General features: G+C 67.3%; 50 protein-coding genes (1 of these 50 running past the window's edge). 27 read left to right on the top strand and 23 right to left on the bottom strand.

Going from position 1 to position 57,512, the window contains the following annotated elements:
* On the bottom strand, positions 1–710 hold the start of the coding sequence (locus SLQ31_RS29065) for an AAA family ATPase (RefSeq protein WP_319437659.1). Its footprint begins 1,912 nt before the window's first position; 710 of the gene's 2,622 nt are visible here — the first part of the coding sequence; the start codon lies at positions 708–710; its stop codon lies off the left edge, out of view.
* Positions 707–1,858, bottom strand: coding sequence for an exonuclease SbcCD subunit D (locus tag SLQ31_RS29060; protein ID WP_319437658.1), 1,152 nt, complete (start codon positions 1,856–1,858; stop codon positions 707–709). The genes SLQ31_RS29065 and SLQ31_RS29060 overlap by 4 nt, the downstream gene beginning before the upstream one ends.
* A 114-nt stretch (positions 1,859–1,972) precedes the next feature.
* Here SLQ31_RS29060 and SLQ31_RS29055 point away from each other — a divergent pair, with 114 nt between their 5' ends.
* Entirely contained in the window at positions 1,973–2,479 is a 507-nt protein-coding gene (locus tag SLQ31_RS29055; protein WP_319437657.1) for a histidine phosphatase family protein, read from the top strand.
* 75 nt (positions 2,480–2,554) lie between these two features.
* Here the strand turns inward: SLQ31_RS29055 and SLQ31_RS29050 are convergent, their stop codons facing one another.
* Both SLQ31_RS29050 and SLQ31_RS29045 read right to left on the bottom strand, forming a co-directional pair.
* Entirely contained in the window at positions 2,555–3,103 is a 549-nt protein-coding gene (locus SLQ31_RS29050; protein ID WP_319437656.1) for a DUF3558 domain-containing protein, read from the bottom strand.
* Complete coding sequence (locus tag SLQ31_RS29045; protein WP_319437655.1) at positions 3,100–3,666, bottom strand: DUF3558 domain-containing protein; 567 nt, start codon at positions 3,664–3,666, stop codon at positions 3,100–3,102. Before SLQ31_RS29045 ends, SLQ31_RS29050 begins: the two co-directional genes overlap by 4 nt.
* 166 nt (positions 3,667–3,832) lie before the next feature.
* On the opposite strand from SLQ31_RS29045, the gene SLQ31_RS29040 reads away from it, so the two are divergent.
* From SLQ31_RS29040 to SLQ31_RS29030, 3 genes are all read left to right on the top strand, one after another.
* Positions 3,833–5,578, top strand: a complete 1,746-nt coding sequence (locus SLQ31_RS29040; protein WP_319437654.1) for an ABC transporter ATP-binding protein — start codon at positions 3,833–3,835, stop codon at positions 5,576–5,578.
* 26 nt (positions 5,579–5,604) lie between these two features.
* A complete protein-coding gene (locus SLQ31_RS29035) occupies positions 5,605–7,482 on the top strand; it encodes an ABC transporter ATP-binding protein (RefSeq protein ID WP_319437663.1) in 1,878 nt (625 codons plus the stop codon).
* Between the two features lie 116 nt (positions 7,483–7,598).
* Entirely contained in the window at positions 7,599–8,765 is a 1,167-nt protein-coding gene (locus SLQ31_RS29030; protein ID WP_319437653.1) for a hypothetical protein, read from the top strand.
* A 27-nt stretch (positions 8,766–8,792) separates the two neighbouring features.
* On the opposite strand, the gene SLQ31_RS29025 is transcribed toward SLQ31_RS29030, so the two are convergent.
* Positions 8,793–9,368 carry a hypothetical protein gene (locus SLQ31_RS29025; RefSeq protein ID WP_319437652.1) on the bottom strand — a complete coding sequence of 192 codons (576 nt, stop codon included), beginning with the start codon at positions 9,366–9,368 and terminating at the stop codon, positions 8,793–8,795.
* A gap of 92 nt (positions 9,369–9,460) precedes the next feature.
* Between SLQ31_RS29025 and SLQ31_RS29020 the strand changes: the two genes are divergently transcribed.
* Positions 9,461–9,673: a PEP-CTERM sorting domain-containing protein gene (locus SLQ31_RS29020; RefSeq protein ID WP_319437651.1), complete on the top strand. Its 213-nt coding sequence runs from the start codon at positions 9,461–9,463 to the stop codon at positions 9,671–9,673.
* Between the two features lie 12 nt (positions 9,674–9,685).
* On the opposite strand, the gene SLQ31_RS29015 is transcribed toward SLQ31_RS29020, so the two are convergent.
* On the bottom strand, positions 9,686–10,810 hold the full coding sequence (locus tag SLQ31_RS29015; protein WP_319437650.1) for an adenylate/guanylate cyclase domain-containing protein: 1,125 nt from the start codon (positions 10,808–10,810) through the stop codon (positions 9,686–9,688).
* A 26-nt stretch (positions 10,811–10,836) separates the two neighbouring features.
* On the opposite strand from SLQ31_RS29015, the gene SLQ31_RS29010 reads away from it, so the two are divergent.
* Together SLQ31_RS29010 and SLQ31_RS29005 are read left to right on the top strand one after the other, a co-directional pair.
* Positions 10,837–11,367, top strand: a complete 531-nt coding sequence (locus SLQ31_RS29010) for a DNA-deoxyinosine glycosylase (RefSeq protein ID WP_319437649.1) — start codon at positions 10,837–10,839, stop codon at positions 11,365–11,367.
* A 37-nt stretch (positions 11,368–11,404) separates the two neighbouring features.
* Entirely contained in the window at positions 11,405–14,566 is a 3,162-nt protein-coding gene (locus tag SLQ31_RS29005; RefSeq protein WP_319437648.1) for an ATP-binding protein, read from the top strand.
* On the opposite strand, the gene SLQ31_RS29000 is transcribed toward SLQ31_RS29005, so the two are convergent.
* Positions 14,563–15,954 (bottom strand): amidase, encoded by a 1,392-nt coding sequence (locus SLQ31_RS29000; RefSeq protein ID WP_319437647.1) that lies wholly within the window; start codon positions 15,952–15,954, stop codon positions 14,563–14,565. The genes SLQ31_RS29005 and SLQ31_RS29000 overlap by 4 nt on opposite strands.
* Positions 15,955–15,990: 36 nt before the next feature.
* Here SLQ31_RS29000 and SLQ31_RS28995 point away from each other — a divergent pair, with 36 nt between their 5' ends.
* Together SLQ31_RS28995 and SLQ31_RS28990 are read left to right on the top strand one after the other, a co-directional pair.
* Entirely contained in the window at positions 15,991–16,422 is a 432-nt protein-coding gene (locus SLQ31_RS28995; protein ID WP_319437646.1) for an HIT family protein, read from the top strand.
* Positions 16,423–16,432: 10 nt separating this feature from the next.
* A complete protein-coding gene (locus SLQ31_RS28990) occupies positions 16,433–16,870 on the top strand; it encodes a nitroreductase family deazaflavin-dependent oxidoreductase (RefSeq protein ID WP_319437645.1) in 438 nt (145 codons plus the stop codon).
* 20 nt (positions 16,871–16,890) lie between these two features.
* On the opposite strand, the gene SLQ31_RS28985 is transcribed toward SLQ31_RS28990, so the two are convergent.
* Entirely contained in the window at positions 16,891–17,922 is a 1,032-nt protein-coding gene (locus tag SLQ31_RS28985; protein WP_319437644.1) for an LLM class flavin-dependent oxidoreductase, read from the bottom strand.
* Positions 17,923–17,961: 39 nt separating this feature from the next.
* The gene (locus SLQ31_RS28980) at positions 17,962–18,789 is read right to left on the bottom strand and encodes a uracil-DNA glycosylase (RefSeq protein WP_319437643.1); all 828 of its coding nucleotides are present in this window, start codon (positions 18,787–18,789) and stop codon (positions 17,962–17,964) included.
* Positions 18,790–18,842: 53 nt separating this feature from the next.
* Here SLQ31_RS28980 and SLQ31_RS28975 point away from each other — a divergent pair, with 53 nt between their 5' ends.
* From SLQ31_RS28975 to SLQ31_RS28960, 4 genes are read left to right on the top strand one after another with little or no spacing between them, the layout of a single operon-like run.
* A complete protein-coding gene (locus SLQ31_RS28975; RefSeq protein WP_319437642.1) occupies positions 18,843–20,084 on the top strand; it encodes an MFS transporter in 1,242 nt (413 codons plus the stop codon).
* Between the two features lie 9 nt (positions 20,085–20,093).
* Positions 20,094–21,461 (top strand): FAD-binding oxidoreductase, encoded by a 1,368-nt coding sequence (locus SLQ31_RS28970; RefSeq protein ID WP_319437641.1) that lies wholly within the window; start codon positions 20,094–20,096, stop codon positions 21,459–21,461.
* A 43-nt stretch (positions 21,462–21,504) separates the two neighbouring features.
* Positions 21,505–22,743, top strand: coding sequence for a cytochrome P450 (locus SLQ31_RS28965; RefSeq protein WP_319437640.1), 1,239 nt, complete (start codon positions 21,505–21,507; stop codon positions 22,741–22,743).
* Positions 22,744–23,340, top strand: coding sequence for a TetR/AcrR family transcriptional regulator (locus SLQ31_RS28960; protein WP_319437639.1), 597 nt, complete (start codon positions 22,744–22,746; stop codon positions 23,338–23,340).
* Positions 23,341–23,379: 39 nt separating this feature from the next.
* Here SLQ31_RS28960 and SLQ31_RS28955 read toward each other — a convergent pair whose 3' ends face one another.
* On the bottom strand, positions 23,380–24,516 hold the full coding sequence (locus SLQ31_RS28955; protein WP_319437638.1) for an acyltransferase: 1,137 nt from the start codon (positions 24,514–24,516) through the stop codon (positions 23,380–23,382).
* Positions 24,513–26,210: a DEAD/DEAH box helicase gene (locus SLQ31_RS28950; protein WP_319437637.1), complete on the bottom strand. Its 1,698-nt coding sequence runs from the start codon at positions 26,208–26,210 to the stop codon at positions 24,513–24,515. Before SLQ31_RS28950 ends, SLQ31_RS28955 begins: the two co-directional genes overlap by 4 nt.
* A 72-nt stretch (positions 26,211–26,282) precedes the next feature.
* On the opposite strand from SLQ31_RS28950, the gene SLQ31_RS28945 reads away from it, so the two are divergent.
* Genes SLQ31_RS28945 through SLQ31_RS28935 form a run of 3 tightly spaced genes read left to right on the top strand, consistent with a single transcriptional unit; the run spans position 26,283 to position 31,600 of the window.
* Positions 26,283–26,819 carry an LppP/LprE family lipoprotein gene (locus tag SLQ31_RS28945; protein WP_319437636.1) on the top strand — a complete coding sequence of 179 codons (537 nt, stop codon included), beginning with the start codon at positions 26,283–26,285 and terminating at the stop codon, positions 26,817–26,819.
* A gap of 30 nt (positions 26,820–26,849) precedes the next feature.
* Positions 26,850–30,251 (top strand): TM0106 family RecB-like putative nuclease, encoded by a 3,402-nt coding sequence (locus SLQ31_RS28940; RefSeq protein WP_319437635.1) that lies wholly within the window; start codon positions 26,850–26,852, stop codon positions 30,249–30,251.
* Positions 30,248–31,600 carry an FAD-binding oxidoreductase gene (locus SLQ31_RS28935; protein WP_413643266.1) on the top strand — a complete coding sequence of 451 codons (1,353 nt, stop codon included), beginning with the start codon at positions 30,248–30,250 and terminating at the stop codon, positions 31,598–31,600. The genes SLQ31_RS28940 and SLQ31_RS28935 overlap by 4 nt, the downstream gene beginning before the upstream one ends.
* Here SLQ31_RS28935 and SLQ31_RS28930 read toward each other — a convergent pair.
* Together SLQ31_RS28930 and SLQ31_RS28925 are read right to left on the bottom strand one after the other, a co-directional pair.
* On the bottom strand, positions 31,597–32,415 hold the full coding sequence (locus SLQ31_RS28930; protein ID WP_319437634.1) for a thioesterase family protein: 819 nt from the start codon (positions 32,413–32,415) through the stop codon (positions 31,597–31,599). The two genes, SLQ31_RS28935 and SLQ31_RS28930, sit on opposite strands and share 4 nt — an antisense overlap.
* Positions 32,412–33,266, bottom strand: coding sequence for an SMP-30/gluconolactonase/LRE family protein (locus SLQ31_RS28925; protein WP_319437633.1), 855 nt, complete (start codon positions 33,264–33,266; stop codon positions 32,412–32,414). The genes SLQ31_RS28930 and SLQ31_RS28925 overlap by 4 nt, the downstream gene beginning before the upstream one ends.
* 85 nt (positions 33,267–33,351) lie before the next feature.
* Here SLQ31_RS28925 and SLQ31_RS28920 point away from each other — a divergent pair, with 85 nt between their 5' ends.
* Genes SLQ31_RS28920 through SLQ31_RS28895 form a run of 6 tightly spaced genes read left to right on the top strand, consistent with a single transcriptional unit; the run spans position 33,352 to position 38,812 of the window.
* Positions 33,352–34,323, top strand: a complete 972-nt coding sequence (locus SLQ31_RS28920) for a zinc-binding dehydrogenase (RefSeq protein ID WP_319437632.1) — start codon at positions 33,352–33,354, stop codon at positions 34,321–34,323.
* The gene (locus tag SLQ31_RS28915) at positions 34,320–35,075 is read left to right on the top strand and encodes an HpcH/HpaI aldolase family protein (protein ID WP_319437631.1); all 756 of its coding nucleotides are present in this window, start codon (positions 34,320–34,322) and stop codon (positions 35,073–35,075) included. Before SLQ31_RS28920 ends, SLQ31_RS28915 begins: the two co-directional genes overlap by 4 nt.
* On the top strand, positions 35,072–35,803 hold the full coding sequence (locus SLQ31_RS28910; protein ID WP_319437630.1) for an SDR family oxidoreductase: 732 nt from the start codon (positions 35,072–35,074) through the stop codon (positions 35,801–35,803). The genes SLQ31_RS28915 and SLQ31_RS28910 overlap by 4 nt, the downstream gene beginning before the upstream one ends.
* Positions 35,785–37,260, top strand: a complete 1,476-nt coding sequence (locus tag SLQ31_RS28905) for an NAD(P)/FAD-dependent oxidoreductase (protein ID WP_319437629.1) — start codon at positions 35,785–35,787, stop codon at positions 37,258–37,260. The genes SLQ31_RS28910 and SLQ31_RS28905 overlap by 19 nt, the downstream gene beginning before the upstream one ends.
* A 5-nt stretch (positions 37,261–37,265) precedes the next feature.
* On the top strand, positions 37,266–38,207 hold the full coding sequence (locus SLQ31_RS28900; RefSeq protein WP_319437628.1) for an alpha/beta hydrolase: 942 nt from the start codon (positions 37,266–37,268) through the stop codon (positions 38,205–38,207).
* 38 nt (positions 38,208–38,245) lie between these two features.
* Positions 38,246–38,812: a hypothetical protein gene (locus SLQ31_RS28895; RefSeq protein ID WP_319437626.1), complete on the top strand. Its 567-nt coding sequence runs from the start codon at positions 38,246–38,248 to the stop codon at positions 38,810–38,812.
* Positions 38,813–38,834: 22 nt separating this feature from the next.
* Here the strand turns inward: SLQ31_RS28895 and SLQ31_RS28890 are convergent, their stop codons facing one another.
* From SLQ31_RS28890 to SLQ31_RS28865, 6 genes are all read right to left on the bottom strand, one after another.
* On the bottom strand, positions 38,835–39,665 hold the full coding sequence (locus SLQ31_RS28890; RefSeq protein ID WP_413643262.1) for an SDR family oxidoreductase: 831 nt from the start codon (positions 39,663–39,665) through the stop codon (positions 38,835–38,837).
* 84 nt (positions 39,666–39,749) lie between these two features.
* Positions 39,750–40,421, bottom strand: coding sequence for an esterase (locus tag SLQ31_RS28885; protein ID WP_319437624.1), 672 nt, complete (start codon positions 40,419–40,421; stop codon positions 39,750–39,752).
* 1 nt (position 40,422) lies between these two features.
* Positions 40,423–41,721 (bottom strand): hypothetical protein, encoded by a 1,299-nt coding sequence (locus SLQ31_RS28880; RefSeq protein ID WP_319437623.1) that lies wholly within the window; start codon positions 41,719–41,721, stop codon positions 40,423–40,425.
* Positions 41,718–42,500 carry a hypothetical protein gene (locus tag SLQ31_RS28875; RefSeq protein WP_319437622.1) on the bottom strand — a complete coding sequence of 261 codons (783 nt, stop codon included), beginning with the start codon at positions 42,498–42,500 and terminating at the stop codon, positions 41,718–41,720. The genes SLQ31_RS28880 and SLQ31_RS28875 overlap by 4 nt, the downstream gene beginning before the upstream one ends.
* 49 nt (positions 42,501–42,549) lie before the next feature.
* Complete coding sequence (locus SLQ31_RS28870) at positions 42,550–44,415, bottom strand: MFS transporter (RefSeq protein ID WP_413643260.1); 1,866 nt, start codon at positions 44,413–44,415, stop codon at positions 42,550–42,552.
* Positions 44,416–44,545: 130 nt separating this feature from the next.
* Positions 44,546–45,796, bottom strand: a complete 1,251-nt coding sequence (locus SLQ31_RS28865) for a multidrug effflux MFS transporter (protein WP_413643259.1) — start codon at positions 45,794–45,796, stop codon at positions 44,546–44,548.
* 139 nt (positions 45,797–45,935) lie between these two features.
* Between SLQ31_RS28865 and SLQ31_RS28860 the strand changes: the two genes are divergently transcribed.
* On the top strand, positions 45,936–46,676 hold the full coding sequence (locus SLQ31_RS28860) for a hypothetical protein (RefSeq protein WP_319437621.1): 741 nt from the start codon (positions 45,936–45,938) through the stop codon (positions 46,674–46,676).
* 169 nt (positions 46,677–46,845) lie between these two features.
* Positions 46,846–50,589 carry a multifunctional oxoglutarate decarboxylase/oxoglutarate dehydrogenase thiamine pyrophosphate-binding subunit/dihydrolipoyllysine-residue succinyltransferase subunit gene (locus SLQ31_RS28855; RefSeq protein ID WP_319437620.1) on the top strand — a complete coding sequence of 1,248 codons (3,744 nt, stop codon included), beginning with the start codon at positions 46,846–46,848 and terminating at the stop codon, positions 50,587–50,589.
* A gap of 80 nt (positions 50,590–50,669) precedes the next feature.
* Here SLQ31_RS28855 and SLQ31_RS28850 read toward each other — a convergent pair whose 3' ends face one another.
* Together SLQ31_RS28850 and SLQ31_RS28845 are read right to left on the bottom strand one after the other, a co-directional pair.
* Positions 50,670–51,125, bottom strand: a complete 456-nt coding sequence (locus tag SLQ31_RS28850; protein ID WP_319437619.1) for an SRPBCC family protein — start codon at positions 51,123–51,125, stop codon at positions 50,670–50,672.
* A gap of 36 nt (positions 51,126–51,161) precedes the next feature.
* Positions 51,162–51,536 carry a DUF732 domain-containing protein gene (locus SLQ31_RS28845; protein ID WP_319437618.1) on the bottom strand — a complete coding sequence of 125 codons (375 nt, stop codon included), beginning with the start codon at positions 51,534–51,536 and terminating at the stop codon, positions 51,162–51,164.
* Positions 51,537–51,637: 101 nt separating this feature from the next.
* On the opposite strand from SLQ31_RS28845, the gene SLQ31_RS28840 reads away from it, so the two are divergent.
* Positions 51,638–52,468: an SDR family oxidoreductase gene (locus SLQ31_RS28840; RefSeq protein WP_319437617.1), complete on the top strand. Its 831-nt coding sequence runs from the start codon at positions 51,638–51,640 to the stop codon at positions 52,466–52,468.
* Positions 52,469–52,472: 4 nt separating this feature from the next.
* Here SLQ31_RS28840 and SLQ31_RS28835 read toward each other — a convergent pair whose 3' ends face one another.
* Positions 52,473–53,315, bottom strand: coding sequence for a glycine betaine ABC transporter substrate-binding protein (locus SLQ31_RS28835; protein ID WP_319437616.1), 843 nt, complete (start codon positions 53,313–53,315; stop codon positions 52,473–52,475).
* Positions 53,316–53,338: 23 nt separating this feature from the next.
* Positions 53,339–54,508: an NADP-dependent malic enzyme gene (locus SLQ31_RS28830; protein ID WP_319437615.1), complete on the bottom strand. Its 1,170-nt coding sequence runs from the start codon at positions 54,506–54,508 to the stop codon at positions 53,339–53,341.
* Positions 54,509–54,644: 136 nt separating this feature from the next.
* Between SLQ31_RS28830 and corA the strand changes: the two genes are divergently transcribed.
* Positions 54,645–55,751, top strand: coding sequence for a magnesium/cobalt transporter CorA (gene corA / locus SLQ31_RS28825; protein ID WP_413643275.1), 1,107 nt, complete (start codon positions 54,645–54,647; stop codon positions 55,749–55,751).
* 365 nt (positions 55,752–56,116) lie between these two features.
* Positions 56,117–57,512 (top strand): Ig-like domain-containing protein (locus SLQ31_RS28820; protein ID WP_319437613.1); only part of this gene is annotated, 1,396 nt, incomplete at its 3' end.

Below are 57,512 nucleotides of genomic sequence, written 5' to 3'. Positions count from 1 at the left end.
GCCAGCCCGGCCTGCTGCTCGGCGAGGTCGGCGTGCCTGCGCACGCGTTCGTCAACTTCGGCGACCGCGGCGGTGCACCGGGCCACATCGTCGTCGGCGGTGCGCAGCTGGGTGATCGCTGACGCCCACTCGCCCGTCGGTCGCCCTGTCGCGGTGAAGTACCTGCCGAATTCGGCATCGATCCGCTCGATCAGAAGCGGTTCGGTGCCCGATAGCGCCGCGTCGTCACCCGCCGCGAGGTCGAGGGCACGCGACAGCGCATCGCATTCGGACAGGTCCACCGCCGCGGTCGAGCTGGCCTGCAGTACCCGCTGCGCGTGCCACAACCCGGTGTCGACGGTCTCACCGAGCATGGCCAGCACCCGATCGTGGGCCTCATCCCCGGTCAGCTGCTCACGACGCGGCGCCAGAATGGTCAGTTCGGTTTCGCACTTCTTGTGGAAACGCTTGCGATACACGAAACGGTATGGGCCCGTGCTGATCTCGGCGGTCACCTCGGATCCGACATCGGCATGCGTCGGCTTGACCTGCTTGACGTCCTTCTTCGTCGAGCGGTCCTTGTACTCCAGCAGCAGATCGAGCGCCTCGACCATCGACGTCTTGCCGATCTCGTTGGCCCCGCACACGACGACCACCCCGTGGTCGGGAAATTCGATGTCGCGGTGCGCGATTCCGCGGTAGTTGGTCAAGACCAGGCGGTGCAGTTTCATGCCGCACTCCCCGACGCAAGCCGCAGCAACAGCCCCAGCGCACCCTGCGCGTCCTGCGCGGCGTCGCCATCACCGGAGCGGGCGGTGTTGACCAGTTCGTCGACCGCAGCCGCGGCGAATCCACCGATTCCGAGGTTGTCGAATTCGCCGTCGGCGGGCATCACCGCGATGGTGGTGTGCCGTTCCCAGGTGCCCAGCCAGGCGAAGAGCCGCACGTACTTGTCCAGGCAGGCATCCAGCCCGGCGCGGTCGGTGACGGTGAGCGAGCCGGTCAGCCCTAGCCGCACGACCGTGCGCTCTTTGTCCGGCAGCAGATCGAGATTGAGGTCGAGATCGGCGATATCGCGGGTGTCGTCGACCTGGCGGTGCAGCGTGACGAACCGCCAGCGCCCGATGCGGTGGGACTCGACGGTCACCGGGTGGCCCGGGTCGGTCTCGTCGACGTCGACCACCAGGACGTGACCAGGGTCGGCCTCGACGTCGTCGAAATTGGTCACCTCGGGTGAACCCGAGTACCAGATCCGTCCGCTATCGCCGACGCACGTGCGAGAGTGCTTGTCCCCCAAGGAAACATAGTGGACCGCACCGCGGTCGACGGCGTCGGACAGGGCCGCCATCCGGATCAGCGACGGCTTGCCGGGGTCCGGGTCGAGCACGTCGACCCCGCCGTGGGCGACCAGGATGCGGGTGGTGCCGTCGGCCGGGAGATCGGCCAGCACCGCGGCCGTCAGGTCGGTGGTCGGCGCCTTGGTGCGCCACGGCGCGACGACGAGCTGCACACCGGGGCGCACATCCCACACTCCGTCGCGATTCAGCACGATCACGTTGTCCGGGCACTCGGCCTTGAACAGGGCGCTGGTGTACACCGACGACGCGTCCAGCGGGTCGTGGTTGCCGGGCAGCAGGTACACCGGAACACCAATGGCGCGCATGGCTTCCAGCGACTGGCTGATCACCTTCGGGGCGAGCTGGTTGTGCTCGAAGACGTCACCGGCCACCACGACGAACTCCGCCGAGACCTGCGCGGCCAGCGCACCGAGGCCGGCCACCGCGTCACGCCGGGCAGCGGAGTAGCGGGGCTGGGCCTCACCTTCGAGGAAGTGTCGTGTCATGCCGAGCTGCCAGTCGGCGGTGTGCACGAAACGCATTTTCCCCGGCCCATTTCTGTCTCATCGGTGAGTGTTGCGGCGAGTGTATGGCTCGGCGCCGACAAGTCTGCGGACCTCGACCGGCATGTATCCGAAGCGTTTAGCCTTAAGTCCGTGACCGCGCAAGAACGCACCCTGATCCTGATGCGCCACGCCAAGTCGGATTACCCCAACGGTGTGGCCGACCACGACCGGCCGCTGGCCGCTCGCGGGATCCGGGAAGCCGGTCTGGCAGGCGACTGGTTGCGGGCAAACGCGCCGACGATCGATCTGGTGCTGTGCTCGTCGGCGACCAGAACGCGCCAGACCCTGGCCCGCACCGAGGTCAGCGCGCCGGTGACCTACTCGGAGCGGCTCTACGGCGCAACCGCGGGAACGATGATCGACGAGATCAACCAGGTTGGCGATGATGTCGCCACGCTGCTGGTTGTCGGCCACGAACCCACGATGAGCCACGTGGCCCTCGGCCTGGCCGATCCGGACCACTCGGACTCCGATGCCGCCGAACGCATCGCGATGAAGTACCCGACATCGGCCATCGCGGTGCTGCGGGTGCCGGGCAGTTGGGCCGGCCTACAGCTCAGCGGCGCCGAACTGACCGCATTCCACGTGCCCCGTTAAGCCACCACACGCATCCATTCAGACGTGAGAGCGAGATTAGGGAGAAATCGTCGCTCTGCGTTCTGGATCGATGGACTAGGAGTTCGTGGCGAGCGTCAGCTCCATCAACTTGATGGCCTGACCACACGCGTCGATACCGGGCGCCTGCGGGTTGACCCACCAGCCGACGACACCGCCGGCGTCGCTGGCCACGCCGCATCCGCCATTGGCATCGTTGGTCCGCATCACGATCGACGGCACACCGGCGATCGACCGGTTCTCGAGCTGGTACTTGAGGAACTGGCCGACGGCCCGCTCGTTGTCGAGGCTGCCCTGCTCGAACCAGAACCTGGTGATGTCAACCAGACCGGCCGGGTTGGCGGCCTGCCAGCGGCAGACCGCGCCGACGAACGTGCTCTGGATGTCGAGCGGATCCGCACCCACCGTCTTGGCCAGGATGTCGGTCGTCAGGACGTCGCACTCCTTGAGCAGGTTCGGGTACTGCTGCGCGGAGTTGTCATTGCGCGGCGTGGTGCCCGACCCTGATTTCGCCGCGGTTCCGGCCACGGTCTTGGCGCAGCCACTGACCAGTACGAGCGCGGAGAGCACCGCGATCACCACGGCGACGAACCGGCGCGGGCTCATTTGGAGTTCACGATCGATTGCCGGGTCAATTCCTTGGCTATGTCGCAGGCCGGCGGGAACGGCTTCTCGGCGAAGCTGACCGACCATTCGATGAAGTCGTCGTTGAACTGGATTCCGACCTCGCACAGGTTGTCTCCCAGAGTCGGATCGGTGCCGACCGCGATGAACCCGCTGTGGCCCTCGATATTGATGTCTTCGACGCTGGTGCGTGACAGTTCCTCGGTCTTGCGTTCCCGCCCGATCGGGCTACCCCGGTACCAGGTGAAGGAGAAGTGCGGTCCCAGAATGCCGCCGCCGGCCAGCCACTGGCAGCCGATGGAGTTCTTGGCCGTCGTCACCAGGCCGGTCACCCGGGTCTGCTCGGCCATCGTCTGGTCGCTGATGCCGCCACACTCGGGAAACATCGGCCCGTGCTTGGCGTTGCCCGCCTGCGGCGTCGACGGCTGCGATCCTTGCGTCTGACCGGGGCCACTGCCCGAGTCCGAGCACGCGCCGAGCGCCGGGATAGCGGCCGCGAGGGCTACTACCCCTGCGGCCACCGCGAGTTTGCGCGTCGCTGTCATGCGCACCTGCTGCGTGTCACAGCATGCACTGTAGCGGCCACCCCTTACCGCAACCACCGACATGCCGCTTGAGCTGCCGCTTTGCTGTCATTTCACGCGCCGGGAATTGACAGGGCGGTGCACGACCAAGCCCATCCGCCACGCGGGCGTGTGCGACAGTAGCGAAATGCTCCTGGCGCTGCTGAGACAGTATGTCCAGCCGTACCGGTGGCTGGTCGCAGCAGTGATGGTGTTGCAGACCATCAGCACGCTGGCCTCGTTGTATCTGCCCACGGTCAACGCCGCGATCATCGATGACGGCGTGGCCAAGGGCGACACCGGGCTGATCGCCGAACTGGGCCTGGTGATGCTGGCGGTGACGGGTCTTCAGGTGGTGTGCGCGGTCGGCGCGGTCTACTTCGGCTCGCGCACCGGGATGGGTTTCGGTCGCGACCTGCGCTCGGCGATGTTCCATCACGTCACCACGTTCTCCGAGCAGGAGACCGCACGGTTCGGGGCACCGTCGCTGCTGACCCGGACCACCAACGACGTTCAGCAGATCCAGGTGCTGATCCAGATGACGACGACCATCCTGGTGACCGCGCCGATCATGTGCATCGGCGGCATCATCATGGCGATCCACCAGGACGCCGGGTTGTCCTGGCTGCTGCTGGTCAGCGTTCCGGTGCTGGCGTTGTCGAACTACTGGATCGTCTCGCGCATGCTGCCGATCTTCCGCAGCATGCAACGGCTTATCGACGGCATCAATCGCGTGATGCGCGAACAGCTCTCCGGTATCCGGGTGATCCGGGCCTTCGCCAGGGAATCCTTCGAGCAGGACCGGTTCGCCGTCGCGAATGCGGCGGTATCCAACACCGCATTGGCGGCCGGCCGCTGGCAGGCGCTGATGCTGCCGGTCACCACGTTGACCATCAACATCTCCAGCGTCGCCCTGATCTGGTTCGGCGGCCTGCGCATCGACACCGGCCATATGCAGGTCGGCTCGCTGATCGCCTTCCTCTCCTACTTCATGCAGATCCTGATGGCCGTATTGATGGCCACCCTGATCCTGGTGATGCTGCCGCGCGCCTCGGTGTGCGCCGAGCGGATCACCGAGGTGCTTAGCACCCAGCCCGCGATCAGCAGCCCGGCCTCGCCACGCCACCCGGACGGTGGCATCCGGGGTGCGGTCGCGCTGGAGAACGCGACGTTCCGCTACCCCGGCGCGGAGCGCCCTGTCCTGGAAGATGTTTCGCTCACCGCGCGGCCGGGCACGACGACGGCGATCGTCGGCAGCACCGGCTCCGGCAAGTCGACGCTGGTGTCGCTGATCTGCCGGCTCTACGACGTCACCGACGGCGCGGTCCGCGTCGACGGCATCGACGTGCGCGACTATGACACCGAAACCCTCTGGTCGACACTGGGTTTGGTGCCGCAGCGGGGCTACCTGTTCTCCGGCACCATTGCCGACAACCTTCGTTACGGCAAGGCCGACGCGAGCGAAGAAGACATGTGGTCGGCGCTGCGGGTGGCGGCCGCCGAGGACTTCGTCCGCGCCCATCCCGACGGTTTGAGCATGCGGGTCGCCCAGGGCGGCATCAATTTCTCCGGCGGTCAGCGTCAGCGGCTGGCCATCGCGCGCGCGGTGATCCGGCAGCCCACGATCTACCTGTTCGACGATGCGTTCTCGGCCCTGGACGTCCACACCGATGCCCGGGTCCGCACCGCACTTCGCGAGGTGTCCGTGGATGCGACGGTGATCATTGTCTCCCAGCGCATTTCAACCGTCGCCCACGCCGACAACATCATCGTCGTCGACGGCGGCCGGGTGGTCGGCGCGGGCACCCACGACACGCTGCTGGCCGAGTGCGAGACGTATGCGGAGTTCGCCGATTCCCAGTCAATGGGTGCCGGGGTCGGGGGCGGGCAATGACCGGGCCGACATTCCGCGGCGGCGGGATGCGCGCGATGACCCAGGATCCCCGGCAAGCCCGGTCGCGCGACTTCACGGGGTCGGCGCTGCGGCTGCTGCGCCGGCTGATCCCGCAGCGGTGGCCGACCGCCGCGGTGATCGCGTTGTCGATCGGCGGCATCGCGATCGGGGTCCTCGGCCCTCGCATCCTCGGGCACGCTACCGATCTGCTGTTCAACGGCATCCTCGGCCGCCAATTGCCGGCCGGCATCACCAAGGACCAGGCTGTCGCGGCGGCCCGGGCCCGGGGCGACAACACCTTCGCCGACTTGCTGTCCGGAACCAACGTGGTGCCCGGCCGCGGTGTCGATTTCACCGCCGTTGGCCACACCCTGCTGCTGGCACTGGGGCTATATATCGTTGCCGCGCTGCTGATCTGGGCGCAGGCCCGGCTGCTCAACGTGATCGTGCAGCGCACCATCACGGCGTTGCGCGCGGATGTGGAAGACAAGGTGCACCGGCTGCCGCTGTCCTACTTCGACGCCCGGCAGCGCGGCGAGTTGTTGAGCCGGGTCACCAACGACGTCGACAACATCCAGTCGTCGGTGTCGTTGACGATCAGCCAGCTGCTGACCTCGGTGCTGACCGTCGTCGCGGTACTGGCGATGATGCTGAGCATCTCGCCGCTGTTGGCGTTGATCACCGTCGTGACGGTTCCGTTGTCGCTGTGGGTGACCCGGGTGATCGCGCGCCGTTCCCAGCGGATGTTCATCGCCCAGTGGACCAACACCGGCCGGCTCAACGCGCACATCGAAGAGACCTACAGCGGATTCACCATCGTCAAGACATTCGGGCACCGCGCGGTCGCCCAGGAGAAGTTCAGCGACTACAACTCCGACGTCTACCACGCGAGTTTCGGCGCACAGTTCTTTTCCGGCCTGGTGTCACCGGCGACGACGTTCATCGGGAACCTCAGCTACGTCGCGGTCGCAGTGGTCGGCGGCTATCAGGTCGCGACCGGTCAGATCACGCTGGGCAGCATCCAGGCGTTCATCCAATACGTTCGCCAGTTCAACCAGCCACTGACGCAGGTCGCCGGGATGTACAACACCTTGCAGTCGGGTGTGGCCAGCGCCGAGCGGGTCTTCGACTTCCTCGACGAGCCCGAGGAATCACCCGATGCACCCATGGCGTTGCCGAGCACCGCACGGGGCCGGGTCGAATTCCAGAACGTGTCATTCAGCTACGTGCCAGGAACTCCGGTGATCGAGGACCTGTCGCTGGTCGCCGAACCGGGCAGCACGGTGGCCATCGTCGGGCCGACCGGCGCGGGCAAGACCACACTGGTCAACCTGCTCATGCGGTTCTACGACGTCGACACAGGACAGATCCTGCTCGACGGCGTCGACATCACCGGCGTGAGCCGGGAATCGCTGCGCTCGCGGATCGGCATGGTGCTGCAGGACACCTGGCTGTTCGGCGGCACCATCGCCGAGAACATCGCCTACGGCAAGCCCGGCGCGACCGAGGACGAGGTGATCGATGCCGCGCGGGCGGCCTACGTCGACCGGTTCGTCCATACGCTGCCCAACGGCTATCAAACCCGCGTCAGCGACGACGGCGGCAACATCAGCGCCGGCGAGAAGCAGCTGATCACGATCGCCCGGGCGTTCCTGGCTCGTCCGCAGCTGCTGATCCTCGACGAGGCCACCAGCTCGGTGGACACCCGCACGGAACTGCTTATCCAGCACGCGATGACCGAATTGCGGCGGGAGCGAACCAGTTTCATCATCGCCCACCGCCTTTCGACCATTCGCGACGCCGACAACATCCTGGTGATGGATGCCGGGCGGATCGTCGAGTCGGGCAGCCACGGGGACCTGCTCGCGCGCCGCGGCGCCTACTACGCGATGACGCAAGCCTAGCGACCCGAACCGGGAAATTTCACATAAACCAGCAGTATCAGCAAACATGATATACGCTCCTCCCCGAATGGTTGCGGTATCGCGACCTGTGTATGTAACGCGAAAGGCGTTTAGTAATGCCAATGCTGCAGGCCTGCCTGGCGGGGATCGCAACGAGTGTGCTAGCGGCGGGTGTCGTCACCGCAAACTCTGATGCGACTCCCCAGCCGAGCATCCCCACCCGTCCCAATATCGAGCTGGCCGCTTCCACGTTCCCGATCATCGACTTCACGGGAAAGCTCGGTCCGCTGAGCGTCACCCGCAAGCTCACGCTCGGACTGAACGTCCCGCCGAACCTGCTGGCGGGTCTGTTGGGTCAGGCGGACACCGCGTGGAACGCGTCCATCGGCCCCACCGGTGAGGTGAAGAACAGCTTCCTTCTGCCTATCACCTTGGCGCAAACCGCCCCGATTGTGGATCTCGGGTTCGAACCGCAATGGAAGAGCTCGGTCGTGGTCTCGCCGCTCGGCGCGGCCGGCCCGACGATCGACCTCGCCCCCGACCTCAAGTCGAAGATTCACCTCATCGAATACCGGGGCGGCCCTGACGGATACGGCTTCGGCATTAATGGCACGCTGCTGGAGGCCGGCCTCCAGGGCGGTGCCACCTCACCCGCGACCATGCTCGGCGGCAGCGCCACCCTCGGCGAATACAAGGCCCAGTTCTCGGTGATCCCCTTCACCGGCCTGAAAGCCGCTCTCAGCTTCTCGCCGTATTCGGGTGGTGGCGGCGCGTCAATCCAGCTGGGAACGCTCAAGCTTGGCACGACACTGCCCAGCGGGCAGATGAAGTTCGACAGCCAGCTGTGCCTGGGATCGGCCGCAGCCTCGTGCGGCGGTGTGATCGCGCAGGTGTCGCTGTCGGCGATGCTCGGCGGCACCGCACTGGCGATCAACGGCACCGACGCCATCGCCTACGACTTCCCCGATTCGCTGAAGATCGAAATCAAGGCCGGCTCGCTGGCGATTACCGGCAATATCGGCGGCACCGTGACGATCGGAACGGCGAAGGTGGGCGGCGTCATCCCCATCAACATCCAGATCCCGCCGCCGCCTGCGGTGGCCGCAGTCAGCGCTCTGCGCAAGACGCAGACTGCCGCGGCGCAGGACTCGGCGAAGTCGGTGCCGGCCCCGTCGGCAACCACCTCGCGAAAGTCGGCGACCACCAAACGAACCGGGTCGGCCACCAGCGGCAAGTCCGCCGCTAAGCAGGGCACCAAGGCCAGCCGCCAAGCTCGCGGCTGACGCTCACCTGACGCCGAGGGAATGGGGTTAGAGCCCCGGCCCCTCGGCGCGCAGGTCGTCCACCTCGGCCATCGCCGAACGCAGCTTCGCCAGCCACTCGTCGGCATGCTCACCGACGAGTCGCACACTCCACGCGAGCGCGTCCGATCTCGACCGGGCGACTCCCGCGTCGACGAGGGTGTCGAGCACCTGACGTTCGGGTTGCTTGAGGCGGGTCATCACCGGAACGGCGATGTGGGTGAACAGGATTCGCTCAAAGTCATCGGATCCCGCCACTCCGATTTCTATACCCCAGGACACCTTGCGGCCGTACTTGTCCTGGGCCTCCTCGGCGATCCGGATGCGCTCGGATCGGGTGTCCTCGCGGAACCGGGATGCCCTCCCTGACGCGCGTGCTTCGCTGTCCGGTTTGTCGGCGGTCTCGGGCAGCCGTCCGATGACGGTGATTTCCTCGCGGTCGACGATCACCGTGGGGTCGCCGACGAACCATCCGTCGGGGAGTCGTCCGGCGAACCACTCGCCGGCATCGGTCGCGTCGGGCTGGTCGGCCTGTTGCCAGCCGCCGGGGCGACCGGGCCGACGGTGCGTGTGCTGATGCTTCATAAATTACATAATTACATCGTTACAACTCGATCACCAGCCCTTCTCTGAGGGCGAACACGCACAAACCCGCCGCGGGTACGGATAATGAGCGCATGACAGGCGACGAGCTCGACCGTGATCGTGCCCGGGCTGCGCGCGACGTGGCGCGCATGCACCCGGCGATGGTGGCGTTGGTGCTGGGAGTCCCGACGGTGGCCGCCGTCGCCTTGGTCTGGTGGCTAATCGGGCCCGGCACAGCGGTGCTGATGCTGCTCGCGGCCGTTGTCTTCGGAGGCTGGTCGATGGTGCGCAAGCGCAAGCGCTGAAACGGCTGCCGCTCAGGGCTTTTCGGCGCGACGCGCGCGGAAGAGTTTGACGTCGTCCTGGATGCCCTTCAGCCGGCGCGCCCTGGCGAACGACCAATCGAACGAACCGTCGACCCCGATCTTGTCGCGGGCTATCTCCGACACCAGGACCGATCCGGGCCGGGACACCGAGGTGACCCGGCTGGCCAGGTTGACCGGGCTGCCGAACCAGTCACCAGCGCGGCTGACGGCGGGCCCGTAGGACATGCCCACCCGCAACTGGGGAAGCGCGTCATCGGCCTCGGTCGCCTCGACGAGGGCCAGCAGCGCGTCGAGCAGCGCCACCGGGTTCGTCGACACCAGCATCACCGCGTCGCCGATCGTCTTGATGAACCGCACCGGTGGCACAGCCACATTGCGGGCCGCGTCGGCCAGACGATTGGCGAGTTGCTCGAGTTGCTCGGGCGGCAGCAGTTCGCCCAGCCGGGTGAACCCGACGAGGTCGGCGAAGGCCACCGCCACCAGCCGGGCGCCGGGCAGCGGTGCCCCAGCGGCCCGCTCATTGGCATTGACCGCCTCGGTCTCCATCGCGTGCCGCAGCTGCAGCATGAGCATGTCCTGGATCATCGGCCCCAGAAGCGGGGCGGCGACGCCGATCAGCGCCTGCACGCCCTTGGCCATCTCGAGTTCGGTGGTACCGGGTTTTTGCATCGTGGAGGCCACACCGGCGTAGCGCATCGCCTCCGCGGCGTGCGAAAGTCCTTCTGCCAGTATCCGAACCACGCTGAGCAGTTGATCCGAGTCGAGACCCAGGTCGAGAAACCGCTTGATGTGCACGGCGGTCTCGGCATCGGGCCGCAGGAACACCGGCGCATCCGGATCGTCGACCGTCGCCAGCCCGCTGGCGCGCTGGAACCGCATCACCTGATCGATCTCCAGCCCGGTGTCCTCGCTGATCTGACGGGCCGACAGCCGGGTGCCGTCATCGCCCAGCGTCCGGCGCGACGGCAGCAGCATCGGCGCAAATGACTCCTGAATCTCCTCGACGGTGATGCCCTGCTCCAGCAGCCACGGAATCAGCTCGGCCCGCTGGTCGCGGGCATCGCCCGTCAACCCGTCGAGCAGCCCGGCGGCCTCCGGGTCGATAGCGTCGGTCACCGACCCAACGTATACCGTCTCTGCTCATGTCAGGATCCCCGCTCCTGGAGGGGCTGCCGCCGATCGGCTCCCCCGATGCGCGGCTGGTGATCCTCGGCAACATGCCCAGCGTTTTGTCCCTGGCATCCGGGCAGTACTACGGCAACCCACGAAATGCGTTCTGGCGCATCATCGGCGAGCTATACGGTTGTGCACCCGACGCGCCCTATGCGCAGCGGACCGCGATCCTCGAACGCCACGACATCGCGGTCTGGGATGTGCTCAAGCACTGCAGGCGCATCGGGAGCCTGGATTCGGCGATCGAGCCGGACACCATGGTGGCCAACGACTTCGGGAGCTTCTTCGCCGCCCACGCCAGCGTGGAGCGGGTGTACTTCAACGGCGCGGCGGCGGAACGCAACTTCACCCGGCTCGTCGACTTCGACGTACCGTCCACTCTGCGGCTGCCGTCGACCAGCCCCGCTCAGACCATGCGCTATGCGGACAAACTGGCGACATGGCGCGCGGCGCTGTCTGATGTCGCCGGCCCAGCGGCTCCGGCGGCTGGCGCCCGATAAGCCTTCGGCGCAGGCCAAAGCCGCTTATCCTCGTCGGGTGGCAGTCGACAGCACGACGTGCCGAGTGTGTGGCGCCCAACCGCGGCAGGGCGCGCGGTTCTGCGACACCTGCGGTTCGTCGCTGACCGACAGCGAAATGCCGGCGGAGTACAAACAGGTCACCGTTCTGTTCGCCGATGTGGTGCGTTCTATGGACATCGCCGCCGCGCTGGGGGCGGAGCGGTTGCGGGAGATCATGACCGACCTGGTCAACCGGGCCTCCGCGGTGGTCACGCGCTACGGCGGCACCGTCGACAAGTTCACCGGTGACGGCATCATGGCGATCTTCGGCGCGCCGGCCGCCCTCGAAGACCATGCGTTCCGCGCCTGCCTGGCGGCCCTGGACCTGCAGAAGGAAGCCGCGCCCCTGGCGGCCGAGATCGAGAAGCGCGACGGCCTGCAATTCCAGCTGCGGGTCGGTCTGAACTCTGGCCAGGTCATCACCGGCGACATCACTTCGAGCCCAACGAGTTACACCGCAGTCGGCGAGCAAGTGGGGCTGGCTCAGCGGATGGAGTCGGTCGCCCCACCCGGCGGGGTGATGCTCAGCGAGTCCACCGCCAACCTGGTCGAGGGCATGGTCGAGTTGGGCGACGCCGAGCTGGTTCACGTCAAAGGCGCGCACGCGCCGTTGCCGGCTCGGCGCTTGGTGGGCGCGCTCGGCGGGCTGCGACGCCGGCGCGCAACGGAGACCACTCTGGTGGGCCGCGCCTGGGAGTTGGCCAGCATCGCCGGCATGCTCGACGAGGCGATCGACGGGACTGGCTGCGTCGTGGCTCTGGTCGGGCCTGCCGGGATCGGCAAGAGCCGCATCGTGTGGGAGGTCAGCGCGCGGGCAGCTCAGCTCGGCGTCGACGTGATCACCGCATCGTGCGAGTCGCACACCAGCGACCTGCCGTTCCACACTGCCGTCGCGCTGCTCACTGCCGCCATGGGCATCGCCGGCATGGAGAACGCGGCGGCCAGGGAGCATCTTCGCGGTCAAGTCCCCGGTGTCGACGCCGACGACCTATTGCTGGTGGACGACCTGCTCGGCATCGCCGACCGCGGAGTCAAGGCGCCGACCATCGAGGCCGATGCCCGCCGACGCCGGCTGACCGGACTCCTCGACACCGCGCTGATGGCTCGGCAACGGCCGACGGTCTTCGTCATCGAGGACGCGCATTGGATCGACGAACCGAGCGAGGCACTGCTCACCAGCTTTCTCGAAGTGGCGCCGCAGACACCCTCGGTCGTCCTGATCACCTACCGACCCGAGTACCGCGGTGCACTGGCCAATGCACAAGGCGCTCAGACGATCACGCTGCGGCCGCTGAGCAACACCCAGACCTCGGCTCTGACCAGCGAGCTGCTCGGCCAGGATTCCTCGGTGCTTAAGTTGGCCGACCACATCGCCGAACGCGCGGCGGGCAATCCGTTCTTTGCCGAGGAGATCGTGCGCGATCTCGCCGAACGCGGTGTGCTCGAGGGCGTTCGGGCCAGGTACAGCTGCGGCGCCGCCATCGCCGATATTCGGGTGCCGGCCACCCTGCAGGCTGCCATCGCCGCGCGCATCGACCGCCTGGGGCCGGCCGCCAAACGAACGCTGTCGGCGGCGTCGGTGATCGGCTCCCGCTTCAATGCGGAGCTACTCGAGGGCTTGAGCGTCACACCGTCTTTCAGCGAGCTTGTCGACGCCGAGCTCGTGACGCGTGTGCAGTTCACGTCGCAGGACGACTACGCGTTCAAGCACCCCCTCATCCGCACCGTGGCCTATGAATCGCAGCTCAAGTCCGATCGCATCGAGCTGCACCGGCGACTGGCCGCGGTGATCCAGACGCGGAGCTGCGGTGACGACAAGGCCGCCGAGGTCGCCGAGCATTTCGAGGCGGCCGGCGACCTTCGCGTCGCGTTCGACTGGCGCATGCGGGCAGGTCAGTGGCTGACCAACCGGGACATCGCGGCGGCACGGGCCAGCTGGCAGCGGGCACGCCAGGTTGCCGACCGGCTGCCGGCTGACACACCCGATCACCTTGCCTTGCGGATCGCGCCACGGACTCTGTTGTGCGCCAGCGCCTATCGAGGCGGTGGACGTATCGACGACACCGGATTCGACGAGCTTCGAGCGCTCTGCGAGCAAGCCGGTGACAAACGCTCCCTCGCCATCGCGATGGCAGGGCTACCCGTCACGATGTCATTGCTGAATCGGCATCGTGATGCTGTCCTGCTGGCCGATGAACTGGAGGAACTCGTCGACTCGATCAACGACGCCCTCCTGACCGTGGGCCTTCTGCACGGTGTGATCACGGCCCGGCTGCACGGCGGTGAAATTCAGGCGGCAGCACGAGCTGCGCAACGGGTGATCGACGCGGCCGCAGGCGACGCGACCATGGGTGAGCTGCTCATCGGCTCCCCACTGGCACAGGCAACGATGCTCCGCGGGGTGGCCCGATGCGTGCTGGGCCAACCCGGATGGCGTGAGGACTTCGCAGAGGCCATTGCCATGGCGCGCAGCTCAGACCCCGTCACCCGGGCGATCGTCGTCTCCTATCCCTCCGGAATGCTGTTTCTCAACGGCGTCTTCGTTGCCGACGACACCTTCGTGGCAGCGGTGCGCGATGCGTTCGACACCGCCGAACAGTCGGGCGACGACTTCACCCTCGGCATGGCCGGATTCGCCTACGGCGCAGCATCAATGGCCCGCGGCGAACCCGACCCTGCGGTCGGCGCTCAAATCCTGGAGGAGGTTCTCGAATCGGGTGCACTACAACAGAACGCGTTCGGCGCACTTCCGCCTGGTATCGCGCTGGCAACCCACCGCGCGAGATTCGGAAATGTCGACGGTGCGGTAAGGATGTCCAGGGTGTTGGTCGACGATTCTTTCGGCAGCGGCGAGATGATCCTGCGCGGTCCGGCCACCGTGGCGCTGGTGGAAGCGCTACTACAACGCGGAGCCGAAGACGATGTGCGCGAAGCGCGTACGGTCGTCGACCGGCTGGCCGCGGTACCCACGGATCCCGGCTTCGCACTGTTCGCGCTTCCCCTGCTGCGGCTCCGGGCGCTACTGGCGCGCTCGGACGGCCACGAAGATGGCTACCGGGAATTCCGCGACCAATATCGCACGATGGCGAATGCTCTTGACTACCAAGGCCACATGGCACTGGCCGAAGCGATGGACTAGGACACCGGCGGCCGACGATGCGCCCACGGACGGGCGATCTCGATCTGGTGGCTCAAAGACAACAGCGTCGCCTCGTCGTACGGCCGGCCGACCAGTTGCACCGACACCGGGACGCCCTCGTGATCCAGCCCCCACGGCACGACGGCGGCGGGCTGACCGGTGGCATTGAAAATGCCAAGGAACGGAACTCGGGAAGCCACCATGGCCAATGTCGAGACCCCACCGCGGTGCTGGTACTGGCCGATCCGGGACGGCCCCAGCGCGGTTCCGGGGGTGATCACCACATCGACGTCGTCGAAGATCGACTGCACTCGTGCGTTCAGCGCCGGTTCGGCGGCCCGAATCCGGGCGATCTGGGTATCGGAGATCAACCGGCCAAGGCGGGCAATGCCTTTCGTCCTTGACTCGAGGCGCTCGCGGTGCGGCAATGCGGTGACATCCTGATAGGCACCGCGCCACATCCGCGGCAGCAGATGACCGTAGACGGCCCACGCCGGATAATCCGGATCACGCCAGAGGACGTCGTGGCCGAGGTCGCGCAGCAGCGTCTCGGCGCCGTCCATCGCCTTCTGTTGGGCTTTGCCGACACGGCCGACGACTGTCGGTGGGAGCTTGGTACTCAACGCAATTCGCAGCCGGCCGGGCTCCCGGTTGGCGGCCGCGACGAACCCGCCCGACGGAGCGGGTTGCGTCGTCGTCGCATCGAGGAACAGCGCTGCGTCTTCCACCGTGCGGGCCATCGGGCCGTTGACGGACAGCCCGCACCACGCGTCGTCGTGCGGGGCCATCGGCACGCGATCACGCTGCGGCTTGAGACCGAAGAGCCCGCACCAGGTGGACGGGATGCGAATCGATCCGGCGCCATCGGAACCCAGCGCCATCGGGGCCAGGCCCGCGGCCACCGCTGCCCCACTGCCGCCGCTGCTGCCGCCGGGTGTGCGGGCCAGGTCCCACGGGTTGTGCGTGGCGCCGAACGCGACGGTCTCGGTGAAGGGCCACAGCATCATCTCCGGAACCGCCGTCTTGCCCAAGATCACCGCGCCCGCCTCACGCAGCCGGCGCACCACCTCGGCGTCGGCCGTCGGCGCCAATCCGTAGGCGCTGCTGCCGTAGCAGGTGAATTCGTCGGCGACGTCGACGTCGTCCTTGATCGCGATCGGCACCCCCAGCAAGGGTTTACGTTCCCCGGCGTCGAGCAGTTCCTGTGCTGCCGCGGCTTCTCGCCGCGCCCTTTCGGTGAACACGACGCGATAGGAGCGCAACTCGCGGTCGACGCGGGCTATCCGCTCGAGGTAGAGCTCCAACAGAGCCGGGGCGGTGATTGTCCCGTTGACGAGCATGCGCGCCTGCTCGGCGGCACCGGCGAAGGCAATGTCGGTGGAGTCCATCTCCGGCAGCGTAGCGCTGACCGCTACGGTGGCGAGATGGCATGCGTGTTCTGCGAGATCGTCGCCGGTACGGCGCCGGCCATCCGCGTCTACGAAGACGACGACGTCCTGGGCATTCTCGATATCCGGCCGTTCACCCGTGGCCACACGCTGGTCGTGCCCAAGCGGCACAGCGTCGACCTGACCGATACGCCGGCCGAGACCCTCGCCGGAATGCTGGCCGTCGGTCAGCGAATCGCGCAGGCCACCCGGCTCTCAGCGTTGGGCGCGACCGGGAACAACATCGCCATCAACGACGGCAAGTCGGCGATGCAGACGGTGTTCCACATTCACCTGCATGTGATTCCGCGGCGCGACGGTGACAAGCTGTCTGTCGCCAAAGGGATGCTGCTGCGCCGTGATCCCGATCGCGAGACCACCGGGCGGATTGTGCGCGATGCCCTGACAGCACTGGACACAACTGGATGAGAGTGATGGCATGACGTCGCTGAACCACATGGCGTTGATGAAGTTCGTGAAGGTGCACGACGCGATCTACCGGCGCACCAACGGCTGGATCGGGCACCGGATGCCCGGCGTGCCACCGTCGTTGATGCTGCACACCATTGGTGCGAAAACCGGTCAGCCGCGGTCCATCTTGCTGGCGTACTACCGCGACGGCGACGATTACCTGGTGGTCGCGTCCAATGGCGGCGCGGACCGCAACCCGGCCTGGTATCACAACCTTCGTGCGCAGCCGAACATCGAGATCAACCTCGGCAGAAGGCGTTTGGCGGTCACCGCACACCTCCTGTTGCCGGACGATCCGGACTATGCCCGGTTATGGCAGGTCTGCGACTCGGCGAACAGCGGCCGGTACAACGCCTATCAGCAGGGCACCGATCGGCCCATCCCGGTGGTTCGCCTGACGCCCTGAGTGCCGCGAAAGCGCTTGGCCTAGAACAGCTCTTTGGCCAGTAGCTCCAACGTGACCTCACGCGCGGGTGCGGTGCGCGGGTCGGTACCGCGAGGCGCCGAGGCGACGGGGTTGACCATCACCTCGTCGACGTCGAACTCCAGCGCGACCGCGCGGACCTGCTCGGCCGCCTCGGCCGGGGACCCAACCACGGCCTGGCCGCGACCGGCCGCGATGACGGCTTCCGCCTGCGGGTGCATCGTCAGCTCCGCGGCATCCTCGACGAGGTCGAGCGGCCCGAGGGGCTGCCCCGTACGCAGCCGCGCCATCATCTGCAGATTGGGCAGCAGAAGGGCTTCGGCCTCGGCGCGCGTGGGCGCGACCACCGCGTTGACGGTCATGAACGTCACCGGCTCGGCGGCCACATCGCTCGGCCGGAACTCCGACCGGTAGGTGGCCAGCGCCTCGACGGTGCCCTGCCCGGCGAAGTGGTGGGCGAAGACGTACGGCAACCCCTTCGCGGCGGCCAGATGTGCCGAGTACATCGACGAACCCAGCAGCCACAGCCGCGGCTCCTCGACCGCCGCCGGGGTGGCCTTGAGGATGTAGTCCTGGTTGCGGATCGGGATGCGGACGCCGTGCGCACTCATCAACGCCGCGACGTCGTCGAGGTACTGCGGAAAGTTCTCGATGTCGGAATCGTCGCGGGTGCCCCGCAGCATGATCGAGGTCACCGGATCAGAGCCCGGCGCCCGGCCGATGCCCAGATCGATGCGCCCGGGGGCGGCGGCCTCCAGCAGCGCGAACTGCTCGGCGACGGCCAGCGGCGCGTGGTTGGGCAGCATCACCCCACCCGAGCCCAGCCGCAGCTGCGTGGTCTGGGCGGCCAGGTAGGCGAGGATCACCGGCGGGCTGGTTGCCGCGACGGCGGGCATGTTGTGGTGCTCGGCCACCCAGTACCGGGTGAATCCCAGCCGGTCGGCGGTCTGGGCCAGTCGCACGGTGGCCGCCAGCGCGTCGCTGGTGGTCTGGTCGGTGCGCACTGGAACGAGGTCGAGGACAGAAAGCCGCATAGCAGCCTCAACGATACGACTGCCGTACTTGTTTCCCGCTTACCCGCGCAGGCCGGCCCGCTTGGCCGCATCGGTGAAGACGTCGTCGAGCATGGCCGGGGTGAGCCGCCCGGTGAACATGTTCTGCTGGCTGGGGTGATAGCAGCCCAGCAGTTGCCGACCCGAGGGCAAGTCGACCACCACCCCGTGACCGAACTTCGGCTTGGCCCCGCCCGGTAGGTCGTCGGCCAGCAGCCGCAGGGCGGCCTCCCAGCCGAACCCGCCCAGGGTGACGATCACCCGGACGGACGGAGCGATCATGTTCCACTCGGCGGTCAGCCACGGCTCGCACGTCGACCGCTCGTCGGGCAACGGCTTGTTGCCGGGCGGGGCGCACCGCACCGCAGCGGCAACTCGGATCTCGTTGGTGCTCAAGCCATCCGCAGCGTCGACACTCGTCGGCTGGTTTACCAGCCCGGTGCGGTACAGCGCGGCGAACAGCTGATCACCCGAGCGGTCACCGGTGAACACCCGGCCCGTGCGGTTGCCGCCCTGCGCGGCAGGGGCGAGTCCCAGCACCAGAATCTTCGGCTGCGCCGCACCCCACCCGGTGATCGGTCTGCCCCAGTACGGCTCACCCGCGAACGATCGCCGCTTGACGACCGCGACCTCCTCGCGCCAGGCGACCAGCCGTGGGCAGGCCCGGCACACGCTGACCAGGGCATCGAGGTTCGCCAGATCGCCTGCCGTCGCGGCCAGCGTGGCCACCTGCCCGGGGTCGGCGGCCACCGGGGTTGCGGCCGTCGCGGGATCACCCGGCCAGCCCGTCCCCGGCGGGACCGGCGACTCGAACAGCACACCGGTGCGCGGATGGGGGTAGGCGGTCACCGGTCCACTGTGCCCGCGCGCGCGGCGCCGCGCGAGAAAACTAGGCTCTGCCAGTGACCAACACGCGCATCCCCGCGCTGCTGATCCTGTCTTCGACGTTTTTGGCCGCAGGTGCCAACGGCATCTCCATGGTCGCGTTCCCGTGGCTGGTGCTGCAGCGCACCGGCAGCGCGGTGGACGCCTCGATCGTCGCCGGCGCGGCGACCCTGCCACTGCTGTTCGCCACGCTCATCGCCGGTGCGGCCGTCGACTTCATCGGCCGGCGCCGGGTGGCCATGCTCTCCGACGTCCTCTCGGCCGCCGCGGTCACCGCAATCCCCGTACTGGCCATCGTGTTCGGCTCCGGTGTGCTGAACACCCTCGTGCTGGCCGGGCTGGCCGCCCTTGGCAACTTCTTCGATCCGGCCGGCATGACCGCCCGGCAGTCGATGCTGCCCGAGGCCGCCGAACGGGCAGGGTGGACCCGCGATCACACCAACAGCGTCTACGAAGCGGTGTTCAACCTGGCCTACATCACCGGGCCCGGCATCGGCGGTCTGCTCATCGCGACGCTCGGCGGAATCAACACGATGTGGGTCACCGCCGCGTTGTTCGCGCTGGCGATCCTGGCGATGGCGGTGCTGCGGCTCGAGGGCACCGGACGTCCGGTCCGCGAAAAGCTGCCCGAGAGCATGGTTTCCGGCGTCCTGGAGGGGTTGAAGTTCGTCTGGCACAACCGGGTGCTGCGCACGCTCGGGCTGATCGACCTGGCCGTCACCGGCCTGTACCTGCCGATGGAAAGCGTGCTGTTCCCGAAGTACTTCACCGACCGCAACGAGCCGGCCCATCTCGGCTGGGTGCTGATGGCGCTGGCGATCGGCGGGCTGATCGGGGCGCTGAGCTGGACGGTGCTGTCGAAGATCTCCAGCAAGCGCACGACGGTGCTGACGGCGGTGCTCACGTTCGGCATCGCCGTCACCGTCATCGGGTTCCTCCCGCCGCTGCCGGTGATCCTGTCGTTCGCCGCGCTCGTCGGCCTGGTCTACGGGCCGATCGGGCCCATCTACAACTCGGTCATGCAGAACCGCACCCCCGAGCACCTTCGCGGCCGGGTGGTCGGGGTGATGACGTCGATGACCTATGCCGCGGGTCCCATCGGGTTCATGCTGGCCGGCCCGCTGGTCGACGGGTTCGGCCTGAAGGTGACATTCCTGGTGCTGGCGGTGCCGATCCTGGCGATCGGTGTGCTGTGTCCCTGGCTGCCGGCACTGCGCGAACTCGACGACGAGCCCGAAGCGCAGCCGGCCCACGCTTAGGATGGCGCAATGGCCGTGAGCGCTGTGGCCGGCCTGGCCGCCGAACTGCCCGACGGGGTCGTCGTCACCGACCCCGACATCGTGGCCTCCTACCGCCAGGACCGGGCCGCCGATCCCGCGGCCGGCACACCGTTGGCGGTGGTCCGGCCCACCCGCACCGAAGAGGTGCAGACGGTGTTGCGCTGGGCATCGGACAATCGCATTCCGGTGGTACCGCGCGGGGCGGGCACCGGCTTGTCCGGCGGAGCGACGGCGGTCGACGGCGGGATCGTGCTGTCGACGGAGAAGATGCGCGACATCACCGTCGATCCGGTGACCCGCACCGCCGTCGTACAGCCCGGGCTGCTCAATGCCGAGGTGAAGAAGGCGGTCGCGGAGTACGGCCTGTGGTATCCACCCGATCCGTCGTCGTATGAGATCTGCAGCATCGGCGGCAATATCGCCACCAACGCCGGCGGACTATGCTGCGTAAAGTACGGCGTGACAACCGATTACGTGCTCGGACTGCAGGTGGTGCTGGCCGACGGAACCGCGGTGCGCCTTGGCGGGCCGCGACTCAAGGACGTGGCCGGCCTGTCGCTGACCAAGCTGTTCGTCGGCAGCGAGGGCACCCTGGGGGTGATCACCGAGGTGACGTTGCGACTGCTGCCACCTCAGCCGTCGGCGTGCACCGTGGTGGCCACGTTCGATTCAGTGGAGGCGGCCGCAGCGGCCGTGCTCACGATCACCAGCCGCATCCGGCCGTCGATGCTGGAGTTCATGGACGCGGTGGCGATCAACGCCGTCGAGGACAAACTGCGGATGGGCCTGGATCGTTCGGCCGCGGCGATGATGGTGGCCGCCTCCGACGATCGCGGGTCGACCGGCGCCGAGGACGCCGAGTACATGGCCGGGGTCTTCACTGAAGCCGGTGCCACCGAGTGCTTTTCGACCGCCGACCCGGACGAGGGTGAGGCTTTTGTGGCGGCTCGTCGGTTTGCCATCCCGGCGGTGGAGGCCAAGGGCGCCCTGATGCTCGAGGACGTCGGGGTGCCACTGCCCGCGCTGGCCGAGCTGGTCGGCGGGGTGGCCAAGATCGCGGCCGACCGCGACCTGACGATCTCGGTGATCGCCCATGCCGGCGACGGCAACACCCATCCGCTGATCGTCTACGACCCCGCCGACGCCGCGATGACCGAGCGCGCCGAAAAAGCGTTCGGCGAAATCATGGATCTGGCGGTGTCACTTGGCGGGACGATCACCGGCGAACACGGCGTCGGCCGACTCAAAAAGCCCTGGCTGGCGGGCCAGCTGGGCCCGGAGGCGATGGAGCTCAACCGCAAGATCAAGGCCGCGCTCGACCCCGACGGGATCCTCAACCCAGGTGCGGTGATCTAGAACAACCCTTGACACAACACCTCGCTTGTCGTATCCATAAGACATGACAGCAGTTGTGTCTCACGAGGCGGAGGCCCGCTTCGAGCTCGCCACCGCCGAGACCTGGGGCCACCGCTGGCCGATGTACCAGGCCCTGCGCGACCTCGACCCGGTGCACAACGTCGTGCCGGACAACCCCGACCACAACTACTGGGTGCTGTCCCGGCACGCCGACATCTTCACCGCCGCACGCGACCACGAGACGTTCTCCTCGGCCGAGGGCCTGACCGTCAACTACAACGAGCTGGAACTGATTGGCCTGCAAGACAACCCGCCATTCGTCATGCAGGACCCGCCGGTGCACACCGAGTTCCGCAAGCTGGTGTCACGCGGATTCACCCCCCGGCAGGTCGAATCAGTCGAGCCCAAGGTGCGGGAGTTCGTCGTCGAGCGCATCGAGCGGCTGCGCGCCAACGGCGGCGGCGACATCGTCGCCGAGCTGTTCAAGCCGCTGCCGTCGATGGTGGTCGCGCACTACCTCGGCGTACCCGAGCAGGACCGCGACCAGTTCGACGGCTGGACCGACGCCATCGTGGCGGCCAACACCTCGTCGGAGGGACTCGGTGGTGCGCTGACCGGCCTCACCGAAGCCCTTGGCGGGATGATGGGCTACTTCACCGAACTGATCGAGCGACGCCGGCGTGAACCCGAAGACGACACGGTGTCACATCTGGTGGCCGCCGGCGTCGGCGCGGACGGCGACATCGCCGGCACACTGTCGATACTGGCCTTCACGTTCACGATGGTCACCGGCGGCAACGACACCACCACCGGCATGCTCGGCGGGTCGGTGCCGCTGCTGGCCGAGCGTCCCGACCAACGCCAGCTGCTCGTCGACCAACCGGACCTGATCTCCGACGCCGTCGACGAATTCCTGCGACTGACCTCCCCGGTGCAGGGACTGGCCCGCACCACGACTCGCGATGTCGAGCTGCACGGCAAGACCATCCCGGCCGGGCGGAAGGTGCTGCTGCTGTACGGCTCGGCCAACCGCGACGAGCGCCAATACGGCCCCGATGCAGCCGAACTCGATGTCACCCGCCGCCCGCGCAATATCCTCACGTTCAGCCACGGCGCCCACCACTGCCTCGGCGCGGCTGCCGCGCGCATGCAGGCCAGGGTTGCCCTGACCGAATTGCTGTCGCGCTGCCCCGATTTCGAGGTCAACGAGGCGGGTATCGTCTGGGCCGGCGGCGGCTACGTGCGCCGGCCGCTGTCCGTACCGTTCCGGGTGCGTGGCTAGATGACGGGTAAGGACTGGCTGAGTTCACGTCGCGCGGAGGTGGCCGCCGACCGTATCCTCGACGCCGCCGGTGAGTTGTTCGCCAACCATGCCGTCGGGGGCGTCGGGATGAACGACATCGCCCGTACCGCAGGGTGTTCCAGGGCCACGCTGTACCGCTACTTCGAGAACCGCGAAGTGCTGCACACCGCGTACGTGCACCGGGAAGCGTACCGGCTGCACGAGCAGATGACCGAGCTCGTCAACGAGATCCCCGATCCCCGCGAACGACTGCTGGCCGGGCTCAGCGAGTCCATGAAGCTGGTGCGTGAGAGTCCGGCGTTGTCGTCGTGGTTCAACACAGCCGACTCCCCCATCGGCGCCGAGATGGCCGAGCAGTCCGAGGTCATCCAGGCGCTGACATCGGGCTTCCTGCTGTCGCTGCGGCCCGACGACCCGGACGTCGTTCATCGCCGTGCCCGCTGGCTCGTTCGGGTGCTGACGTCGCTGCTGATCTTCCCCGGCCGCGACGCCGACGACGAGCGCGCGATGCTCGAGGAGTTCGTCGTTCCGATGGTGTGCCCCAACGAGACCGAGTCTGCGTTGAAACCGCATTGAGAGCGAACTTTCGGCGAAATCTTCGCTCTCAGTGCGGTCTCAGCGTACGCGGGTGAACCGGTGCAGCACCCACGCCACCGGGATCGTCATCACCAGCGTGACGATGAATAGCGCAGGCGCCCAGCCCGTGTACACCGGCCAACGCAGTACCTCGACCATGGCGACCTCCATCACCACGAGGTGCACCAGGAATATCTCGTAGGAGATTTCGCCGAGCCACACCATCGGCCTGCTGCCCACCGCCCGCGCGTACCACCCCCGGTTGCCAAGCGCGAGTGGGGCGACCATCAATGTCGCGATCGCGGCGTAGAAACCGGTCTTGACCAGCGCCTCGGTCAGCCCCGTCGGTGACGTGGTGGGCTCGCCCGCGATCGGGGTGGACACGATCATGAAGCTGACGACCGCCAGCGGTATGGCGATGAACCCCAAGACCCGAACTCCCATGGCCTGCAACACCGTCAGCAGCATGCCGCCGACGAACCAGGACAGGTAGCCGGGCAGCCAGAGCCGGGCGCCGTTGAGCAGGAAATCGGTGTTGTGCACCAGCACCAGCCACGCCGGGCTGATGAGCGCGAGCACCAACAGCCCCGCCACCAACCGCAACGGCCGCCACTGTCGACGGCACACCACAACCAGCAGCAGCCACGCCAACACCGGCAGGGCGACATAGAACGCCACCTCGACGGCCAGGCTCCACATCTGCGTAAGTCCTTGGTGCAGATAGCCATTGAACATGTAGTTGTCGGTGTAGATCTGGGTCAGCGTCAGGTTGCGCAGCAGGCCGACCCAGGTATGGCCGGGATTGGGCCCGCCGTCGCGGAACTGGTAGATCAGATAGGCGGCCAGCACGGTGACTATGTAGGCCGGCATGATGCGCCGCACCCGGTGCCACGCATAGCGGCGCACCGACGGCGCCGTCCCCCCACCGACCGCAGCCCGCACCCACGGCCCGAATAAGAGATAACCCGACAGCACGAAGAAGATCGGCACACCGATCTCCAGGCGCGAATACACCAGGCCCACAAAGCCGTGCGTGTACTTGCCGGTGGTGTAGGCCGCGTGGGTGCCCAGCACCATCAGCGCCGCGACCGCGCGGATACCCGTCAGCGAGGCGACCCGGTCAACCCCCGAAACTGCTTCCAGTCCGCCTTGGTCGACCTGACCGGACGCGATCATCGGCTCGTGCGCCGAGGCTTCCCGCCGGAGGGACGCGAGTCGGGACGCGTGTCGTATCGTGGGCTGCCACGGTCAGGCTTCAGGTCGATCAAAATCCCGGAAATACGGGTCTTCTCAAGGGCTTTCAACGTTGCCTTGGACAGCTCGGCGGGCAGCTCGACCAGTGAGAAATCGGCCTTGATGGTGATGTGCCCGAAATCGCTACGGTGCAGTCCACCTTCGTTGGCCAGCGCCCCGACGATCGAGCCCGGCCCCACCTTGTGCCTCTTGCCGACCGAGATGCGATAGGTCGCCAGGTCGTCGCGGGTCTTGCGCGGGGTGCGCTCCCGCTCCTCGCGCTCGGGACGCTCCCGGCGCTTCTCCGGCGGCGGCTCGGTCATCAGGAATTCCGCACCGTCACGGCTCTGCAGCGCCAGCGCCGCGGCGATGTCCGCCATCGGCACGTCGTGGTCTTTCTCGTAGTCCTCGATCAGCCGACGGAACATATCGAAGCCGGGTGCGGTGAGCGCCTCGGTGATCGAATCCTGGAACTTGGCCACCCGCTGGGCGTTGACGTCCTCCACGCTGGGCAACTGGTCCTCGGTGACCGGCTGGCGGGTGACCTTCTCGATCGACTTCAGCAGGTGGCGTTCCCGCGGCGAGACGAACAGCAGGGCAGTCCCGGATCGTCCGGCCCGCCCGGTGCGCCCGATGCGGTGCACATAGGACTCCGGATCGTGCGGGATGTCGTAGTTCAGCACATGGGAGATGCGTTCGACGTCCAGCCCGCGTGCGGCGACGTCGGTGGCCACCAGGATGTCGATCGCGCCGCTCTTGAGCGCCGCGATCGTCCGCTCGCGAAGCGCCTGTGGGATATCGCCGTTGATCGCCGAGGCGGCGAACCCGCGGGCCCGCAGCTTCTCGGCGACCTCCTCGGTGGCCTGCTTGGTCCGGACGAACACGATCATCGCCTCGAACGGTTCGACCTCGAGCAGACGGGTCAGCGCGTCCATCTTGCGCGGCCCGGCCACCTGGATATAGCGCTGGGTGATGTTCTCGGCGGTCGCGGTCTTGGACTTGACCGCCACCTCGACGGCATCGTGCAGGTACTTGGACGTGATCTTGCGGATCGCCGGGGGCATGGTCGCCGAGAACAACGCGATCTGCTTGTACTCCGGGGTATCGGCCAGGATCCGCTCGACGTCCTCGGCGAAGCCCATCTGCAGCATCTCGTCGGCCTCGTCGAGCACCAGGTAGTCCAGGTGCGAGAGATCCAGGCTGCCCTTCTCGAGGTGGTCGATGACGCGGCCGGGGGTCCCGACGACGACCTGCGCGCCGCGCTTGAGGCCGGTCAGCTGCGGAACGTAGGAGGTGCCGCCGTAGATCGGCAGCACGTTGATGTTTCGGTGCGCGCCGTAGCGGCTGAACGCCTCGGCGACCTGCAGGGCCAACTCACGCGTCGGGGCCAGCACCAGCGCCTGGGTGACGCGGCTTGTTGGGTCGATTTTGGACAGGATCGGGATCGCGAACGCGGCGGTCTTACCGGTGCCGGTCTGCGCCAGACCGACGACGTCGGAGCCGGCGAGCAGCGCCGGAATGGTGGCCGCCTGGATCGCCGACGGGGTTTCGTAGCCGACGTCGGCAACCGCCTGCAGCACCGCGGGGTGGATCTGCAGGTCGGCAAAGGTTACGGGGGCGTCTTCCAGGGATGTCATCGGATCTGCAGTCTACTGCCGGTGCGTGCCGTTACCCGCCTCCGCTCGCAAAGGGCGGTACCGTCTGCCGGTGTGTGGGTGAGGCTTGGAGTCGCAGCGGCGGCAGCCGTGCTCGCCGCGGGCTGCAGTTCCGGCGACTCGACGGTGGCCAAGACTCCACAGCCGACGACGACCGCGGTGACCACGACTGAGGCTCCCCCGCCGCCACCACCACCGCCGAGCACCACGCCGCCGCCGGATCCATGCGCGGTGAACCTGGCCGCACCCGCGATCGCGCAGACCGTCTCCGAGCTGCCTCGCGACCCGCGCAGCGGCCAGGCCTGGAACCCCGAACCGGTGGCGGGCAACTACAACGAGTGCGCACAACTGTCCGCGGTGATCATCAAGGCCAACACGAACGCCGATAACCCCAACACCCGCGGGGTGCTGTTCCATCTCGGCAAGTACATCCCGACCGGGGTGCCCGACACCTACGGCTTCAACGGTGTCGACACCACGCAGAGCACCGGCGACACCGTCGCCCTGGGCTACCTGAACGGCCTGGGCATGCAGAGCGTGGTGAAGTTCCGCTGGAACGGCAATGGCGTCGAGCTGATCGGCAACGGCTGACACGTCGGTGCGCCCGCCTACAGTAGGGCTGTGTTCGTCGCCGACGACCGGGTCATCTACAGCGCATCTGATCTCGCCGCGGCCGCACGCTGCGAGTACGCGCTGCTGCGCGCGTTCGATGCCAAGCTGGGCCGCGGCCCTTCGGTGTCGGCGACCGACGAACTTCTGGCCCGTACCGCCGAACTCGGCGGCCAGCACGAGGAACGTCACCTCGACGAGCTGCGCTCGACCACCGACGTCACCATCATCGGCAGGCCCGCCTACACCGTCGCCGGACTGACCGCCGCCGCGAACGCCACCCTGACCGCCGTCGAGCAGCGCGCGCCCCTCATCTACCAGGCCGCGATGTTCGACGGTCGTTTCGTCGGGTTCGCGGACTTCCTGCTGCTCGACGAGGACCGCTACCGGCTGCGCGATACCAAGCTCGCCCGCTCGGTGAAGGTGGAGGCGCTGCTACAGCTGGCCGCCTACGCCGAGACGCTGAGTGTGGCCGGCGTCGCGGTCCACGACGAGGTGGAACTGGTGCTGGGCAACGGGACAACGCGGGCCTACCGGGTCGACGAGTTGCTGCCGGTCTACCGGTCCCGGCGCACCGAGCTGCAGGGTCTGCTGGATCGGCACCTGGACGGTGATGTCGCGGTGAGCTGGACCGACGAGAGTGTGCGCGCCTGCATGCGCTGCCAGGAATGCGCGGCGCAGGTCCGCGAGCAGGACGACCTGCTGCTGGTCGCGGGCATGCGAATCAGCCAGCGGGCCCGGTTAATCGACGCCGGTATCACCACGGTGGCCGAGCTGGCCGCGCACGACGGCCCGGTCCCCGAGCTGCCTGCCCGCGCGGTCGCCGCGCTGAGCGGGCAGGCCCGGCTGCAGATCGCGCCCCGGGTGGACGGCAAACCGCCGTTCGAGGTTGTCGACCCGCAGCCGTTGATGCTGTTGCCCGATCACGACAAGGGCGATCTGTTCTTCGATTTCGAGGGTGACCCGCTGTGGACGGCCGACGGTACTGAGTGGGGCCTGGAGTACATGTTCGGTGTACTCGGCGCGGGCGGGGACTTTCGGCCGCTGTGGGCCCATGACCGCCGCCAGGAACGCAAGGCGCTGAAGGGCTTTCTGGACATGGTCCGCAAGCGGCGCAAGCGGTATCCGAAGATGCACATCTACCACTACGCGGCATACGAGAAGACGGCCCTGCTGCGCCTGGCCGGCCGCTACGGCGAGGGCGAGAACGAGGTCGACGACCTGCTCCGCAACGGCGTGCTCGTCGACTTGTATCCCTTTGTGCGCAAGAGCATTCGGGTCGGCACCGAGAACTACAGCCTCAAGTCGCTCGAGCCGCTGTATATGGATGCAGAACTGCGCACCGGCGATGTCACCACCGCCACCGATTCGATCACCATGTATGCCCGCTATTGCGAGCTGCTCGCCGACGGCAACAACGACGAGGCCGCGACCGTGCTCAAGGAGATCGAGGACTACAACCACTACGACTGCCGGTCCACCCGGAAACTGCGGGACTGGTTGTTGCACCGCGCCTTTGAAGCCGGGGTGCCGCCGCTGGGCATGCAGCCGGTGCAAGACGGCGGACAACTCGACGTCGACGACGACCTGGCCCGTACCTTGGGCGGCTTCGCCGGGGATGACGTCACCGCCCGCAGTCCCGAGCAGCGGGCCGTCGCGATGATCGCGGCCGCACGGGGGTATCACCGCCGCGAGGACAAGCCGTTCTGGTGGGGCCACTTCGACCGGCTCAACAGCCCGGTCGACGAATGGTCCGACACACCAGGTGTTTTCCTCGCCGATCGGGCGGTCGTCGACACCGAATGGCATGTTCCGCCGCGAGCCCGCAAGCAGCAGCGCCGGTTGCGGCTGACCGGCGCGATCGCGGCCGGTGAGCTCGACAGCGACATGTACGCGCTCTACAACCCGCCCACACCGGCCGGCCTGTCCGACGACCCCGAGCGACGGGCATACGCCTCGGTGAAGGTGCTCGGCTGTGACGACCCCTCGGCACCGACCGAGGTGTTGGTCATGGAACGAGAACCGCGCGGAACTAACAGCGCCGGGGGGACCTTCACTCAGTTGCCGTTCGCGCTCACGCCGGGCCCACCGTTTGCGACCAAGGCCCTGCGCGAATCGATCGATGCCGCAGCAGCCCACCTCGCAGCCGGCCTTCCCGACCTGCCGTCGTCGGCCGTCGTCGACATCCTGTTACGCCGTCCGCCGCGTACCGGTGCGCCGCTGCCACGCACCGGTGACAGCGCCGCCGATATCACCTCCGCACTGCTGGCCTTGGATTCGTCGTACGTGGCCGTGCACGGCCCACCCGGCACCGGCAAGACCCACACCGCCGCCCGGGTCATCGCCGCCCTTGTCAACGAGCACCGCTGGCGCATCGGCGTCGTCGCGCAGTCACATGCCGTGGTGGAGAACCTGTTTCGCGACATCATCAACGCCGGAGTGGATCCCGCGCTGGTGGCCAAGAAACCCAGCGGCACCGGCCCGTGGACCGACATCGACGAGAAGACCTACCCCGCCTTCATCGCCGGCAATGACGGCTGCGTGATCGGCGGTACGGCATGGGATTTCGCCAACCAGACGCGGGTGCCGCCGGGTTGCCTGGACCTGCTGGTGATCGAGGAGGCCGGCCAGTTCTGCCTGGCCAACACCATCGCCGTCGCGCAGGCGGCCACCAACCTGCTGCTCCTCGGCGACCCGCAGCAGCTGCCCCAGGTCAGCCAGGGCACCCACCCCGAGCCGGTGGACGCCTCGGCACTGGGTTGGCTGGTGGACGGGCAGCACACCCTGCCCGAAGATCTCGGCTACTTCCTGGATCGCTCGTATCGCATGCATCCGGCGGTGTGCGCCGCGGTGTCTCGGCTCTCCTATGACAATCGGCTCCACTCGGTGGAGGAGCGCACCGCGGCACGACAGCTCGCCGGAGTCCAGCCCGGGGTGCGCGTGCTGGCCGTCCAGCACGACGGCAACTCGACGGACAGCCGCGAGGAGGCCGAGGCGATCGTCACCGAGATCACCGCGATGCTCGGATCGGCGTGGACCGACGAGGAGGGCACCCGTCCGCTCAGCGCCGCCGACGTGTTGATCGTGACTCCCTACAACGCCCAGGTTGTGCTGCTGCGGCGCCTCTTGGATGCGGCCGGATTATCCGATGTGCGGGCCGGCACCGTCGACAAGTTCCAGGGCCGCCAGGCCCCGGTGGTGTTCATCTCGCTGGTGGCCTCCTCGATTGCCGAGGTGCCGCGCGGAATCTCCTTCCTACTCAACCGCAATCGGCTCAACGTCGCGGTGAGCCGGGCGAAGTACGCCGCGGTGATCGTGCGTTCGGCGATGCTGACCGACTACCTGCCGTCGACACCGGCAGGGTTGGTGGAGTTGGGGGCTTTCCTGGCCATGTGTGGTAAACCCACGGCATGAGTTCTTCGCTGCCCGAACAACTCCAGGCCATCGTCGGCGCCGCGCAGGTCGTGACCGACGCCGACATCCTGGACGGCCGCAGCATCGACCACACCGGGCGCTACCGCGGGAAGGCCAGCGCGCTGGTGCGCCCCGGCTCGGCCGACGAGGTCGCCGCGGTGCTGCGGGAATGCCGTGCGGCCGGGGTTTCGGTGACCGTGCAGGGCGGGCGTACCTCGCTGGTGGCCGGCACGGTTCCCGAGCACGACGACGTGCTGCTGTCCACTGAGCGGCTCACCGAGGTCGGCGATGTGGATGTCGTCGAGCGACGCATCCGGGTCGGGGCCGGGGTGACGGCGGCGGCCGTGCAACGCGCAGCCGCGGCGGCCGGCCTGCTGTTCGGCGTCGACCTCGCCGCCCGCGATTCGGCCACCGTCGGCGGGATGGCGTCCACCAATGCCGGCGGCCTGCGGACCGTGCGCTACGGCAACATGGGTGAGCAGGTGATCGGGCTGGACGTCGCGCTGCCGGACGGCTCGGTGGTGCACCGGCACAGCCAGGTTCGTGCCGACAACACCGGCTATGACCTGGCGTCGTTGTTCGTCGGCGCCGAAGGCACTTTGGGGGTGATCACCGGGTTGGATCTGCGCCTGCACCCGGTGCCCGCGCATCGGGTGACGGCGGTGTGCGGATTCGCCGACCTGGCGGCGCTGGTGGCCACGGGCAGGGCGTTGCGCGACACCGAATCCATTGCCGCCCTGGAACTCATCGACGGTCGGTCGGCAGCGTTGGCCGCGGAGCATTTCGACGTGCCGGTGCCGACGGCCGGCGACTGGCTGCTGCTGATCGAACTCGCCGGCGAGACCGACCTGACCGAGCGGCTGGCCGACGCGCTCGAAGACGCCGAACTGTGCGGCGAGCCGGCGGTGGGCATCGACAACGCCGCTCAGCAACGACTCTGGCAGGCCCGCGAGTCCACCGCCGAAGTGGTGGGGCTGTTCGGTCCGCCGCTGAAATTCGATGTTTCCCTGCCCCTGTCGGTGATCCCCGCGTTCGCCACCGACTCCGCCGCGCTGGTCACCGAGCATGCGCCGGAGGCCATCCCGGTGCTGTTCGGCCACGTCGGCGAGGGCAATCTGCATCTGAACGTATTGCGTTGCGACACCGAGCGGGAGGCCCACCTGTATGCGGCGATGATGAAACTCATTGCCGCCCATGGCGGTAACGTCAGCTCAGAGCATGGCGTCGGCAGCCGCAAGCGCGCCTACCTTGGCATGGCGCGTTCGGACGCGGACATCGCCGCGATGCGCACCATCAAGGCCGCCTTCGACCCGACGGGCTATCTCAATCCCGCGGTGCTATTCGACTAGGCCTTGGGCGGGCGCGGGCGCACCAGCACCGACTGCTGGATGACGCCGACAGCACCGTCGTCGTCGAACAGCGTGCCGACCGTCGTTGCCACCCCATCGGGCCCGTACATCGTCTCGGCGCGGATACCGACCCACTCTCCCTTGGGAACTCGGTGGACGTGCACCGCCAGATCGGTGTTGAGGAACGTGTACTTGGTGATGTCGATCTTGGAGCCGATGCCATTGGCGTCATCGGCAACGGCGAACAATCTCTCCAGCGGTGTCAGCTGCTCCCCCTGCACCAGGTCGACCAGCGGCCGCAGCCACGACTCCCCCGGACCGGGCGCCAACGGCTTCGTCAACCACAGCCACTCCAGGCTGTGCACGTAGTTACGGTCAAAGTTGTCGGCAAGATTGCGGTTCACGCCCTCCGCGCGCGGGCGCAAGGGCTCGACCGGCGCAGAGAGCAACGCCTCGGTGTCCAGTGTGAGCATCCGCCAGCCGCTGGCCCTGGCGACCGGACGGGGTTGCCCGTCGGGACCCTGACCGAGCATCGTCGCGGAGACCAACTCGATCTGCTTGCCGCCCCGGTCAACTGACGCGGTGACCCACAGGTCCCCCTCGGCCGGTACCGGCCCCAGCAGGTCGACGACCACCCGGCTCAGCCGGGTGTCCTCGCGCTGCTGACAGCGTTCCAGCGCGCGAACCAACAGCGCCGACACCGGACCCGCGTGCTGAATGTGCGACGTCCACGTGCTGCGAACCAAGTCGGTGGCCCGAAATTTCTCTCCGCGCGGATCATCCGGGTCGACGAGTTCGTAGTAGCTGTCGGTCATGCTGACCTTTCGATTGACGGAAAGCCCGCGCCGGGAATCTCGACCCTGACCGTTTCGACGCACGACCCCCGGGTGCCGACGAGACGCTGCGGATAGGCATCGGGAGTGGTGACCAGGAACAGGGTCTGCCGATCCGGACCACCGAGCATGCAGGCGATGGCCGCGCGGTCGCCGATGTCGATGCGGTCGGTGATCGCGCCGCCGGCCTCGACGCGTTCGAATTGGTGAGCCAGCGTCATCGACGTCCACACCCCACCCGCTTCGTCCAGCGCGATGCCGTCCGGCGGACCGTCGAGCCCGTCGGCGAAGACCCGCCGCCCGGACAACCCACCGCCGCCGTCGATGTCGTAAGCGGTCAATCGCCGCCCGATCGATTCGGCGACGATCAGCGTGCGGCCGTCCGGCGTGATCGCCATGCCGTTAGGGAAGTCGAGATCCTCGGCCACCACGGTCACCGAGTCGTCGGGGTCGAGCCGGACGATGATGCCGCCCTCGCGCGCCTGCGCGCCGATGTAGGCCCGGCCGGCGGCGTCGACCACCATGTCACCGAGATTGGCCGGGGCGATCCCGGACAGGTCAGCGATCTCGGTGACCGTATCGCCGTCATAGCGCAGCACCACCCGGCGTTCGGTCGATACGATCAGCAGCGTGCCGTCGGGACGGAAGCCCAGGCCGGCCGGCGCGTGGCCGGGCAGGTCCAAGGTGGTCACCGAGCCATCCAGGGTGACGGTGTGCACCGCCTCGCCGAGCATGTCCGACAGCCACAGCAGGCCTTCGAACCAGCGCGGCCCTTCGCCGAAGCAGAGGCCGTCGGCCAGCGCCGTGCGTGCCGGGGAACCGATTACCGTCATGACGCGACTTTACAAAACATCGACCAAGTGTCACGCTCCGTGGGTGGCAATGTCAACGACCCACGCGTCATCGGAGGCCTAGCCAGTGTGGTGTTATCGGCTCGTCGCGCCGTACACGTTCGAGCGGGTCACGGTTCCCGAACCGCCGTCCGATCGGCTATCCGACGGACAGGTGCTGTTGAAGTTCCTCGCCGCGGGCATCTGCGGCAGTGACATCCCCGGCTTCAAGGGCGTGCAGGGCCGACTGCCCGGTGACACCGGTGCATTAGCCGCCGAGATGGCCGGCTTCCCGGTCCACGAGATTGTCGGCGAAGTCTTGGCCAGCGCCCACCCCGACCACCGCCCCGGCGACCGTGTCGTCGGCTGGGCCTCCGGCTTCGACGGCCTGATGGAGTTCGTGGTCTCCGACGGCAACGGGCTGGCCCCCTACGACCCATCGCTGAGTCCCGCGCACGCGGTCGGGCTGCAGCCGCTGGCCTGCATTCTGTATGCGGTCGAACAACTTCCGCCCCTGGCCGGCAAGCGGGTCGCGGTGATCGGCCAGGGCTCGATCGGGCTGCTGTTCTCGTATGTGGCCAAGGCCGCCGGTGCCGAGCACGTCACCGGGGTCGACCCCATTTACCGCGACGATATCGGCGCGAAGTTCGGAGTCGACACCGTGGTGCGGGCCACCAGCGATCGCTGGGTGGCTCACCTCGCGCCACACGACAAGCCCGACGTGGTCATCGAAGCGGTCGGCCACCAGGTGGCCACCCTCAACAACGCCGTCGAAGCGACGGGTTTCGGCGGGACGGTGTTCTACTTCGGTGTGCCCGACGACGACAGCTATCCGATCAGCATGCGCACCATGCTGCGCAACAACCTCACTCTGAAATCCGGTGTGACACTGGAGCGCCGACGGGTGCTCGATGCCGCCGATGCGTTCGCCCGCCAGCATCCCGATCTGCTGAGCATGTACGTCACCCACACCTTCGGGGTCACCGACGTGCAGGACGCCTTCGAGTTCGCCTGCCGCCCGACCCCTGGTCGGGTCAAGATCTCGATCGTGGCCTCATGACCGCCAGCAGGTTGCAGCAGGCGCTGGCCGACAAACCTCAGGTGTGGGGTGGTTGGATCACCGGGCCGACGTTCGCCGGGCCCGACGAATTCGCGCGCGCCGGTTACGACTACGTCGGGTTCGACATCCAGCATGGCTACCTCGACGACGCCGACGTGGCGCAGATCCTGCGCCGCATCGAGCACGTCCCGATCGCCACCGCCGTCCGGGTCCCGTCCCCGGCGGCCGCCCCGATCGGCCGGGTGCTCGACGCCGGTGCCGACGCCATCATCGTCGCCATGGTCGACCGGCCCGAGCAGGCCGCCGAGGCGGTGGCCGCGACCCGGTTCGCGCCAGCTGGCATCCGCAGTTTCGGCCCCTTACGCGCCAGCCTCGGCCACGACCCGGCCGAATTGGCCGCCAGGGTCAGCGTGTTCGCGATGATCGAAACAGCGGCCGGGCTGGACGCGGTCGACGACATCTGTGCGGTACCAGGGCTCGCCGGCGTCTACGTCGGTCCGGCGGATCTGGCCATCTCTCTTGGCGTCGGGATCGTCAAGGCCACCAGTAACAGAGGCGTTCGCGACGCCGCGGTGCGCATCCAGCAGGCCGCGACGGCGGCAGGCATCGTCGCGGGCATCCACGCCGGCGACGGTGTGACAGGAAAGGATTTGGCCGAGTTGGGCTTTCAGCTGATCACCCTTGCCCCGGAGTCAGGTGCGCTGCGGCGCGGTGCGACTGCCCATCTCGCGGAAGCCGAGGGCCGTCCATGAGCGCGACCAAGGTCGCGCTGGTGACCGGCGCGGCACGGGGGCAGGGTGCGGCGCTGGTCAGGCGGTTACGCGCCGACGGCTTCAAGGTCGCCGCCGCCGACGTGCGCATCGACGAACTCCGCACCCAGGTCAGCGAACTCGGCGACCCCGATATCCTCGCGGTCGAGCTGGACGTCACCTCCGAGCAGCAGTGGTCGGCCGCGGCGGCCGAGGTGGTGGACCGTTTCGGCGGTTTGAGTGCGCTGGTGAACAACGCCGGCGTGCTGCACCGAGCGTCGCTCTCCGAGGAGACTGCGCAAGGTTTTGAAAGCAGTTGGCGGTTCAACACTTTGGGGCCGTTCCTGGGTATCAGGGCGGCGCTGGAACACCTGCGCCGCGCCGACGGCGCCGCGATCGTCAACACGTGCAGCACCGGGGCGATCCGGCCGTTCCCGTTCCACGCGGCGTACGGCTCGTCGAAATGGGCGCTGCGCGGCCTGACCCAGATCGCCGCGGCCGAACTGGCCGCTGACGGTATCCGGGTCAACGCGGTGTTCCCCGGGCCGATCGACACGCCCATGCTCGACGACACGGCGCGGCAGCGGTTGATCGAACGGTCGTACGGCGGCCGGCTCGGCCAGCCGATGGAAGTCGCCGACGCGGTGGCCTTCCTGGTGTCCGAGCACGCGTCGTTCATCACCGGAGCCGAGCTCGTCGTCGACGGTGGGCAATGCCTGCGGATCGGATGAGGCAGACGTCGGTCGGCATCATCGGTGCCGGCCCAGGCGGGCTGGCACTGGGTATCTTCCTGGCCAAGGCCGGGTTTCGTGACTTCACGATCTTCGACCGCGAGGACGGGGTCGGCGGAACCTGGCGAATCAACACCTATCCGGGGCTGGCCTGCGACGTGAAGTCGCATCTGTACTCCTATTCGTTCGACCTGAACTCCGACTGGAGCAGGATGTGGCCGGGTCAGCCGGAACTGCTCGAGTACTTCGAACGCTCCACCGACCGTCACGGCCTCCGCCCACACTTGCGGCTGAACACCGAAATCACCACGGCACAGTGGAATTCCGGCGCCAACACGTGGACTCTGACCGACTCGACCGGTCAGCACCACACCTTCGACATCGTGGTCTCCGCCGTCGGGATGTTCACCAAGCCGCTGCTGCCCGACCTGGACGAGCAGGAGCCGTTCACCGGGACCCTGATGCATACCGCACGCTGGGACCATTCGGTCGACCTCACCGGAGCGCGGGTCGCGGTGCTGGGCACCGGATCCACCGCATCGCAGCTCCTGCCCGAGGTCGCCAAGGTGGCCGACAAGGTGTACTCCGTGCAGCGCTCCCCCACCTGGATACTGCCCAAGCCAGACCGGCCGTATACCGAACGAGAGCGCTGGGTCTTCAAGCGCATTCCGTTCGCCAAGAAGTTCTACCGGACTCGGCTGTGGCTGCGCAGTGAACGCAATATCTCGGTGATCGAGAATGGCAGTGACAAAACCCAAGAGTTCAAGGACATCTCGCTGCGCTATCTGGAGGCAGGAGTGCCCGACTCCGACCTGCGCGCCAAGCTCACCCCGGATCATCCGCTGGGCTGCAAGCGGCTGGTGTTCGCGGCCGACTACCTGTCGACGTTGACCCAGCCGCACGTCGAGGTGGTGTCCAGCCCGGCCCGCTCGCTGCGGACGCGCTCGCTGGTCACCGAGGATGGTTCCGAGCTCGACGTGGATGTGGTGCTGTGCGCCACCGGCTATGCCGCCACCGACTACCTGGGCCAGATCGAGGTCGTCGGCGAGGGCGGTCGCTCACTGCACGACATCTGGCACGACGGTGCGTTCGCGTATATGGGCATGACCGTTCCAGGCTTTCCGAACTTCTTCATGCTCTATGGGCCCAACACCAACGTCGGCTCCAATAGCGTGATCTTTGTGCTCGAAGCCCAGGCCCAGTACATCGTGCGGGCGTTGAAGCACCTGCGCCGCACGCGCGGGCGCTACGTCGCGGTCCGCGCCAAGGCGATGGACGACTTCCTGGCCGATATCGACCGGTGGATGGAGGGCACCGTCTGGATGACCCGGTGCAGCAATTACTTCCGGGCGCCCAACGGCCGGGTGGTCACGCAGTGGCCGCGCAGCGCTCGCGCCTTCTGGACGATGACGCGCCGATTCCGCCCGCGTGATTACACGTTCACACCGGACGGGTAGTCAGTATGGAGCCCGATCCCGAAATCCTCCGGCGACTCGATCCCGCACTGTACGGGTTCGCCGCGGCGCGTGTCGATCTATCTCTAGGTGGTCTTGCCGCGGTGCGGGATTCGCTCAACGAGCGGCGCCGCGATGCCGTCGACCAGATCGACACCACCGGGGTCGAGGTCACCGATGTCATGGTTCCGCGTGATGGCGCGCCGACGGTTCCGGTCCGGATCTACCGCGGCGCAACGTCACCATCGCCCGCGGTGATCTATTGCCACGCAGGCGCATTCGTATTAGGCAACCTCGACACCGACCACCGCCAGTGCGTCGAACTGGCCCGCCAAGGTGCCTGCACGGTGCTCTCGGTCGACTACCGGCTGGCCCCCGAGCACCCTTTCCCCGCCGGACTCGAGGATGCCGCCGCAGTGCTGGGGTGGGCTTGGGCAGCGGCCGAGGAACTCGGACTCGACCGCGATCGGCTGGCCCTGGCCGGCAACAGTGCCGGAGCCGCGCTGGCCGCCGGGCTGGCCCAGCGGGCGGCCGCCGAGACGGTGCCGCCGATTGTCGGCTTGCTGCTGCACCAACCCGTGCTCGACGACCGCCCCACCGCGTCAAAGGCAGAGTTCGGATCCACACCGGGCTTCGACGGCGTCGCCGCCGAACTGATGTGGCGGCACTATCTTGGCCAGACCGTCCCGAGCGCCACTGCAGTACCCGGCCGCAGCCACCAAATGATCGGCGCGGCAAGCACGTTCATCACCTGCTCGGAGCTGGACCCGCTGCGCGACGAGGCGGTGGAGTATGCCCGGCAGTTGTTGCGGGCCGGCGTGCGCGCCGACCTGCACATCTTTGGCGGCACCTGCCATGGATTCGACTCGCTGTGTCCCGACTGGGAGGTCAGCAAGGCGCTGCTGACGATGCAGGCGCAGGCACTCCGGCGCTTCTTCGATCAATCTTGAGCTTTACAGATTGGCGTGAAAGTGTCACGCTGTGTGGCGTGCAGGACATCGACGAACGAGACCGGCAGCGCGAGCTCTCCAGGTCGCGTCAGCGCACCCCCAGGCACGCCCGCTACCAGCTCGACGTCGTGGGGACCCATGTCGCCGACGTCGTGGACGCCGCGGGTGGCTGGCTGTTCGACCGGGTGATGGCGGGCTGGGATGTTCGGGTCGCGGTCGCCCATCCCGGCGACCTCGCCGCGCTGCAGATCCTCGGCGTGACAACGATCGGACTTGGCGCGGTGTTCGGCGCCGGCGCGAATGCCCCGACCGCGCTGGCGGTGGCCGGCGCGGTGTGCAGCACCGACGATCGGATACGCGATGCGTTGGCCGCGTCGGTGCGCTCAGCACGCACGGAGGTCACCTTGTGGGGTGACGTATGGGTGCCAAGCATGGGGCGTCCCGGCGACGAAGTCCGTCACGAATTGAGCACAGCCGCACGGGTGTTCAAGGCGCAGGCGGCGTTCGCCGCGGGGCTGGACCCGGTGGTTGCGGCCTTCGAGGTGTTCCGCAGCTACGGCCAGACCATCACGACCGATTACCCCGACCTGCTGCCGGTGGGCTGACGCTCGGCAAGAAGGCTTCCCGCTACTTGTCGACGAAGATGTCGATGATCGGGTTGTCGCCACCGCCGTAGTGGGACAGATCGTCGATGCCGGCCGTCCGCAGCACATCGGAGTCGATCAGGCACGAGCCGTTGACCTGCGAGCCCGGCGAAGTGAAAATCTCGACCGCAGCGTCGGCCATGATCTCCGGGCTGCGCGAGGACGCGATGGCCTCCTCGAAGTCCGGGGAGTTGGCCACCGCCGAGGTGGCGATGTAAGTCTCGGGCCACAGGCAGCTGAAACCGATTCCGGTGTCGGCATATTCGGCCGCCCACCCCATCGACAACAGGGTCATCCCGTACTTCGACAGGGTGTAGGCCGGATGGGCGCCCAGCCAGTACGGATTGAGGTTCAGCGGCGGCGCGATGGTGACGACGTGGCCGTTGGGCGACTTGCGCAGATGGGGCAGGCAGGCCTTGGTCAGCAGGAACGTGCCGCGAATGTTGATCTGCTGCATGAGATCGAATTTCTTGGCCGACAAGGTCTCGGTGGGATCGGTGGCGATCGCGCTGGCATTGTTGATGCAGATGTCGACCCCGCCGAAATTCTGTACGGCGGCGTCGACCGCGCGGGCGACATCCTCTTCACTGCGCACGTCACCGACCACTGCGACGGCTTTCCCCCCGGCAGCCTCGATCTCGGCGGCGGCGGTGTAGACCGTGCCGGGCAGCTTCGGGTGCGGCTCGGCTGTCTTGGCCAGCAGCACGACGTTGGCGCCGTGCCGGGCCGCGCCGAGCGCGATCGCCAGTCCGATCCCCCGGCTACCGCCCGAGACGACCAAGGTGCGGTCGGTGAGCGAGTGCTTCTCGGCCATCATTCTCCTCGCTGAAAATTGCATTCTCTTTTTCAGCGAGCATAGTACTCAGACAGGAAGAATGGTCGCCGGGGTCGGGGTCCCTCAGTTCAGAAACGGGTTCAAGTCGGCACGCGGCACCGTCGCGTGGAGCGGCCCTTCGTTCTGGCCGAACAACTGGTCCTGATCGAAGAAGAAGATGACGGCGTCGTCGGTGATCGCGAAGTTCTGGTAGGTCTCCGCGTCCCGGCCACCACGCGGCGCTGTCCCGGCTCCCGGCGACAGTTCGCGGCTCACCGTCGAATAGATGACGTCGACCGCGCCCCGTTTGAAGACGGTGTCGAACGTGATCGGGGCCTGCTTGCCTAGGTCGTAGTTGAAGGCTTTCACCGACGTGATCGGGTGGGCACCGACGTCTCGGCCGACCCGCAGCACCACGCTTTGTGTGCCGGTGGCGGGCGAACCCGATCGATACTCCTTGGCGGACACCGCAAGTTGGTAGGGCGCCGGCCGGTCCCGTGGTGGAAACTGCTCGGTGTAGTCGACGAACTGGTCACGCTGCCGAGTCAGGTAGGCCGTCACCGCCTGTACGTCGGGATAGTCGACCGGATAACTCATGCCGATCGTGTAGACCGCCGTCTCGGAGTGACTGTGGCAGATCCGGTCGGCATCGACCGTTCCCCCGAAGTCGGCGCAGGACTGCGGGTCCGCCGCGGCCGGGCCGCATCCGATGACGGCGGCCAACACAACGGCGCCGACGAGCGCGGCACACCGCATATCAGGAATCCGCGCGTGGGTAGAGCAGCGCCTCGCTCACACCTCCACCGTTGATCGGCGGCCCGAGCAGCACGGTCGAGGTGTTGGCCGCCGGGTTGTAGCTCACCAGCGACGTGGTCCCGCTGCAGCCCACCTGGCCCCGCACCAACAACCGGCCGTCGGCTGCGCCCGTCACGACGACGTTGTCGGACACACCGGGGATCTTCACCCGGGTGGTGTGCCCGTCGGGGGTGAGCCGCGACAGGAACACGGTGCCGCAGGCACCCATCGACTGCAGGAAGACACCGCTCGGCAGCTTCCAGGCGTTCCCGTCACCGAGGTCGCCACCGAACCCGGGGTCGTTCTCCTGACCGGAGTTGAGCGCGGTCAACGGCGTGGGCGTGCCACCGTCCAGCGGCAACTCCCACAACTGGCTCGAGGAGCCGTGCTGGGACGAGCAGTGGATCAACACCGACCCCGGGCTCCACCACTTGATCGGCCCGCACATGGTCGTCGCCGCCGGCACGGGCAGCTTGCGGATCACCGTCCCGTCGTTACCCATCACCACGAGACTGTTGTCCTTGCGCGGCACGATCTCGTTTCCGAGATTCGCGGTGCCGAGCACCAGCTGCGTACCGTCGGGCGACGCGGCGTAATCACCGCCGAAGTGGCCGGCTCCACCCAGGTCGTCGGTCGGGTAGGTGAACTGCGGATTGCCCTTCAGGTCAATTCTTTTCAAAGTACCCGGCTCGTTGCCGTTGAACGAGGTCGACACCAGTAGCGCGGTGCCGTTGGGGCGGGTGTAGCGCGGGTAGCCGGCGACGGGAATCGTGGTCTGCTCGCCGGTGTGCAGGTCGATGGAGACAGCCGACGTCGGCGTGACGTAGGCCTGGGTGAACAGCGCGTGACTGCCGTCCCCCGACCAGTCGGCCAGTCCGAGCTTGCTTCCCGGCGCAAACGTGGTGATGGCGTAGCGGTTACCCGCGGGGTCGACCAAATACAGTGTTGTGCCGGCAGTTTCGGGTGACGGCGCGCCCGGCTCGGGCTGCTCACCCGGTCGATGCGGGGTCGCCGGGCTCCACGCGGCCAGCATCCAGCCCGGCCCGACCTTCGACCACGGGACGTCCTTGATCGCAGCTTCGACTCCGGCGACAGCGGCCGGTGTCGCCGATGAGGCACCCGCCGCTGTCGGCACCGAAGATGTCTGGGCGGCCGGGGTGTTGGTCGACGACGAGCATCCCGCCACCACGCCGACTGCCGTCACCATGGCGGCGATGCACCGAAAGTTGTTCATGCTGATGCCCTTTCCGAAAGTCCTCATGCGCCGATCCGGCCGATGGCGGTCTTCGCGAATCGCTTGAGTTGGTCACACGAGGTGCCGTACCAACTCGTCGCCCGGTACAGCCGGTTCCCGCCGAGGAGAACGACCACTGTGCTGGACGGCGGGGTTGTCGTCGGCTCGGACACGCATTGCGCCGTGACGCCAACGCCGTCGACGGGAGTGCCGTTTTTCCCGCTGACCGCCCGTTCGAATTGTGCTGCCGCGGAGACCGGAAATGACTGGGGCAGGCGAAGTTCGGATTGCATCCCGGTATCGTCGGTGCCGCGGCTGTAGCTGCAGGAGATATCGACCGAGCCGGCCTCGTCACCCAGCGGTTGGACTTGGACCGGACCGCCGAGCAGTGCGCCCGCCTCGTCGGCGGACACCCAGTCACAGGGCTGGAACCCAGTGGGCGTCGTCGGGTCGACTGGGGCCAGTCGAAGCGTCACCATTTCGGCGCGTCCTGCGGTCATGCCGGGGCTCGGCGACATGGCGCTGATCCGGAAGTCTGTTCGGTAGGTACCGGCGGGGCTGCTCACGGGGTCGCCCCCGTCCGGCGCGACGCCGCGCACGTTGGTCCAGCAACCAAGCGCCCCAGACCTGATGGTCTGGCTCAGGAACTGACCGGTGACATCGGGCAGAGGACGCGGCCAGCCTAACGTGCCGCACAGTCCATCCAGGGTGCTCGGGCCCGGCTGCGCCGAACTGGGCGCGGCCGGGATAGCCAGGGCCGCCACACCCACCGCCGCGACAGTGAAGGCCCGCTTGATCGTCCTCATGACAGCAGTGAAGACAGTTCTTAGCGCTACCGATCCCAAATAGGGATTTTCAGTCGCCCACCCGTGAGTGGCGGCCGTAGGTCTCGACGTCGGTGCGCCCGTCGCGGTAGTGGCGGGCAGCCCGCGGCTCGCTCTGGTCGGTGAGGCGATGCCGCGAGCTCGGTGCCGGCTCGGGTGCCACGCTCTCCAAGGATCGGTGATACGCGTCGCCGTCGATATGGAAACCGTTGTGCTGCCACGCAATCACTTCGGTCTCGTCATCGCCCGGGTCTGGTACGGGCACCGGCCGGGCGACCGGCTCGACCACATACTCGACGTAGTCGTCGTCGTCATAGCCGTCGTCATCAAAGCCGTCGTCGTAGGCAGGGATCTCATCGGTGATCTCGGCGTCGGCCTCAGGCGCCGGGCGTGCGGGCCGGGGGCTCAGCCCGCCGAGGACGAACAGCGCCGCGATGATGCCGAACAGCGCGACGAAGGCCGGCAGCAGCATCGACTGCGCCAGGGCAGCCGAGAACGGCTCGTGCAAGAACGAGGGAAGGTTCAGCACGGCCAATTCACTCGCCGATGCATCGGACGGCGCGGACGGCATCTCGTCGCTGATCCGGGACGCCATGAACGCGGCGATCCCCGCACTGCCGAGCACCGAGCCGACCTGCCGCGTCGTGTTGTAAACCCCGGCGCCTGCCCCCGCCAGGTGCGGCGGCAGGTTGCGGGTCGCGGTGGTGGCCAGGGGCGCCCAGATGAACGCCATACCGACGCCCATCGCGATCAGCGGCAGCACCAACCGCCAGATCGGCGTCGTCGGCGTCATGTCGATCGACAGCCACGTCAGGGCGACCGCGACCACCGAGAACCCGAACCCAAGGATCGGCCGGGGATGAGCCCGGTCGACCAATTGGCCCACGAAGGGCGCCAGCACACCGCTGAAAATGGCCATCGGCGCGATCAGCAGCGCCGAGCGCGTCGGCGACAGGCCACACACCACCTGGGCGTAAAAAAAGATCGGCAGCATCATCGCGGTGACGACGAAGCCGATCACCGCGACTCCCACGTTGGACAGCGTGAAGTCCCGGTCGGCGAACATCTGCAGCGGTATCAGTGGCTCGTGGCGGTTGATCGACTGCCAGTACACGAACGCGGTGAAGAACCCGATCCCGGCGACGATGACCGCCCAGATCCATGCCTCCCAGTGGTGGCTCTGACCTTCCTGCAGGCCGAACACGACCAGGAACATGCCGAGGCCGGAGAGCACCACACCCAGCACGTCGAACCGGTGCCGACTGGTCGGCAGTGTCGGGATCAGCCAGACCGCCAGCCCCAAGCCGATCACGCCGACCGGCACGTTGACGAAGAAGATCCACTCCCAGCCCAGCCGGCCGACCAGCACCCCGCCGGCCAGCGGGCCGACCAGAGTGGCCACCCCCGCGGTCGCGCCCCACATGCTCATCGCCACGCCGCGGCGCTCGGGCGGAAAGATGCGGGTGATCGTCGACAGGGTCTGCGGGGTCAGTAGGGCGGCGCCGATTCCCTGCGCGACGCGGGCAGCGATCAGCATGTCGATGGTGCCGGCCAACCCGCACCACAGCGACGATGCGGTGAAGATGGCCAGACCGATGATGTAGAGGTTCTTCGGACCGAAGCGGTCGCCGAGTCGCCCCGCCAGCAGCAGCGGCACCGCGTACGCAAGCAGATAGGCGCTGGTCACCCAAATGACGGTGTCGTAGTCGGTGATCTCCAGCCCGTCCATGATGCTGGGGTTGGCGACCGCAACAATCGTCGAGTCGACCAGGATCATGAAGAAGCCGACCAGCATCGCCCATAGCGCGTGCCACGGATTCGCGGGCACCTCGGCCGCCCCGGTCTGATCGGGGTCCAAGTCCACGTCCGGCGCGGGGCCGGCCATGTGCCTGGTCATGTCGATACCTCACTTCGGCTTGCTGCACAGGTGTCGGCGCGCGCTGTCGAACCGTTGCCGGGCCCCCGCGCCTCAAGCCGTCACGCCGCCGGATCGAGCCTATCGGCCCGCCCGGCGGGACCGTCGGGGGCTAGTGTTCGGCGGCTTCGTCGCCGGTACCCACCGCCAACAACGCCAGCAGCGCGATGGCCACGCCAGCGGTCATCACGACCGCCAGGGCGATCTCGTCGTTGCCCATCAGGCCCACCACCGGCGCGACGACCGCACCCAGGCCGAACTGTGCGGCACCCAGCAGGGCGGCCGCGGTCCCGGCTGCTTCGTGGTGGCGCGACAGCGCGACCGCGGGGGCATTGGGGATGACGAGGCCCATCGTCGCCAGGACGGCCCAGGCCGGGGCCAAGAAGCCGTAGATGCCGCCGGTGTGGGTCACCGACAGCGCGATGAACACCGCGCCTACGACGGTTGCCGCGGCCAGCGCCCACACCAGGATGCGTTGGGGCGAGAACCGGCGCAGCAGCACGACGTTGAGCTGGGTGGCCGCGACGAAGGCGATCGCGCCCGCGCCGAACACCAGCGCGAAGGTCTGCTGATCGAGACCGTGGCGGCCTTGCAGGACGAAGGCGGCGCCGGCGATGTAGGCGAACAGCCCGGCCATCCCGAGCGCGCCTACCAGGACCAGGGTGACGAAGCGCAGATCTCTCAGCAGCGCCAGATAAGTCGACGCGATCGACCGCACCCGCAACGGGCGCCGGTGTGCGCGCGGGAGGGTTTCCGGCAGCGCCAGTGCGGCGACCACGAGCAGCGCACCGGCCAACACGATCAGCACCGCGAACACCCAGTGCCAGGATGCCTTGAGCAGCACCGCCGCACCCAGCGACGGCGCGACGATCGGTGCCACCCCGAGAACCAGCATCAGCCGGGACATCACCGTGGCGGCCTGGCTGTCGTCGAACAGATCACCGACGACGGCGACGGCCACCACCATCGCGGCGGCTGCACCCATCCCCTGCAGCCCACGCGCCACGCTGAGCACCTCGATGTTCGGCGCGAACAGGCACAGCACCGAGGCCAGCATGTGCAGGACGATGCCGGCCATCAACGGGCGGCGCCGGCCCAGCGAATCTGACAGCGGGCCGACGATGAGCTGGCCCAGCGCCAGACCCGCCAACGTGCCGGTCAGCGTCAGCTGCGCCACCGACGAGGACACCCCGAGCTCGTCGGCGATCCGCGGCAGCGCGGGCAGATACATGTCGATGGTCAGCGGCCCCAGCGCCACCATGGCGCCCAGCACAAGGATCGTCCGGAACTGGCTCGGAGCTGCCACCGCCGCGGTCTCGGACGTCGCGGGATGGGTGGCAGTCACAGTCCGGGATGGTGCCATGCAGAACCACAGCACGCGTGATGGATTATTTGTTCCTCCTGCGGCTATCCGCCCCGCGGTGACGGGGATCACCGCAGGGCACCTTTCCTCGGTGATCGTTCGTTAGCCTGGAGGAACGCTGCACTAGGGAAGGCACACCATGAAGGTCCGTCGAGAGCAGTTGCCGGCACGGGTCGAGGACGACGCGACAATGTCCGCGCGGGTGCTCTCCCAGGTAATCGAGCGCAGCACCCGCGTGCAGGCACCGGCGGTCAGGGCCTATGTCGCCCGGCTGCGCCGAGCCCACCCCGAGGCCACCCCCGCCGATATCGTCGCCAAGCTCGAGAAGCGCTATCTGGCCGCCGTGATGGCCAGCGGTGTCGCCGTCGGTTCGGCCGCCGCGGTTCCCGGTATCGGCACGTTGGCGGCGCTGTCGGCGGTGGCCGGCGAGACGCTGGTGTTCCTGGAAGCCACCGCGGTCTTCGTGCTCGCGGTCGCGGAGGTGCACGGCATTCCGCTCGAACAACGAGAGCGTCGCCGGGCGCTGGTGCTGGCGGTCCTCGTCGGCGACGAGAGCAAGGGCGCCATCGCCGATCTGCTCGGCCCGAGCCGCACCAGCGGCGCGTGGTTGGCCGAAGGCGCCGAGATGTTGCCGCTGCCGGCGTTGTCACAGCTCAACACCCGCCTGATGCGGTACTTCGTCAAGCGGTACACGCTCAAGCGCTCGGTGATGGCGTTCGGCAAAATGCTGCCCGTCGGCATCGGCGCCGCAGTCGGCGGCGGTGGCAACCGAATGATGGGCAAAAAGATTGTGAACAATGCCCGCATGGCGTTTGGGCCCGCGCCCACCCGCTGGCCGGTCAGCTTGCACCTGCTGCCGGCGATTGAGCCCGGGAGATAGCCGTTCCCCGACCTGTATCGACCGGTTCCAGGCATGGCGCTGACGTGCTTCGGGAACGCGTGAGAAGGGTTAGCCTTTTAGGCGGCGGCCATGTGTCGGGGGCTGAACAGTGGGGGCAAACCGTCCAAGTGCGGCTTGCCGGACGAAGGAATCGAGGCGAGCAACTGCCGTGAGCAGTACCAGTTCACCATTCGGACAGAACGAATGGCTTGTCGAGGAGATGTACCGCAAGTTCCGCGACGACCCCTCCTCGGTCGACGAGAGTTGGCACGAGTTCCTGGTCGACTACAACCCTGAGCCGACGACCGACTCGGTCGCCGCCGGCAACGGTCAGCCGACCGCGGCGCCGACGTCACCACCGGAACCCGCGCCCGCTCCAGCCCCGGCCAGCTCGGCCCCGGCCAAGACCGCGCCTGCAGGCAACGGCTCCGCCGCACCGGCGGCACCGGCCAAGGCCCCGGCTTCTGCGCCTGCCCCGGCTCCCAAGGCCGCGGCTCCCAAGGCCGCAGCGGCATCGGCAGACAGCGGCGCAGAGACGCAGGTGTTGCGCGGCGCGGCCGCCGCCGTCGTCAAGAACATGAACGCCTCGCTGGAGATCCCGACCGCGACCAGCGTGCGGGCCATCCCGGCCAAGCTGATGATCGACAACCGCATCGTCGTCAACAACCACCTCAAGCGCACCCGCGGCGGCAAGGTGTCCTTCACCCACCTGCTGGGCTACGCGATCGTGCAGGCGGTCAAGTCGTTCCCCAACATGAACCGCCACTACGCCGAGATCGACGGCAAGCCCAACGCGGTCACACCGGAACACACCAATCTGGGCCTGGCCATCGACCTGCAGGGCAAGGACGGTAAGCGCTCGCTGGTTGTCGCCGCGATCAAGAACTGCGAGACCATGCGGTTCGGCCAGTTCATCGCCGCCTATGAAGACATCGTGCGGCGCGCCCGCGACGGCAAGCTGACCGCCGAAGACTTTGCCGGCGTGACAATCTCGCTGACCAACCCCGGCACCATAGGCACCGTGCACTCGGTGCCCCGGCTGATGGCCGGACAGGGTGCGATCGTGGGAGCCGGCGCGATGGAGTACCCGGCGGAGTTCCAGGGTGCCAGCGAGGAACGCATCGCCGAACTCGGCATCGGCAAGGTGATCACGCTGACGTCGACCTACGACCACCGCATCATCCAGGGTGCGGAGTCCGGCGACTTCCTGCGCACGATCCATGGGCTGCTGCTCTCCGACGACTTCTTCGACGAGATCTTCTTCGAACTGGGCATCCCCTACGAGCCGGTGCGCTGGCGCACCGACAACCCCGACTCGATCGTCGACAAGAACGCCCGAGTCATGGAACTCATTGCGGCCTACCGCAACCGCGGGCACCTGATGGCCGACATCGACCCGCTGCGGTTGGACAAGACCCGCTTCCGCAGCCACCCCGACCTGGACGTCAACACCCACGGTCTGACGCTGTGGGACCTCGACCGCGTATTCAAGGTCGACGGGTTCGCCGGCAAGGAGTACAAGAAGCTGCGCGACGTGCTCGGGCTGCTGCGCGACGCCTACTGCCGTCACATCGGTGTGGAGTACACCCACATCCTCGAGCCCGAGCAGCAGAAGTGGCTGCAGGAGCGCATCGAGGTCAAGCACGAAGGCCCGACGGTCGCGCAGCAGAAGTACGTGCTGTCCAAGCTGAACGCCGCCGAGGCCTTCGAGACCTTCTTGCAGACCAAATACGTTGGCCAAAAGCGTTTTTCGCTTGAAGGTGCAGAGACCGTCATCCCGATGATGGACGCGGCGATCGATCAAGCCGCCGAGCATGCCCAGGATGAGGTCGTGATCGGCATGCCGCACCGCGGCCGGCTCAACGTGCTGGCCAACATCGTCGGCAAGCCCTACTCGCAGATCTTCAGTGAGTTCGAGGGCAACCTTAACCCCTCGCAGGCGCACGGCTCCGGCGACGTCAAGTACCACCTGGGCGCCAGTGGCAACTACATCCAGATGTTCGGCGACAACGACATTCAGGTCTCACTGACCGCCAACCCGTCGCACCTGGAGGCCGTCGACCCGGTGATGGAGGGCATCGTGCGGGCCAAGCAGGACCTGCTCGACAAGGGCACCGGCGACGACGGCTTCACCGTAATGCCGCTGATGCTGCACGGCGATGCGGCGTTCGCCGGCCAGGGCGTGGTGGCCGAGGTGTTGAACCTCTCGCTGCTGCGCGGCTACCGCACCGGCGGCACGATCCACATGATCGTCAACAACCAGATCGGCTTCACCACCTCGCCGCAGGACTCACGTAGCTCGGAGTACTGCACCGACGTCGCAAAGATGGTGGGAGCCCCCATCTTCCACGTCAACGGCGACGACCCGGAGGCGTGTGTCTGGGTGGCGCGGCTGGCGGTGGACTTCCGGCAGAAGTTCAAGAAGGACGTCATCATCGACATGCTGTGCTATCGCCGCCGCGGGCACAACGAAGGTGACGACCCGTCGATGACCCAGCCCTACATGTACGACGTGATCGACACCAAGCGCGGCGTGCGCAAGACCTACACCGAAAGCCTGATCGGCCGCGGCGACATCTCGATGAAAGAGGCCGAGGACGCGCTGCGCGACTACCAGGGCCAGCTGGAGCGAGTGTTCAACGAGGTTCGCGAGCTGGAGAAGGTCGCGGTCGAACCCAGCGAGTCGGTCGAGGAAGACCAGATGATCCCGCGCGGCATGACCACCGCGGTGGACAAGGCGCTGCTGGCTCGTATCGGCGACGCGCACCTGGCGTTCCCCGAGGGCTTCAGCGTGCACCCGCGTGTCAAGCCGGTGCTGGAGAAGCGCCGCGAGATGGCCTACGAGGGAAAGGTCGACTGGGCGTTCGGCGAATTGCTGGCGCTGGGAACATTTTTGGCCGAGGGCAAGCTGATCCGGTTCTCCGGACAGGACACCCGCCGCGGCACGTTCACCCAGCGGCACTCGGTGATCATCGATCGCAAGACCGGCGCGGAGTTCACTCCGCTGGACCTGTTGACCGTCAACCCCGACGGCACGCCGACCGGCGGCAAACTGCTGGTGTACGACTCGGCACTGTCGGAGTACGCGGCGGTGGGCTTCGAATACGGCTATTCGGTGGGCAATACCGATGCGCTGGTGCTGTGGGAGGCGCAGTTCGGCGACTTCGTCAACGGTGCGCAGTCGATCATCGACGAGTTCATCAGTTCCGGTGAGGCCAAGTGGGGCCAGCTCTCCGATGTGGTGCTGCTGTTACCGCACGGCCACGAAGGCCAAGGGCCGGACCACACCTCGGGTCGCATCGAGCGATTCCTGCAGCTGTGGGCCGAAGGCTCGATGACCATCGCGTTGCCGTCGACCCCGGCGAACTATTTCCACCTGCTGCGCCGGCACGGTCTGGACGGGGTGCACCGTCCGCTGATCGTGTTCACGCCGAAGTCGATGCTGCGCAACAAGGCTGCCGTCAGCGATATCCGGGACTTCACCGAGCAGAAGTTCCGGTCGATCCTGGAGGAGCCGACCTACACCGACGGCGAGGGCGACCGCGACAAGGTCACCCGAATCCTGTTGACCAGCGGCAAGATTTACTACGAACTGGTCGCGCGCAAGGAGAAGGACAAGCGTGACGACGTCGCGATCGTGCGGATCGAGCAGCTGGCCCCGTTGCCCAAGCGTCGGCTGAGCGCCACGCTCGACTCGTACCCGAACGCCGGCGAGTTCTTCTGGGTGCAGGAAGAACCGGCCAACCAGGGCGCCTGGCCGACGTTCGGACTCACCTTGCCAGAGTTGTTGCCGGAGAAGCTGACCGGGATCAAGCGGATCTCGCGCCGCGCAATGTCGGCGCCGTCGTCGGGCTCGTCGAAGGTGCATGCCGTCGAGCAGCAGGAGATCATCGACGAGGCGTTCGGGGACTAGCCGAGGGCGTCGACGGTGGGGGTTTTCGAGGTGAAATCGCAATATTTCGACGACTACCCGCACGTTCGGCGGTGGAGTGCTCAGAGCGCGGCGGCGTGCGCCTTCAACGACTCGAGGGTGCGTCCGCTCTCGGCGCGGAACGCACGGACGAAGACCGGGGCAAACACCTTGAGGTGGGCGGGCAGCGTGAGTGCGCACACCCGTCGGACATGCGTCGTGGTCGGACCGTGCGGTGTCAGCGTGTAGCGCAGCGTGATGTCGAGGACGCCGGCGTGCATTTTGAGTGTCATCGGCTGGTGAAACGTGACCGCGGTGGGCGGATCGAATTCAGTGATCACACCATTGCGCACCCCGAGCGGTCCCGGCTCACGATAGGTCGTGCCCTTGGCCACCGGGCCGGCCGAGATGTCCTCGGTGCCCTTGAAGGCCGACGACGGCGACAGCCAGCTGCCCTGGCCGCGCAGATCGGTGATGACGTCGAATATGTGCTGAGCCGCGCGGCCGATATCGGCCTCGCAAGCTAGCTCAATGGCCATGAGGGGGACGGTAGATCCCAGGGGAAGACCGCGCGGCTAAAAGCCGAGGTTGCCCAGGAACGGCAGCGGGAACGGCGTCTGCCCGTTGGCCAGGTCCTGCACGGCGCGCGGGCAGAAGAACGAGACCGCGAGGCCGGTGAACATGGTGGCCGCACCCAACGGCCGGCCCAGGCGGTCGGCCACGGTGGATGCGATATCGGCGCTGTTCTGGCTGCGATCGGCGAGCAGCGGGCAGACCGACTGCCCCAGCTCAACGGCTTGTCCTGGGTCGATCCCGGTGATGCCGGCACTGGTCAGCGAGTTCAGGAAATCGTCGGTGGTGGTGTCGGCCTGGGCGGGCGCCGCCAGCGCCATCCCGCCGGCGATCAAACCAGCGGCCACTACCGCGCTGGCCGTACGGCGAAACATCATGTTGTAAGCATCGCGGACGGGTATCCCCCTGTTACCCGCGGGTGGCAACCCGATACCCTTGGTCCCACTAAACACACGTCAAACAACTCGGAGGAGCGTTCATGCAGGGGTTTGCCGGGAAGGTAGCGGTCGTGACCGGCGCCGGGTCGGGCATCGGCCAGGCATTGGCGATCGAGCTGGGTCGATCGGGCGCCAAACTCGCCATCAGCGATATCGACACCGAGGGTCTTGCGGTGACCGAGGAGCGCCTCAAGGCGATCGGCGTCGAGGTCAAGGCGGATCGCCTGAACGTCACCGAGCGGGAGTCCTTCCAGGCCTACGCCGACGGCGTCAAGGCGCACTTCGGCAAGGTCAACCAGATCTACAACAACGCCGGGATCGCGTTCTGCGGCGATGTCGAGATCAGCCAGTTCAAAGAGATCGAACGGGTGATGGACGTCGACTTCTGGGGCGTCGTCAACGGCACCAAGGTCTTTCTGCCCTACCTCATCGAGTCCGGTGACGGCCACGTCGTCAACGTCTCCAGCCTCTTCGGGATCTTCTCGGTGCCCGGTCAGGCCGCCTACAACGCGGCCAAGTTCGCCGTTCGCGGATTCACCGAGGCGCTGCGCCAAGAGATGATCCTGGCCAAGCACCCCGTCAAGGTGACGACAGTGCACCCGGGCGGGATCAAAACCGCCATCATGCGAAATTCCACCGCAGCCGACGGACTCGACCTGCCCGCGTTGACGCAGGCGTTCGACAAGAAACTTGCCAGGACGACGCCGGAACGCGCCGCGCTCATCATCCTCGACGCGGTCCGCATGAACAAAGCCCGCGTGCTGGTCGGCGCCGATGCCAAGATCCTCGACGTGATCGTCCGGATCACCGGCTCGGGCTATCAGAAGCTGTTCTCCACGGTGCTTCCCAAGCTCGCCCCACCGATGCGCTAAACCCCTAGCGGCCCAACGGGTGTGCCGATAGCCAGTCTTCGGCGACGGACCGCGGATCGCGGCCCTCGGCCACGTGTTGGCGCATGTCGACCAGGGAGCCGGTGTCCAGCACACCGGCAAGTTCGTTGAGTGCGCGGACCTGCTGTTGGTCGAGTTCGTTGCGCCGATAGAGCGGCACGATGTTCTCGGCCATCACCAACGCGGGCTTGCGATCGGCGAGCACGACGAGCTCACTGGGTATGCCGGTGTCGGCGGTGCTCGTCCAACCGGCAGTGATGTCCCCGGCCCGCAGCGCCTCGAACATCGTTTTCTGGTCGGGGAATTCGTGCGCTGGCGCCCATGTGCAGCCGCCCACCGCGGTCGGCAGCTGCCCACGCGCGTTCGCGACAATGCCGACCCGCAGCCCCGCACAATGACTCACCAACGCGGTGAGGTCGCGGCTACCCCACGCCGTGGCGGTCGCGTCGGTGACCACCAGCGCGGGCTTGTCCTCGGCCGAGGTGGTGTAATCGCCGGCGGCGACGCCCTCCGGCAACACCCCGACCATCGCGCGATACACCTGAGTATCCGACCGGGCCGTCGTGTCAGGGGCGAACTTCTGCAGCAGCCGACCGGTGAACCCCGGCACCACACTGACCGCGCCGGAATCCAGCGCCGCCAGCGGATCGTCGACGATCTGCACGTGTGCGGCGCTGCCATAGGAGCGCAGCGCCGCCGCATACAAATGAGCAAGCAGGGTCATCTCCGGATCGGCCGTCGCACCGACGCCCAACGAAGGAGCCGGCGCCGGCGATCCGCACGCCACGACCACCAGAGCCAGCAGTACCAGCACCAGCCGGCGAAACATCGTCGGCCTCAACAGGTTTCGCCTTAGGCTTTGGACGCCGCGGCCACCGCCGCAGCGACGGCGGGCCCGACCCGGGGGTCCAGCGGGCTCGGCACGATGTGGTCGGCCGCCAAGTCGTCGCCGACGACGGAGAAGATCGCCTCTGCCGCTGCGACTTTCATCTTCTCGGTGATGCGTCGCGCGCCGGCGTCGAGCGCACCGCGGAACACCCCGGGGAACGCCAGAACATTGTTGATCTGGTTGGGAAAGTCGCTTCGGCCGGTCGCGACGACGGCAGCATGCTTGCGCGCCGCGTCCGGGTGAATCTCGGGATCCGGGTTGGACATCGCGAACACGATGCCTCCCGGCGTCATCGTCGCGATCAACTCCTCGGGCACGAGTCCGGCCGAGACCCCCATGAATGCGTCCGCGCCATTGAGCGCCTCGGCGATCCCACCAGTGAGCCCCCGAGGGTTGGTCCGCGTCGCGAGCTCTGCCTTGACCGAGTTCATGTCGTCGCGGCCGGTGTGCAAGATGCCCTGACTGTCCAGCACGGTGATGTCGGTGATGCCCGCAGCCAGCAGGATGTTTGTGCACGCGACGCCCGCGGCACCCGCACCCGACATGACCACCTTCAGCGTGTGCATGTCGCGATCGAGAAACTTGGTGGCGCCCAGCAGCGCGGCGAGTACGACGATCGCGGTGCCGTGCTGGTCGTCGTGCATGACCGGGCAGTCCAGTGCCTCGATCAGGCGCTGCTCGATCTCGAAGCATCGGGGCGCGGAGATGTCCTCGAGGTTGACGGCACCAAACGTCGGGCGCAACCGGATGATCGTCTCGACGATCTCGTCAGGATCCTTCGTGTCGAGCACGATCGGGATCGAGTCCAGGCCGCCGAACGTCTTGAACAGCGCGGACTTGCCCTCCATCACCGGAAGCGACGCGGCGGGACCGATGTCGCCGAGGCCGAGGACGGCGGTGCCGTCGCTGATCACCGCGACCAGGCGATTGGCCCAGGTGTACTTCTTGGCCAGGGTGTGGTCGGACGCGATCGCGCGGCTGACCTGGGCTACGCCGGGGGTGTACGCGATCGACAGGGCGCGCTGGGTATCCAGCGGCGCCTTCAGTTCCACGGACAGCTTCCCGCCGACGTGTGCGGCGAAGATCTCTTCGTCGTCGATAACGACGCGGGGAGTACTCACTGTTTCGGACACGGCGTCAGGGTACTCGCCCCCGAAACCTCACTGAGCAGGGTTCCCCCGCAGTGAACTGAGCCCGTAAAGCTACTGGCGCGTAGCATTTCCGGTCGGGCCCCACCGGGCCATCACCCGCCGCGTGAGGGGAGGTCGCATCATGCCGTCATTCCGCGCTCGACCGCAGGCACTGTTGGGCGGAAGTCGCTCCCAACCCACCCCCATCGACGCCAAGCGCATCCACGTCCCCGTCGCACGGGCCATGGTCGACTGCGCCATCTACGTCGACGGCAGCCGCCTGGCAGGCAAGTACACGCACGCCGCCGCGTTAGCCAAGGTTCACGAACTGGAGGCCGCCGGGCAGAAGGCGTTTGTCTGGATCGGCCTGCACGAACCCGACGAACACCAGATGGAAGTGGTGGCAGAGGTGTTCGGACTGCATCCGCTGGCAGTCGAAGACGCGGTGCACGCCCATCAGCGCCCCAAGGTCGAACGGTACGACAACACCCTGTTCCTGGTTCTCAAGACGGTGACCTACGTGCCGCACGAGTCAGTGGCGCTGGCCCATGAAATCGTTGAGACCGGTGAGATTATGGTGTTCGTCGGAGCCGACTTTGTGGTGACCGTGCGCCACGGCGACCACACCGGGCTGGCCGGGCTGCGTAAGCAACTGGAAGACGAGCAGGAGCATCTGGCCCGTGGCCCGTACGCGGTCATGCACGCCATCGCCGATCACGTCGTCGACACCTACCGCGACGTCAGCGAGCTGATGGAATGCGACATCGACGCCGTCGAGTCGGAGACGTTCTCGCCGCTGAAGAAGACCGACATCGAGCCGATCTACCTCCTCAAGCGCGAAGTCGTCGAATTGCGACGCGCTGTGTCGCCACTGACCGTGGCGCTGGCACGGTTCAACGTCGAATTCAAGGACCTGGTGTCGAAGGAAATCCTGCGCTACATGCGGGACGTGCTGGACCACCAGACCCAGGCCGCGGATCGCATCGCTTCCTACGACGAGATGCTGTCGTCGCTGGTGCAGGCCGCCCTAGCCAAGGTCGGCATGCAGCAGAACGTGGACATGCGCAAGATCTCGGCGTGGGTGGCGATCGCGGCGGTACCCACGATGATCGCCGGTATCTACGGGATGAACTTCGAGCACATGCCGGAGTTGAGCTGGACGTGGGGCTATCCGGCGGTACTGCTATTGATGGCGACAGCGTGCGGATTCCTGTACCACAATTTCCGCCGAAACCACTGGCTGTAGAACGGCTTTCAGCCTTAGCCGCAGCAATCGCGGCGGTGCCGTCGGGCGTCGCGAGCTTGCAGTGTTGCGCCGGGCCCAAATCAGCATGGCAGCAATAGGTCTGGATGGTCTTGAATCCTTGGAGACCGCTGCCAATCGCGGCACAGGGCACACCGTAGATTCCCGCACAACTCTTAGCCGTGTCCGTCCCATCGTTTGCCATCCTAACGAGCCAGCGCCGCCATGTGCCAGCACTCAACGGGCCTTTCGTGGCGCAGGCCTGCGGAATGAAAAGTTGCTGAGTTATTAGCCGTAAAGGTCACGGAACGGCAACGACTGTGGCTAAATACGAAACATCGCTTTCAGCAAACACTCAGGGAGCAGCCGTGGGCGTCTCATCGAGGAAGCAGTCACTGGGGCGAGGTCGTGGGCATGGGCGTGAGCTCCCGGTGTTGCGATGGCTTCAGATCGGCACGGCAGCAACGGGTTTGAGCATGGCGTTGCTGGCCGCACCGGCAATCGCCCACGCTGATGAGGGCGGCACCCCGGGCGGCAATGCGACCAAGACCGCCGACTCCACGCGTGGCCCCGCCGGGCCGCGGGTGCGCAGCAGCGCCCCGAAGTCCCCGAACTCATCGAGCCGGCCCGCCGCCAAACGCGTACCGCCGACCCCACGCACCAAGATCATCGCTGAGACCACCACCGGCGCAAGCCAATCCCCCGCCACCACGACCGAGACTGACAACCCTCCGGTTCAAACACCCACCAGCCAGGCCGTAGTCACTCTCGCCCGGGCCTTCCCCGCACCGGTCAGTGCTCCGGTGACCCTGCGCGCGATCCTCACCGAACCGTTGAGCTGGCTCGGACTGGACAAACTGGGCGGCCCCAAACTCCCCATCCCGGCACTACCGGTGCCAGATCTCGTCGAAGCAGCTTGGGTCGGCACCCGGCGCCTCCACTACACGTTCTTCAACTCCACCCCGACCGTGACCGCACACGCCTACACCACTGATCCCACCACCGGGATCATCACCGGTGACCTCGATGCCGTCGACCTCGACGGCGACACCGTGCACTACCGCATCACCAAACCGCCGGCCTACGGCTACCTCACCATCGATGACAACGGCACCTACACGTACACCCCCGAGCCCGCCTCCGCCCCTAGCGGCGGGATCGACACCTTCACCATCACCGTCAAGGACGAAGTCGGCAACCCGTTCCACATCCATACCCTCACCGAACTCGCCGGCGGCCTCGCCGAAGCCGCCTACCGACTCGGATTGGCCCCCAAACCCCGCGCCTCCTGGGATTCCGAAACCGTTACCGTGCTCCTCGGCCCCGTCAACCACGCACCCGAACTCACCGCCGACCTCGGGACGGCCGACGTCGCCACCGGCACACGCAAGATCACCGTCACCGCCACCGATCCTGACGCCGACCCGGTCACCATCACCACATCGACAGCCGCGCACGGCACCCTGGTCAACAACAACGACGGCACCTACACCTACACGCCCACAACAGGATTCGCCCACACCGGCGGCACCGAAACCATCACCTTCACCGCCACCGACAGCTACGGCGCCACCACCCAGACCCCCGTCACCGTCGCCACCGCACCCATCAACTCTGGACCCGGCCTGACCACCAACCTCGGGACCGCCGACATCGCCACCGGCACACGCAAGATCACCGTCACGGCCGCTGACCCCGACGGCGATCCCGTCACCATCACCACATCGACAGCCGCACACGGCACCCTGGTCAACAACAACGACG

It is taken from the genome of Mycobacterium sp. RTGN5, assembly GCF_033804465.1.
Lineage (GTDB): Bacteria > Actinomycetota > Actinomycetes > Mycobacteriales > Mycobacteriaceae > Mycobacterium.
Note: the sequence above shows the minus strand (reverse complement) of the source record. Positions and strands in the feature narration are given on the sequence as shown.

What these genes read in the sequence shown, in the direction of transcription:
- SLQ31_RS29000 (WP_319437647.1), bottom strand. Translation starts at nt 15,954, where the DNA reads ATGGACTCCACCGACATTGCCTTCGCCGGTGCCGCCGAGCAGGCGCGC.
- SLQ31_RS28885 (WP_319437624.1), bottom strand. Translation starts at nt 40,421, where the DNA reads ATGCGGTGTGCCGCGCTCGTCGGCGCCGTTGTGTTGGCCGCCGTCATC.
- SLQ31_RS28905 (WP_319437629.1), top strand. Translation starts at nt 35,785, where the DNA reads ATGCCTGCGGATCGGATGAGGCAGACGTCGGTCGGCATCATCGGTGCC.
- SLQ31_RS28890 (WP_413643262.1), bottom strand. Translation starts at nt 39,665, where the DNA reads ATGGCCGAGAAGCACTCGCTCACCGACCGCACCTTGGTCGTCTCGGGC.
- SLQ31_RS28860 (WP_319437621.1), top strand. Translation starts at nt 45,936, where the DNA reads ATGAAGGTCCGTCGAGAGCAGTTGCCGGCACGGGTCGAGGACGACGCG.
- SLQ31_RS28965 (WP_319437640.1), top strand. Translation starts at nt 21,505, where the DNA reads ATGACAGCAGTTGTGTCTCACGAGGCGGAGGCCCGCTTCGAGCTCGCC.
- SLQ31_RS28900 (WP_319437628.1), top strand. Translation starts at nt 37,266, where the DNA reads ATGGAGCCCGATCCCGAAATCCTCCGGCGACTCGATCCCGCACTGTAC.
- SLQ31_RS28840 (WP_319437617.1), top strand. Translation starts at nt 51,638, where the DNA reads ATGCAGGGGTTTGCCGGGAAGGTAGCGGTCGTGACCGGCGCCGGGTCG.
- SLQ31_RS28995 (WP_319437646.1), top strand. Translation starts at nt 15,991, where the DNA reads ATGGCATGCGTGTTCTGCGAGATCGTCGCCGGTACGGCGCCGGCCATC.
- SLQ31_RS28870 (WP_413643260.1), bottom strand. Translation starts at nt 44,415, where the DNA reads ATGACCAGGCACATGGCCGGCCCCGCGCCGGACGTGGACTTGGACCCC.
- SLQ31_RS29060 (WP_319437658.1), bottom strand. Translation starts at nt 1,858, where the DNA reads ATGCGTTTCGTGCACACCGCCGACTGGCAGCTCGGCATGACACGACAC.
- SLQ31_RS28865 (WP_413643259.1), bottom strand. Translation starts at nt 45,796, where the DNA reads ATGGCACCATCCCGGACTGTGACTGCCACCCATCCCGCGACGTCCGAG.
- SLQ31_RS29030 (WP_319437653.1), top strand. Translation starts at nt 7,599, where the DNA reads ATGCCAATGCTGCAGGCCTGCCTGGCGGGGATCGCAACGAGTGTGCTA.
- SLQ31_RS29020 (WP_319437651.1), top strand. Translation starts at nt 9,461, where the DNA reads ATGACAGGCGACGAGCTCGACCGTGATCGTGCCCGGGCTGCGCGCGAC.
- SLQ31_RS28955 (WP_319437638.1), bottom strand. Translation starts at nt 24,516, where the DNA reads ATGATCGCGTCCGGTCAGGTCGACCAAGGCGGACTGGAAGCAGTTTCG.
- SLQ31_RS29045 (WP_319437655.1), bottom strand. Translation starts at nt 3,666, where the DNA reads ATGACAGCGACGCGCAAACTCGCGGTGGCCGCAGGGGTAGTAGCCCTC.
- SLQ31_RS28950 (WP_319437637.1), bottom strand. Translation starts at nt 26,210, where the DNA reads ATGACATCCCTGGAAGACGCCCCCGTAACCTTTGCCGACCTGCAGATC.
- SLQ31_RS28910 (WP_319437630.1), top strand. Translation starts at nt 35,072, where the DNA reads ATGAGCGCGACCAAGGTCGCGCTGGTGACCGGCGCGGCACGGGGGCAG.
- SLQ31_RS29010 (WP_319437649.1), top strand. Translation starts at nt 10,837, where the DNA reads ATGTCAGGATCCCCGCTCCTGGAGGGGCTGCCGCCGATCGGCTCCCCC.
- SLQ31_RS28845 (WP_319437618.1), bottom strand. Translation starts at nt 51,536, where the DNA reads ATGATGTTTCGCCGTACGGCCAGCGCGGTAGTGGCCGCTGGTTTGATC.
- SLQ31_RS28930 (WP_319437634.1), bottom strand. Translation starts at nt 32,415, where the DNA reads ATGACCGACAGCTACTACGAACTCGTCGACCCGGATGATCCGCGCGGA.
- SLQ31_RS28990 (WP_319437645.1), top strand. Translation starts at nt 16,433, where the DNA reads ATGACGTCGCTGAACCACATGGCGTTGATGAAGTTCGTGAAGGTGCAC.
- SLQ31_RS28875 (WP_319437622.1), bottom strand. Translation starts at nt 42,500, where the DNA reads ATGAGGACGATCAAGCGGGCCTTCACTGTCGCGGCGGTGGGTGTGGCG.
- SLQ31_RS28850 (WP_319437619.1), bottom strand. Translation starts at nt 51,125, where the DNA reads ATGGCCATTGAGCTAGCTTGCGAGGCCGATATCGGCCGCGCGGCTCAG.
- SLQ31_RS29035 (WP_319437663.1), top strand. Translation starts at nt 5,605, where the DNA reads ATGCGCGCGATGACCCAGGATCCCCGGCAAGCCCGGTCGCGCGACTTC.
- SLQ31_RS28915 (WP_319437631.1), top strand. Translation starts at nt 34,320, where the DNA reads ATGACCGCCAGCAGGTTGCAGCAGGCGCTGGCCGACAAACCTCAGGTG.
- SLQ31_RS29040 (WP_319437654.1), top strand. Translation starts at nt 3,833, where the DNA reads ATGCTCCTGGCGCTGCTGAGACAGTATGTCCAGCCGTACCGGTGGCTG.
- SLQ31_RS29050 (WP_319437656.1), bottom strand. Translation starts at nt 3,103, where the DNA reads ATGAGCCCGCGCCGGTTCGTCGCCGTGGTGATCGCGGTGCTCTCCGCG.
- SLQ31_RS28925 (WP_319437633.1), bottom strand. Translation starts at nt 33,266, where the DNA reads ATGACGGTAATCGGTTCCCCGGCACGCACGGCGCTGGCCGACGGCCTC.
- SLQ31_RS28880 (WP_319437623.1), bottom strand. Translation starts at nt 41,721, where the DNA reads ATGAGGACTTTCGGAAAGGGCATCAGCATGAACAACTTTCGGTGCATC.
- SLQ31_RS28960 (WP_319437639.1), top strand. Translation starts at nt 22,744, where the DNA reads ATGACGGGTAAGGACTGGCTGAGTTCACGTCGCGCGGAGGTGGCCGCC.
- SLQ31_RS28935 (WP_413643266.1), top strand. Translation starts at nt 30,248, where the DNA reads ATGAGTTCTTCGCTGCCCGAACAACTCCAGGCCATCGTCGGCGCCGCG.
- SLQ31_RS28835 (WP_319437616.1), bottom strand. Translation starts at nt 53,315, where the DNA reads ATGTTTCGCCGGCTGGTGCTGGTACTGCTGGCTCTGGTGGTCGTGGCG.
- SLQ31_RS28970 (WP_319437641.1), top strand. Translation starts at nt 20,094, where the DNA reads ATGGCCGTGAGCGCTGTGGCCGGCCTGGCCGCCGAACTGCCCGACGGG.
- SLQ31_RS28985 (WP_319437644.1), bottom strand. Translation starts at nt 17,922, where the DNA reads ATGCGGCTTTCTGTCCTCGACCTCGTTCCAGTGCGCACCGACCAGACC.
- SLQ31_RS29025 (WP_319437652.1), bottom strand. Translation starts at nt 9,368, where the DNA reads ATGAAGCATCAGCACACGCACCGTCGGCCCGGTCGCCCCGGCGGCTGG.